46 protein-coding genes (2 of these 46 running past the window's edge) are annotated in these 57,359 nt (G+C 69.9%); 28 read left to right on the top strand and 18 right to left on the bottom strand.

All coding sequences use genetic code 11. The features are described 5' to 3' along the window. The 4 genes from QPK32_RS00725 to QPK32_RS00710 form a co-directional block, all read left to right on the top strand. On the top strand, positions 1-2,168 hold the 3' portion of the coding sequence (locus QPK32_RS00725; protein ID WP_290410865.1) for a TonB-dependent receptor. The gene continues 919 nt to the left of window position 1, outside the view; only the last 2,168 of its 3,087 coding nucleotides appear in the window; its start codon lies off the left edge, out of view; its stop codon occupies positions 2,166-2,168. Between the two features lie 84 nt (positions 2,169-2,252). Beyond that, entirely contained in the window at positions 2,253-3,929 is a 1,677-nt protein-coding gene (locus QPK32_RS00720; RefSeq protein WP_290410864.1) for a DUF5597 domain-containing protein, read from the top strand. A 129-nt stretch (positions 3,930-4,058) separates the two neighbouring features. Further along, entirely contained in the window at positions 4,059-6,938 is a 2,880-nt protein-coding gene (locus QPK32_RS00715; protein WP_290410863.1) for a TIM-barrel domain-containing protein, read from the top strand. 63 nt (positions 6,939-7,001) lie between these two features. Beyond that, complete coding sequence (locus QPK32_RS00710; protein ID WP_290410862.1) at positions 7,002-8,090, top strand: SGNH/GDSL hydrolase family protein; 1,089 nt, start codon at positions 7,002-7,004, stop codon at positions 8,088-8,090. Positions 8,091-8,208: 118 nt separating this feature from the next. Here the strand turns inward: QPK32_RS00710 and QPK32_RS00705 are convergent, their stop codons facing one another. Both QPK32_RS00705 and QPK32_RS00700 read right to left on the bottom strand, forming a co-directional pair. After that, positions 8,209-9,939, bottom strand: coding sequence for a glycoside hydrolase family 9 protein (locus QPK32_RS00705; RefSeq protein WP_290410861.1), 1,731 nt, complete (start codon positions 9,937-9,939; stop codon positions 8,209-8,211). A 101-nt stretch (positions 9,940-10,040) separates the two neighbouring features. Then, positions 10,041-10,961, bottom strand: coding sequence for a S9 family peptidase (locus QPK32_RS00700; RefSeq protein WP_290410860.1), 921 nt, complete (start codon positions 10,959-10,961; stop codon positions 10,041-10,043). Between the two features lie 130 nt (positions 10,962-11,091). Between QPK32_RS00700 and QPK32_RS00695 the strand changes: the two genes are divergently transcribed. From QPK32_RS00695 to QPK32_RS00670, 6 genes are all read left to right on the top strand, one after another. After that, positions 11,092-12,036 (top strand): polysaccharide deacetylase family protein, encoded by a 945-nt coding sequence (locus QPK32_RS00695; RefSeq protein WP_290410859.1) that lies wholly within the window; start codon positions 11,092-11,094, stop codon positions 12,034-12,036. Positions 12,037-12,217: 181 nt separating this feature from the next. After that, positions 12,218-13,093, top strand: coding sequence for a TauD/TfdA family dioxygenase (locus QPK32_RS00690; RefSeq protein ID WP_290410858.1), 876 nt, complete (start codon positions 12,218-12,220; stop codon positions 13,091-13,093). A 70-nt stretch (positions 13,094-13,163) separates the two neighbouring features. After that, positions 13,164-14,135 (top strand): ABC transporter substrate-binding protein, encoded by a 972-nt coding sequence (locus QPK32_RS00685; protein WP_290411377.1) that lies wholly within the window; start codon positions 13,164-13,166, stop codon positions 14,133-14,135. Positions 14,136-14,162: 27 nt separating this feature from the next. Then, positions 14,163-15,002: an ABC transporter ATP-binding protein gene (locus tag QPK32_RS00680; protein ID WP_290410857.1), complete on the top strand. Its 840-nt coding sequence runs from the start codon at positions 14,163-14,165 to the stop codon at positions 15,000-15,002. Further along, positions 14,999-15,880, top strand: coding sequence for an ABC transporter permease (locus QPK32_RS00675; RefSeq protein WP_290410856.1), 882 nt, complete (start codon positions 14,999-15,001; stop codon positions 15,878-15,880). Before QPK32_RS00680 ends, QPK32_RS00675 begins: the two co-directional genes overlap by 4 nt. A 134-nt stretch (positions 15,881-16,014) precedes the next feature. Further along, positions 16,015-16,371, top strand: a complete 357-nt coding sequence (locus QPK32_RS00670; RefSeq protein ID WP_290410855.1) for a DUF5710 domain-containing protein — start codon at positions 16,015-16,017, stop codon at positions 16,369-16,371. 6 nt (positions 16,372-16,377) lie between these two features. Here the strand turns inward: QPK32_RS00670 and QPK32_RS00665 are convergent, their stop codons facing one another. Continuing rightward, positions 16,378-17,715, bottom strand: coding sequence for an amidohydrolase (locus QPK32_RS00665; RefSeq protein WP_374046678.1), 1,338 nt, complete (start codon positions 17,713-17,715; stop codon positions 16,378-16,380). 298 nt (positions 17,716-18,013) lie between these two features. Here QPK32_RS00665 and QPK32_RS00660 point away from each other — a divergent pair, with 298 nt between their 5' ends. Both QPK32_RS00660 and QPK32_RS00655 read left to right on the top strand, forming a co-directional pair. After that, positions 18,014-21,169, top strand: a complete 3,156-nt coding sequence (locus tag QPK32_RS00660) for an EAL domain-containing protein (RefSeq protein ID WP_290410854.1) — start codon at positions 18,014-18,016, stop codon at positions 21,167-21,169. Between the two features lie 37 nt (positions 21,170-21,206). Continuing rightward, the gene (locus QPK32_RS00655) at positions 21,207-23,156 is read left to right on the top strand and encodes a GGDEF domain-containing protein (protein WP_290410853.1); all 1,950 of its coding nucleotides are present in this window, start codon (positions 21,207-21,209) and stop codon (positions 23,154-23,156) included. A gap of 26 nt (positions 23,157-23,182) precedes the next feature. On the opposite strand, the gene QPK32_RS00650 is transcribed toward QPK32_RS00655, so the two are convergent. Then, positions 23,183-25,144 carry a CocE/NonD family hydrolase gene (locus QPK32_RS00650; protein WP_290410852.1) on the bottom strand — a complete coding sequence of 654 codons (1,962 nt, stop codon included), beginning with the start codon at positions 25,142-25,144 and terminating at the stop codon, positions 23,183-23,185. Positions 25,145-25,302: 158 nt separating this feature from the next. Here QPK32_RS00650 and QPK32_RS00645 point away from each other — a divergent pair, with 158 nt between their 5' ends. The 3 genes from QPK32_RS00645 to QPK32_RS00635 are packed head-to-tail and all read left to right on the top strand — an operon-like array spanning position 25,303 to position 29,332. Further along, positions 25,303-26,610, top strand: coding sequence for a c-type cytochrome (locus QPK32_RS00645; RefSeq protein WP_290410851.1), 1,308 nt, complete (start codon positions 25,303-25,305; stop codon positions 26,608-26,610). Continuing rightward, a complete protein-coding gene (locus QPK32_RS00640) occupies positions 26,607-27,095 on the top strand; it encodes a (2Fe-2S)-binding protein (protein ID WP_290410850.1) in 489 nt (162 codons plus the stop codon). Before QPK32_RS00645 ends, QPK32_RS00640 begins: the two co-directional genes overlap by 4 nt. Next, a complete protein-coding gene (locus QPK32_RS00635; protein WP_290410849.1) occupies positions 27,092-29,332 on the top strand; it encodes a molybdopterin cofactor-binding domain-containing protein in 2,241 nt (746 codons plus the stop codon). Before QPK32_RS00640 ends, QPK32_RS00635 begins: the two co-directional genes overlap by 4 nt. An 18-nt stretch (positions 29,333-29,350) precedes the next feature. Here QPK32_RS00635 and QPK32_RS00630 read toward each other — a convergent pair whose 3' ends face one another. Beyond that, positions 29,351-30,283 (bottom strand): AraC family transcriptional regulator, encoded by a 933-nt coding sequence (locus QPK32_RS00630; protein ID WP_290410848.1) that lies wholly within the window; start codon positions 30,281-30,283, stop codon positions 29,351-29,353. A 99-nt stretch (positions 30,284-30,382) separates the two neighbouring features. Here QPK32_RS00630 and QPK32_RS00625 point away from each other — a divergent pair, with 99 nt between their 5' ends. The 3 genes from QPK32_RS00625 to QPK32_RS00615 all read left to right on the top strand — a co-directional run bounded on the left by QPK32_RS00625 (position 30,383) and on the right by QPK32_RS00615 (position 32,540). Beyond that, positions 30,383-31,225, top strand: coding sequence for an SDR family oxidoreductase (locus QPK32_RS00625; RefSeq protein WP_290410847.1), 843 nt, complete (start codon positions 30,383-30,385; stop codon positions 31,223-31,225). A 71-nt stretch (positions 31,226-31,296) separates the two neighbouring features. Beyond that, positions 31,297-31,761, top strand: a complete 465-nt coding sequence (locus tag QPK32_RS00620; RefSeq protein WP_290410846.1) for a hypothetical protein — start codon at positions 31,297-31,299, stop codon at positions 31,759-31,761. Then, positions 31,758-32,540 (top strand): hypothetical protein, encoded by a 783-nt coding sequence (locus QPK32_RS00615; protein ID WP_290410845.1) that lies wholly within the window; start codon positions 31,758-31,760, stop codon positions 32,538-32,540. The genes QPK32_RS00620 and QPK32_RS00615 overlap by 4 nt, the downstream gene beginning before the upstream one ends. 5 nt (positions 32,541-32,545) lie before the next feature. Here the strand turns inward: QPK32_RS00615 and QPK32_RS00610 are convergent, their stop codons facing one another. Genes QPK32_RS00610 through QPK32_RS00595 form a run of 4 tightly spaced genes read right to left on the bottom strand, consistent with a single transcriptional unit; the run spans position 32,546 to position 37,573 of the window. Continuing rightward, positions 32,546-34,060 carry an efflux transporter outer membrane subunit gene (locus QPK32_RS00610; protein WP_290410844.1) on the bottom strand — a complete coding sequence of 505 codons (1,515 nt, stop codon included), beginning with the start codon at positions 34,058-34,060 and terminating at the stop codon, positions 32,546-32,548. A 16-nt stretch (positions 34,061-34,076) separates the two neighbouring features. Then, positions 34,077-35,603, bottom strand: coding sequence for an MDR family MFS transporter (locus tag QPK32_RS00605; protein ID WP_290410843.1), 1,527 nt, complete (start codon positions 35,601-35,603; stop codon positions 34,077-34,079). Further along, positions 35,600-36,856, bottom strand: coding sequence for an HlyD family secretion protein (locus QPK32_RS00600; RefSeq protein WP_290410842.1), 1,257 nt, complete (start codon positions 36,854-36,856; stop codon positions 35,600-35,602). Before QPK32_RS00600 ends, QPK32_RS00605 begins: the two co-directional genes overlap by 4 nt. A gap of 51 nt (positions 36,857-36,907) precedes the next feature. Next, the gene (locus QPK32_RS00595; RefSeq protein WP_290410841.1) at positions 36,908-37,573 is read right to left on the bottom strand and encodes a TetR/AcrR family transcriptional regulator; all 666 of its coding nucleotides are present in this window, start codon (positions 37,571-37,573) and stop codon (positions 36,908-36,910) included. Between the two features lie 239 nt (positions 37,574-37,812). On the opposite strand from QPK32_RS00595, the gene paoA reads away from it, so the two are divergent. From paoA to QPK32_RS00555, 8 genes are all read left to right on the top strand, one after another. After that, complete coding sequence (gene paoA / locus QPK32_RS00590) at positions 37,813-38,463, top strand: aldehyde dehydrogenase iron-sulfur subunit PaoA (protein ID WP_290411375.1); 651 nt, start codon at positions 37,813-37,815, stop codon at positions 38,461-38,463. Beyond that, positions 38,460-39,425 (top strand): xanthine dehydrogenase family protein subunit M, encoded by a 966-nt coding sequence (locus QPK32_RS00585; protein ID WP_290410840.1) that lies wholly within the window; start codon positions 38,460-38,462, stop codon positions 39,423-39,425. The genes paoA and QPK32_RS00585 overlap by 4 nt, the downstream gene beginning before the upstream one ends. A 16-nt stretch (positions 39,426-39,441) precedes the next feature. After that, entirely contained in the window at positions 39,442-41,643 is a 2,202-nt protein-coding gene (gene paoC / locus QPK32_RS00580) for an aldehyde oxidoreductase molybdenum-binding subunit PaoC (protein ID WP_290410839.1), read from the top strand. 14 nt (positions 41,644-41,657) lie between these two features. Next, positions 41,658-42,491 carry an SDR family oxidoreductase gene (locus tag QPK32_RS00575; RefSeq protein ID WP_290410838.1) on the top strand — a complete coding sequence of 278 codons (834 nt, stop codon included), beginning with the start codon at positions 41,658-41,660 and terminating at the stop codon, positions 42,489-42,491. 75 nt (positions 42,492-42,566) lie between these two features. Continuing rightward, the gene (locus QPK32_RS00570; protein WP_290410837.1) at positions 42,567-45,296 is read left to right on the top strand and encodes a PAS domain S-box protein; all 2,730 of its coding nucleotides are present in this window, start codon (positions 42,567-42,569) and stop codon (positions 45,294-45,296) included. Between the two features lie 65 nt (positions 45,297-45,361). Continuing rightward, positions 45,362-45,913 carry a GNAT family N-acetyltransferase gene (locus tag QPK32_RS00565; protein ID WP_290410836.1) on the top strand — a complete coding sequence of 184 codons (552 nt, stop codon included), beginning with the start codon at positions 45,362-45,364 and terminating at the stop codon, positions 45,911-45,913. Next, the gene (locus QPK32_RS00560) at positions 45,910-46,146 is read left to right on the top strand and encodes a hypothetical protein (RefSeq protein WP_290410835.1); all 237 of its coding nucleotides are present in this window, start codon (positions 45,910-45,912) and stop codon (positions 46,144-46,146) included. The genes QPK32_RS00565 and QPK32_RS00560 overlap by 4 nt, the downstream gene beginning before the upstream one ends. A gap of 52 nt (positions 46,147-46,198) precedes the next feature. Beyond that, positions 46,199-46,984 (top strand): FRG domain-containing protein, encoded by a 786-nt coding sequence (locus QPK32_RS00555; RefSeq protein ID WP_290410834.1) that lies wholly within the window; start codon positions 46,199-46,201, stop codon positions 46,982-46,984. A 31-nt stretch (positions 46,985-47,015) separates the two neighbouring features. Here the strand turns inward: QPK32_RS00555 and mdcH are convergent, their stop codons facing one another. The 9 genes from mdcH to mdcA form a co-directional block, all read right to left on the bottom strand. Beyond that, positions 47,016-47,948, bottom strand: coding sequence for a malonate decarboxylase subunit epsilon (gene mdcH, locus QPK32_RS00550; RefSeq protein WP_290410833.1), 933 nt, complete (start codon positions 47,946-47,948; stop codon positions 47,016-47,018). Further along, complete coding sequence (locus QPK32_RS00545) at positions 47,945-48,562, bottom strand: malonate decarboxylase holo-ACP synthase (RefSeq protein ID WP_290410832.1); 618 nt, start codon at positions 48,560-48,562, stop codon at positions 47,945-47,947. Before QPK32_RS00545 ends, mdcH begins: the two co-directional genes overlap by 4 nt. Next, on the bottom strand, positions 48,559-49,323 hold the full coding sequence (madM, locus tag QPK32_RS00540; protein WP_290410831.1) for a malonate transporter subunit MadM: 765 nt from the start codon (positions 49,321-49,323) through the stop codon (positions 48,559-48,561). Before madM ends, QPK32_RS00545 begins: the two co-directional genes overlap by 4 nt. 10 nt (positions 49,324-49,333) lie before the next feature. Further along, entirely contained in the window at positions 49,334-49,744 is a 411-nt protein-coding gene (gene madL, locus QPK32_RS00535) for a malonate transporter subunit MadL (RefSeq protein ID WP_290410830.1), read from the bottom strand. Positions 49,745-49,858: 114 nt separating this feature from the next. After that, a complete protein-coding gene (mdcE, locus tag QPK32_RS00530; RefSeq protein ID WP_374046676.1) occupies positions 49,859-50,710 on the bottom strand; it encodes a biotin-independent malonate decarboxylase subunit gamma in 852 nt (283 codons plus the stop codon). Next, on the bottom strand, positions 50,707-51,555 hold the full coding sequence (locus tag QPK32_RS00525) for a biotin-independent malonate decarboxylase subunit beta (protein ID WP_290410829.1): 849 nt from the start codon (positions 51,553-51,555) through the stop codon (positions 50,707-50,709). The genes mdcE and QPK32_RS00525 overlap by 4 nt, the downstream gene beginning before the upstream one ends. Beyond that, positions 51,552-51,869 carry a malonate decarboxylase subunit delta gene (locus QPK32_RS00520; protein ID WP_290410828.1) on the bottom strand — a complete coding sequence of 106 codons (318 nt, stop codon included), beginning with the start codon at positions 51,867-51,869 and terminating at the stop codon, positions 51,552-51,554. The genes QPK32_RS00525 and QPK32_RS00520 overlap by 4 nt, the downstream gene beginning before the upstream one ends. 43 nt (positions 51,870-51,912) lie before the next feature. After that, a complete protein-coding gene (locus tag QPK32_RS00515; RefSeq protein ID WP_290410827.1) occupies positions 51,913-52,827 on the bottom strand; it encodes a triphosphoribosyl-dephospho-CoA synthase in 915 nt (304 codons plus the stop codon). Next, positions 52,827-54,488, bottom strand: coding sequence for a malonate decarboxylase subunit alpha (mdcA, locus tag QPK32_RS00510; RefSeq protein ID WP_290410826.1), 1,662 nt, complete (start codon positions 54,486-54,488; stop codon positions 52,827-52,829). The genes QPK32_RS00515 and mdcA overlap by 1 nt, the downstream gene beginning before the upstream one ends. A 141-nt stretch (positions 54,489-54,629) precedes the next feature. On the opposite strand from mdcA, the gene QPK32_RS00505 reads away from it, so the two are divergent. Beyond that, positions 54,630-55,550, top strand: coding sequence for a LysR family transcriptional regulator (locus QPK32_RS00505; protein WP_290410825.1), 921 nt, complete (start codon positions 54,630-54,632; stop codon positions 55,548-55,550). A 225-nt stretch (positions 55,551-55,775) separates the two neighbouring features. Continuing rightward, on the top strand, positions 55,776-57,359 hold the 5' portion of the coding sequence (locus QPK32_RS00500; protein WP_290410824.1) for a phosphoethanolamine transferase. 144 nt of this gene lie beyond the right edge of the window; the window shows 1,584 of its 1,728 coding nt (coding positions 1-1,584); the start codon lies at positions 55,776-55,778; the stop codon falls past the right edge of the window.

Raw genomic sequence — 57,359 nt, 5'->3', positions numbered from 1 at the left:
AGTACAAGATGGAATGGGACGAGCAGGCGATCTTCTCGTCCGCCAGCACCTATAACATCGGCGTGCGTCCGGGCGCCACCTACGACGCTTCCGGCGCACTGCTGACCGGCACCCTGTACGACGACATCGACAAGGGCCTGGACTTCGGCGCCGACACCCGCGCTGCCAACCGCAAGTCGGACACCACAGACGTTTCCTGGCACACGACCTGGCGCCCGAGCAGCGAGTGGACCTTCGACGCCGACGTCCAGCGCATCAAGGCAAAATCGCACAGCTTCGACTCGACCGTCGCCACCGCCGTCAAGATGCAGGACGAAACCATCGACCTGCGCGGCAGCGTGCCTTCGCTGACGTTCACCGACGCCCAGCGCGCCTTCCTGGCCGATCCGAACAACTACTACTGGGCCTTCACCCAGGAGCACATGGACCGCAGCGAAGCGGACGAATGGGCGCTGAAGCTCGACGCCAAGTACGCGTTCGACCATCCGGTGCTGCGCGACGTGCGTTTCGGCGTGCGCTTCACGGATCGCGATGCCGTCACCCAGAACACCAATCCGAGCTACAACTGGGCCGCCATCACCCAGCCGTGGCAGGGTGAGCTGGCCGTGCCGGGACCGAACGGCACCAGCGTGCCGCAGCTGGCCTACCTGAGCGATCCGCGTTTCAGCAACCAGACCCAGCTCCACCAGTTCACGAACTTCTTCAACAACGGTACCAACGTGCCGTCGCTGGTGTTCCCGAACACGTCGCTGGCCACCGGCTACCCGGGCAGCTACGCCACGCTGCACAGCTACTACGACGTGCTGTGCCGCCAGGTTGCCGCCACCAACGGCACCGCGCCGAATTGCGGCACCTGGAACGCGGCGACGTTCGGCACCGACCCCGCAGGCACCAACTCGCAGAGCGAGAAGACGGGCGCGTTCTACACGCAGCTGCGCTTCGGCTTCGACGACCTGAAGCATCCGGTCGACGGCAATATCGGCCTGCGTTACGTAAACACCAAGATGACGGCGCGCGGCTATACCGTGTTCACGCCGCCGACCACGACCCCCGTCCCCGGTGCGGGCGGTACCGTCACCGGTCCGGAAATCCCGAACATCGCCGCGTTCTCGCAGGCGCGCGACTACGACAACAGCTACCACAACGTGCTGCCGAGCCTGAACCTGCGCATGAAGGCCGCCGACAAGCTGCAGTTCCGCTTCGGGGCGGCGATGGGCATCTCGCGTCCGGACTTCACCCAGCTGCAGGGCTACACCACGCTGTCGCAGACCAACGACACGACGCTGGTCGGCAACAACCTGATCGTCAACAACATCAGCCTGACCGGCAGCAGCGACGGCAACCCGAACCTGCGTCCGATCCAGTCGCGCCAGGTCGACCTGACGGCCGAATGGTATTTCGCGCCGGCCGGCTCGCTGACGGTGGCCGTATTCAACAAGCGGCTGAAGGACATCATCATCAACCAGACCTACAGCTATCCGCTGCAGGGCGCCAACGGCCAGACCTACAACTTCAACGTCACGGCCCCGGTCAACGGCGCGCGCGGCTCCGCACGCGGCGTCGAGATCGCCTACCAGCAGTACTTCGACAAGCTGCCGGGCTGGCTGTCGGGCTTCGGCGTGCAGGCCAACTACACCTACGTGGATGGCAAGCAGAAGCTGTACAACCCCGTGTTCTCGGCATACTGCTCCGGCAGCGACGGCGGCACCAGCAACCTGAACCTGAGCCTGAACGGTTGCGACACCAACGGCACGGCATTCGGCGACCTGCCGCTGCAAGGCCTGTCGAAGAACACGTACAACATCGCGCTGATGTACGACAAGGGCCCCGTATCGGCGCGCCTGGCCTGGAACTGGCGTTCGAAGAACCTGCAGGGCGTGAACGTGTCCGGTACCCGCGGTACCGATGCCACCGACACCAACCCGAACAGCCCGACCGTCGGCGCCACCAACCTCGCCTGGGGCCTGCCGGTGTATGCCGACTCCTATGGCCAGCTGGACGCCTCGTTCTTCTACAACTTCACCGAGAACCTGTCGCTCGGCGTGGAAGCGCAGAACCTGACCGACTCGAAGTACAAGCAGCTGATGCAGCAGTCGATCGGCGAGAAGGGCCGCGCCTGGTTCGTCTCGGGTCCGCGCTACACGGCATCGCTGCGCTACTCGTTCTAAGCGTTGCGCAAGGCGGCGTGCCTCCGGGCCCGCCGCCTTTTTTTCACTTCTGCTGAACGAGACTCGACGAGGATATTCCAGCGCATGAAGAAACCTGCCAAGAAAACCGCTACGCGCCTGCTCGGCCTGTGCGTCGCACTGGCCTTCGCCGCCGCCCACGCGGCCACCGAGATGCCCCGCATCGTCGCCAAGGACGGGCGCCACGCCCTGATGGTCGATGGCGCCCCTTATCTGATCCTGGGCGGACAAGCCCACAACTCCAGCAACTATCCCGCCGCGCTGCCCAAGGTCTGGGCCGCGCTGAAGGATGCCCACGCCAACACGCTCGAGATCCCCGTCGCCTGGGAGCAGATCGAACCGCGCGAAGGCACGTTCGATTTCTCCTACGTCGACACCCTGGTCCAGGAAGCGCGCAAGCTCGACATGCGGCTGGTGCTGCTGTGGTTCGGCACCTGGAAGAACACGGGCGCCGCCTACACGCCGGAATGGGTCAAGTTCGACAATGCACGGTTCCCGCGCATGATCGACAAGGACGGCAAGACCAGCTACAGCCATTCGCCGCACGGCGAAGCCACGCTGGCGGCCGACAAGAAGGCGTTCGTCGCGCTGATGGAGCACATCAAGCGCATCGACGGCGATAAAAAGACCATCATCATGGTGCAGGTCGAGAACGAGGTCGGCACCTATGGCGTCGCGCGCGACTATGGCGCGCGTGCGGAAAGCGCGTTCCGCCAGCCGGTGCCGGCCGCCGTGCTGGCCCGCCAGAAGCCGCCCGCATCGCATCCGCGGCAGGGCACGTGGGCCGAAGTCTACGGCGAGTACGCGGACCAGTACTTCCACGCCTGGGCGATCGCCAGCTACATCGAGGAAATCGCCAAGGCCGGCCGCGCCGTCTACGACCTGCCGATGTTCGTCAACAACGCCCTGCGCGACCCCGCCGGCGTGCAGCCGGGCGAGCAGGCCGCGCCGTGGAAGAAGGACTTCGCCAGCGGCGGCCCGACCCACGACGTGCTCGGCATCTGGCGCGCCGCGGCGCCGCACATCGAGTTCGCCGGCCCGGACATCTACATGCCGGAGTCGAACAAGGTCGACGCCATCCTGCGCCAGTTCCAGCGCCCGGACAATGCGCTGATGGTGCCGGAGATGGGCAATGCCGCCGGCTACGCGCGCTACGTCTACCAGATCATCGGCAAGGGCGCGCTGGGCGTGGCGCCGTTCGGCATCGACTATGCGGAGTACAGCAACTATCCGCTCGGCGCGAAGTTCACCGACAAGCGCATGGTCGAGCCGTTCGCGAAGATCTACGGCGTGTTCGCGCCGCTGCAGCGCCAGTGGGCGAAGTGGGCGTTCGAAGGCCGCACGTACGGCGTGTCCGAAGGCGACGACCGCGCGGCCCAGCACGTCGAGATGGACGGCTGGAAGGCGACGCTGTCGTTCCGCGAATTCCAGTTCGGCGAGCGCGAATACCTGCGCGACAAGAACGAGTACATGGCCGGCACCGAGCAGCCGTCCGGCGGCGTGGCCATCGCGCAGACGGGACCGAACGAGTTCGTGCTGATCGGCCAGCAGATCCGCGTCAAGCTGTCCGGCACGGGCGCCAATGCCGGCAAGCCCGCGATGTTCGCGCGCGTGGAGGAGGGACACTTCGACGCCAGGGGCAACTGGGTCATGGAGCGCAACTGGAACGGCGACCAGACGGATTACGGCCTGAACCTGCCGGCGACGCCGACGGTGCTCAAGGTCCGGATGGGCACGTACTGACCCGGTACGCACACACATGCCGTCGTCCCTGCGAAGGCAGGGACCCAATTTCTCGGGCAGCACGCAAGATTGGGCCCCTGCCTGCGCAAGGCCGACGGCGCAGCGCAACGACATCAAGGAGACAGACATATGCGATTGACCCGACTCGCCGCAGCCGCCATGCTGCTGGCCGCCGGCAGCCAGGCCCTGGCCGGCAGCTACCAGAAAACCGCCACCGGCATCGAGGTGACCCCGGACGCGGGCGCCGCCAAGGTGGTGCGCCTGAACCTGATGAGTGATAACATCGTCCAGGTGCTGAAACTCGACCAGGCCGGCAAGGCCTTGACGCCCTCGCTGATGACGGTGGCCAAGCCGTGCGGGTGCAGCTTCAGCGTGGATGCGAAAGGCGGCAGCGCCGGCACCGTGCGCCTGAAGGCGGCGAAGATCGCCGCCGAAGTGTCGCTCAAGGACGGGCAGGTGCGCTTCTTCGACGCCGCCGGCAAGGTCTTCCTGGCGCAGGCATCGGAAGCGATGGCGCCCGTCACGGTGGGCGGCAAGCCCTACCTGGCGATCAAGCAGGGCTTCAACCACGGCACGAAGGACGCCTACTACGGCCTGGGCCAGCACCAGAACGCCCAGATGAACTACAACGGCGAGGACGTGCTGCTGCAGCAGCACAATATGATCGCGGCCGTGCCCTTCGTCGTCTCGGACAAGAACTACGGCGTCCTGTGGGACAACAACGGCATCAGCCGATTCGGCGATCCCAAGCCCTATGCCTGGCTGTCGCGCGACCTGACGCTGACGGACGCCGACGGCAAGCCCGGCGGCCTGACGGCGCGCTACTATATCGACGGCAAGCTGGCGCTGACGCGCCAGGAAAAGGACATCAGCTACCAGTACCTGAAGGACCTGGCGGAATACTGGCCGAAGGAACTGCCCGCCATGAAGGACCTGGCGGGCAAGGACGTCAAGGTCGTCTGGGACGGCGCCATGGCGAGCCCGAAGGCAGGCGTGCACAAGATGCAGCTGTATTCCTCGGACTATGCCACGCTGTCCATCGACGGCAAGCAGGTCATGGACGTGTGGCGCCAGGGCTGGAACCCGTGGTACCACAACTTCGAGGTGAAGTTCGAGAAGGACAAGCCGGTCAAGCTGCACCTGGAATGGAAGGCGTCGGGCGGCATGGTGGCGATGACCCACAACGACCCGCTGCCCGCGCCGGAACGCCATTCGCTGACGATGTCGTCCGAGATCGCCGAGGCGATCAACTACTACGTGATCAGCGCCGACAGCATGGACCGCGTGATCGCCGGCTACCGCACCCTGACGGGCCAGGCGCCGATGATGCCCAAGTGGGCGTACGGCTTCTGGCAATCGCGCCAGCGCTACGAGACCCAGCAGCAGCTGCTCGACACGGTGGCCGAGTACCGCAAGCGCGGCTGGCCGCTCGATAACATCGTGCAGGACTGGTTCTACTGGCCGGAAGACGGCTGGGGTTCGCACGACTTCGACAAGGTCCGCTTCCCGGATCCGAAAGGCATGGTCGACGCCGTGCACAAGCAGCACGCCCGCATCATGATCTCCATCTGGGGCAAGTTCTACGCCAATACGGCGAACTACAAGGAACTGGCGTCCAAGGGATACATGTGGACGAAGAACGTGGAGGACGGCGCGCTGGACTGGGTCGGCCCCGGCTACAAGAACAGCCACTACGATCCGTACACGCAGGAAGCGCGCGACATCTACTACCGCCAGATCAAGAAGGTGGTGGACCTGGGCTTCGACGCCTGGTGGATGGACAATACGGAACCGGACGTGCTGTCGAACTCGCGCCTGGAAGACTTCAAGAAGCTGATCGGCCCCACCGTCTACGGCCCCGGCGAGATCACCTTCAATCCCTACAGCCTGGTGCACTCGGGCGGCATGGTCGCGCACCTGCGCCGCGACCAGCCGGATACGCGCCAGTTCATCCTGTCGCGCTCGGGCTTCGCCGGCATCCAGCGCAATTCCACGGCCGTCTGGAGCGGCGACACGGCGGGCCGCTGGAACAACTTGTACGACCAGATCGCGTCGGGCGTGAACATGTCGATGTCGGGCATTCCGAACTGGACCCACGACATCGGCGGCTATGCGCAGGAAAACCGCTTCCAGAGCGGCGACGTGGGCTCGGCCCAGGAGAACCGCGCGACGACGTCGAACCAGGCCAAGCCGGAAGACATGCGCGAATGGCGTGAACTGAACTGGCGCTGGTTCCAGTTCGGCGCGTTCTCGCCGCTGTTCCGTTCACACGGCGAAGTCGTCAAGCGCGAGATCTACAATATCGCCGGCGACGACGCGGCCATGCGCGACAATCTGGTCCGTTACCTGAAGCTGCGCTACCAGCTGATGCCCTATATTTACACGATGGCGGCTGACACCCACTACAACTCGGGCACGATGATGCGCGGCCTCGTGATGGACTTCCCGCACGACGAGCGCGTCAAGGACATCAAGGACCAGTACATGTTCGGCCCCGCCTTCATGGTGGCGCCGGTGACGAGCTACGAGGCGCGCAAGCGCGCGGTGGTATTCCCGGCCGGCGCCGACTGGGTCGACTTCGACACGGGTATGCGCCACAAAGGCGGTACCACGGCCGCCGTCGATGCGCCGCTCGACCGCATTCCCGTTTTCCTGCGCGTGGGCAGCATCGTGACGACGGGACCCGTGACGCAGTACGTGGACGAGAAGCCGGATGCGCCGATCGTGCTGCAGGTCGTCGCCGGCGCCAGCGGCCAGGCCAGCCTGTACGAGGACGACGGCGTCAGCAACGCCTATGAGCGCGGCGAGGCGAGCCGCATTCCCGTCAGCTACGACGACAAGGCGGGCACGGTGACCATCGGCGCGCGCGCCGGCCAGTACAAGGGCATGGTCGCCAAGCGCCAGTTCAAGGTGCGCGTGCTGCGCCAGGGCGTGGTGCCGGCGGCGGACCTGGATGCGGCCGACAAGACCGTCGACTACGACGGCAAGCCGGTGACGATCAAGCTGTAATCGCAAGATGGCAACGCAGCCCGGTCGCGCAGGCGGCCGGGTTGTTCACTTCGAAGGAATAGCATGAAGACTACCCTGAACACCTGCGCCGCGCTGCTGGCGGGCCTGCTGTACGCCGGTTCCGCCTTCGCGGCCACGCAAGTCGCACCGAGCGACAAGAACCTGCAATACACGGGCCGCATCGACTTCGCCGACCCGCAGGCGCCCGTCATCTCCTGGCCCGCGACCCAGATCGCCGGCAACTTCACGGGCACCTCGCTGTCCGTGACGCTGGACGACGAGCGTGGCCTGAATTACTTCAACGTGATCATCGACGGCCAGGACGCGAGCCCGCTGATCCTGCAGGCCGCCAAGGGCAGCCAGACCTACGAGGTCGCGCAAGGCCTTGCGCCTGGCAAGCACAGCTTCCTGATCTTCAAGCGCACCGAGGGCGAGGAGGGGACGACCACGTTCCGCGGCCTGGCGCTGGACGACGGCGCGACCCTGCTGGCGCCGCCGCCGCGCCCGAAGCGCCATATCGAATTCTTCGGCGACTCGATCACGAGCGGCATGGGCAACGAGGCGCCGTTCAACGGCGACGATGCCGTCAAGCGCGACAAGAACAGCTACCTGTCGTACGCGGCCATCACGGCGCGCAAGCTGAACGCGGAACTGCACATGACGACACAGAGCGGCATCGGTGTGATGATCAGCTGGTTCCCGTTCACCATGCCGGACTTCTACGACCAGCTCAGTGCCGTCGGCGACAACGACACGCAGTGGGACTTCAAGCGCTGGACGCCGGACGTGGTCGTCGTCAACCTGATGCAGAACGACTCCTGGCTCATCGGCCGCGACCACAAGCTGCAGCCGGAGCCGGACGACGAGGGCCGCATCGCCGCCTACCGCAAGTTCGTCACGCGCGTGCGCCAGCTCTACCCGAACGCCTACATCGTGTGCGCGCTGGGCAGCATGGACGCCACGCGGCCTGGCTCCCCATGGCCCGGCTACGTGAAGACGGCGGTGGAGCGCATGCGCAAGGAAGACGGGGACAAGCGCATCGACACGGTGTTCTTCCCGTTCACGGGCTATGGTCATCACCCGCGCGTGTTCCAGCACCAGCAGAACGCGCAGAAGCTGACGGCGTTCATCAAGCAGAAGATGGGGTGGTAGAGACAGCGCGAACTTGACCAACGTCGTCCCTGCGCAGGCAGGGACCCGGTTTCCGTATGCGCCAACGCGGCGCCAGCAACATTGGGTCCCTGCCTTCGCAGGGACGACGGTTTCCAGGTCAGCGTTCCAGCACCTGCAACGCCGCCGCCACGTACACGAGCGGCGCATTCCAGTTGATCGCCACCTCGTTGCTCGCATAGCTGCACGCGTCGTCCAGCCAGGACAGCGCCGGCGCCTGCGCCGCGTACGCCGCCTTGCAATCCTTCGCGTCCTGCTGGCCCGGATTGGGGCCGCCCACCAGCCAGCCCGGCACCGGCGCGGCAATCCCGTCGGCCACCGACGGGCGGTGGTGCGGATGCATGGCGGAACGGGTGCCGAAGCCCGTCACGTACGAGACCGCTAGTGGATTGCGACCCAGCGTGTAGTCGAGCGCGGACTGGGCCGCGTCGAGATAGTCGCGCTTGCCCGTGATGCGGTAAGCCTGCACCAGCATCACGCCCTGGTTCAGCACGACGGCATTGCTGCCCCAGATGAAGTCCTTGCCGGCCATCGCCAGGCGGTAGGGCGATGCCTGCCAGCGCGCCAGCAGCGTGTCCGCGGCCGCCACGATCTGGCGCCGCGCCGCCGCCGCATCCTCGGGCAGCCGTTCCTGCTGGCCGGCGAGCGTGATCCAGCCGAGGGCGCGCACGTCGCCCCAGTCGGGTTCCGTCTTGCGCGCGCTGCCGGCCGCCTGGGCCGCCTGGGCCGGATCCCGGTATTCGGCCTTGCCCGTGGCGGCCAGCAGTTCGGCGGCGGCCCAGGCGAATTCGTCGTCCAGCTTGTCGTCGCCGTATTCCCCCGTCTTGACGTCGGCCGGCTGGCGGTAGCGCACGGCGGGGTGGGCGACGGCCCAGCGCCATGCGCTTTCCGCCTGGGCAAGCCAGCGCTGCGAACGTCCCGGCGCCTTGCCGTCGAAGCGCGCAAGCACGCGGCTGGCCGCGGCCAGCGTGGCGGCGAAGTCGAGGGCGGCCGCCGTCGTCTTCTGCACCACGTAGCGCGGCGCCGTCGCTTTGTCGGGCATCACCATGCCGTCGAACGACAAGTTGGTCAGCTTGTGGTACACGCCGCCGTCCCCGGGGTCCTGCATGGTGGCCAGCCAGTCCAGGTTCCACAGCGTTTCGTTGACGAGGTCGGGCAGGCCGTTGCCGCTTTCCGGCAGGTCGAGCGCAAGCTTGTCGAACCACGCCGGGAAGTGCTCGTAGGCGGCCAGCAGCGTGTACGTACTGATGCCCGAGTTGACGACATATTTGTTGTAGTCGCCGGCGTCGTACCAGCCTTTCGGGCTGGCGATGACGGTGCCGGCAGGACGCTTGGCGGAGGCGGCCGACGGGTGGACGAGGACCCGGTCGTCGGGATGGCCGGCCGGGCGCGCCCAGGCGCCGGCCACGCGCGCATCGAGCGCGATGCCGGCGCGGTTGTGCGTATAGGCGCGGATGGCGCCGGCGTCGAGGAGACGGTAGGCGTCCGGCGATATCGGGAATGGCGTGGAATCGGGCACGCCGGCCACGGCGATGCGGTAGGTACCGGCCGCGCGCAGGGCCGACAGGTCGGCCGTGCGCACGGCGAGGCCGGACGCGTCCCACGTCGCCGCCTTGCCCAGCGGGCCCTCGAGCACGACCTTGCCGGCGGCATCCTTCACCTGGAAGCGCCCGGCCGCCGTCGCCGGTACCATCGCGAGCTTTCGGGAACCGGGCAGGAAGCCCAGCTGGTTGACCTGGATGGCGTCGGCGGCATGGGCCGCGTGGGTGGCCTCGGCGGCGCCGAGCAGCAAGGCGCACGCGGCGAGCAGGCGCGGACGGGAAGGGATCATGCGGTCTCCTGGTATCGTTATGGTGAAATCGATTTCTTCATCAACGATACCGGCCGCATGAAGCCTGGTCAACCGGCGCGCGCGCCGCGCCGAACCTGCGCTCAGCGTCCCTTTGAAGGCTTGGCGCGCGCATCGAGCCAGCGCACCGTGGCCGCGGCCAGCGCGATACGGTGGTCGGCGAACGCGTGGTCCGACGGCAGCGTGATCGACTGCAGCTGCGCGCCCGGCCTGGACTTGACGGCCGCCACCACGGGCGCGAGGCCGGGTGCCAGGCCGCGCTGGGCGCCGATCACGAGCAGGGGCTTGCGCGCCAGGCCGTCGGCGAAACCGGCCAGGTCCCAGTCGTCCGCATGGGCCTCGACTTCGCGCATCAGGGCGGCGGCGTCGGTGCCCGCGAGGCTGGTGCCGAAATCCTCGCCCATGGCGGCGATGCGGTCCTGGCGCGTTTCCGGATGGGCGCGCACTTCCTTGCCCGAGGCGCCGATATTCCAGGGATCCAGCAGGACGGCGCCGGCGACGTCGTCATGGGTGGCGGCGTAGCGCGCGGCGAAGAAGCCGCCCATGCTGTGGCCGGCGACGACGATGCGCCGGGTGTCGATCTGGAAGCGGCGCACGTTCTCGTCCTGCTCCAGGTAAGCCATGGCGGCATCGACGTCGTCGCCGGCGCCGGCCAGCGAGAAGCGCCCGGCCGAACCCCAACTGCCGCGGTAGTGCAGCGTCAGCACGTTCCAGCCGGCGCGGCGCGCGGCCTGCGCCAGGTCCAGGTTCTGCTCGTTGCCGGGCAGGCCGTGCAGCAGCAGCATGGTCGGCTTCGGGCCGCTGCCGGCGGCCAGCATGAACAGCGCGTTCATGCCGCTGCCCTGGTTCAGGATCAGCACCTGGCGGTTGGCCGCGGGATGCCGCGCATCGGGCGCGGGATCGGCGACGACGCCGCGCGGGATCACGGGCGAAGCGGCCGGCGCGGCGTGGACGGCCAGGGAAACGGAAGCTGTCAAGACGGCGAGGGCGAGGAGCTGGCGCATGCGGGAAGGTCCTGTCGGGTTGGCGATCCGTCCATGATACGGCCATTCGTGGCCGCGTATCCAGTGCGGCGATTGCATGATCGGCATGGTTCGGGGAATAATCGAGCCATCGGACCACGGAGACAGACGCTTGAAACCACCCCTTCGTTTACTTGCGCTGCTGTGCGGCGCGCTCCTCGCCGCGGGACCATCGGCCGCCGCCGACGCCGCCGACGCCGCAGCCGACCGCTTCGACGTCGCCGTCACCGTCGACGACCTGCCCGTGCACGGGCCGCTGCCGCGCGGCCTGACGCGCGGCGGCATCGCCCAGTCCTATATCAACACGCTGAAACGCCACGGCGTACCCGAGGCCTATGGCTTCGTCAACGGCAAGGGCCTGCGCGAGCACCCCGGCAGCGCCGAGGTACTGGTGCGCTGGCGCCAGGCCGGCTACCCGCTGGGCAACCACACGTTCAGCCACCTTGGTTTGTCGCAGGCCCCGTCGCTGCAGGCCTGGCTGGACGACGCCGCCGCCAACGAGGCCCTGCTGGGCGAGCGCATGGGCGAGGACGACTGGCACTGGCTGCGCTATCCCTTCCTCGACGCGGGCGGCAAGGGGGAGCGCCACGACCAGGCGCTGGCGCGCCTGAAGGCGCAGGGCTACCGCGTGGCCGACGTGGCGCTCGGCTTCGACGACTGGGCCTATACGGATGCGTACGCGCGCTGCCTGGACAAGGGCGATGCGGGCGCCGTCGAGAAGATGAAGGCGGACTACCTGCGCCGCATCGACGAGCAGATCGCCCGCAACAAGGCGCTGTCGGAGCGGCTGTATGGACGGATGGTGCCGCAGGTGCTGCTGACCCACCTGGGGGCCTGGAGCGCGGCGACGCTGCCGGCCGTGCTGGACCGGCTCGACGCGGCCGGGGCGCGCTATGTGACCCTGGCCCAGGCGCAGGCGGATGCGGCCTACCGCGACGACAGCCCGGGTGCCGGCAACGGGGCGCTCATGGAGCGCAAGGCACAGGAGCGGCGCACCGACCTGGACGGCGTTCCGGTGGTCACGCCTGTCGGCGACCACGGCCAGCTGTGCCGCTGAACCCGCCCATGCATCAGACAGTTTGATGATATCGATATAACGGGGCATGCAGGGCCCGCGCCCGCATGCCCCGCGCGGGCCGCCAGCACGGATTTTTGCATGTCGATGCTCGAAAACCTTCGTTGCCGGCCGGGTCGCGCGTGACTACGCTGGGCGCTCCAGGACTCATCCGCGAGCACCCATGTCCGCCGTACTGAACACCCGCCAGCATTTCGCCATTCGACCCTTCGACGCGCCGCTGGGCGCCGAGGTCCTCGGTCTCGACCTGTCGCTGCCCATCGACGACGCCGACTTCGCGCGCCTGCACCGCGCCCACCTGGTGCACCACGTGCTGGTGTTCCGCGAGCAGCACATCACGCCCGCCCAGCAGGTCGCATTCAGCCGCCGCTTCGGCCCCCTGCAGATCCACGTGCTGCGCCAGTTCCAGCTGCCCACCCAGCCGGAAGTGCTGGTGGTGTCGAACATCCGCGAGAACGGCCAGCCCATCGGCCTGGGCGACGCCGGCCACTTCTGGCATTCGGACCTGTCGTACAAGGAAAAGCCGAGCCTGGGCTCGATGCTGCATGCCCAGGAATTGCCGCAGGATGGCGGCGACACGCTGTTCGCCAACCAGCACACGGCCTGGGACCGCCTGCCGGCCCACCTGAAGCGCGCCATCGAACACGCGCAGGCCGAGCACAGCTACCTGTGCCGCTACGCCGACCTGCAGAAGAAGAACCCGTGGCGGCCGAACCTGACGCAGGCGCAGATCGACGAGGTGAAGCCCGTCGTGCACCCGGTCGTGCGCACGCATCCGGAAACGGGCCGCCGCGCGCTGCTCGTCAGCGAGCATTTCACGACCCGCATCGTGGGTTTGCCGGACGACGAGAGCCGCGACCTGCTCGACCAGCTGTTCGACCACGGCACGCGTCCCGAGCATATCTATCGCCACAAGTGGCAGCCGCAGGACATGGTGTTCTGGGATAACCGCTCGCTCATGCACCTGGCGGCCGGCTGCCCGGACGACCAGCGCCGCAAGCTGTACCGCACGACGATCGAAGGCGACGTGCCGTTCTGACACCGAATCGACAAGGAACCCAATGCGTGTGATCTTCAAGAAGCTGGGCGCGGCCGCGGTGCTGGCCGCCATGTTCTCCGCCTCGTTTGCCCCCGCCTCGGCGCAGGCCGAAGGCCAGTTGCGCATCGCGCAGCAGTTCGGCGTGGTGTACCTGTTGCTGAACGTGGCCCAGGACCAGAAGCTGATCGAGAAGCACGGCCGGAAGCAGGGCGTGCCCATCAAGGTCGAGTGGATCCAGCTCTCGGGCGGCAATGCCGTCAACGACGCGCTGCTGTCCGGCGCAATCGACGTGGCCGGCGCCGGCGTCGGCCCGCTGCTGACGATCTGGGACCGCACGAAAGGGCGCCAGAACGTCAAGGGCGTGGCTTCGCTCGGCAACTTCCCGTACTACCTCGTCTCGACCAACCCGAACGTGAAGACGATCGCCGATTTCACGGACAAGGACCGCATCGCGCTGCCCGCGGTGACGGTCTCGGTGCAGGCGCGCATCCTGCAGATGGCCGCGGCCAAGCGCTGGGGCACGGGAGAATTCGCGAGACTGGATCGCTTGACACAGGCGGTGCCGCATCCGGACGCCGCCGCGGCCATCATCAAGGGCGGCACCGAAATCAACGGCCACTTCGCCACGCCGCCGTTCCAGGACCAGGAACTGGCCGGCAATCCGGCTGCCCACGTCGTGCTCGATTCCTACGAAGTGCAGGGCGGGCCCAGTTCGTCGACGGTGCTGTACGCCACCGAGGAGTACGTCAAGGAGAACCCCAAGACCTACCGCGCTTTCGTCGACGCGCTGGACGAGGCGGCGAAGCTGGTGGCCGCCAACCCGGAACTGGCCGCCGACGCCTACCTGCGCGTGACGAAGGCGAAGATCGACCGCGCCTTGCTGCTGAAGGTCGTCACCGATCCTAAGAACCAGTTCAAGGTGGCGCCGCAGAACACGCTGGGCCTGGCGCATTTCATGGGGCAGGCCGGCGCGATCCGCAACAAGCCGGCGAGCTGGCGCGACTATTTCTTTGCGCACCCGGCGCTGGCCTCGGGCAGTTGAACCGTCGGTGCGGGAACAGGAGGCTTCATGACCGTCTTACCCTTCCAGGTCGTCCAGAACGAACCGCTGCTGCGCGCGCGCGGCGTGACCATCGAGTTTCCGTCCGACCGGGGGACGGTGCGGGCCACCCAGGACGTGAGCTTCGACGTCTGTCGCGGCGACCGCTTCGTGCTGCTCGGGCCCTCGGGCTGCGGCAAGTCCACGCTGCTCAAGGCCGTCGGCGGCTTCATCGCGCCGCGCGCGGGCAGCCTGGCGCTGGACGGCCGGCCGGTCGCGGGACCGGGGCCGGACCGCATCGTCGTGTTCCAGGAGTTCGACCAGCTGCCGCCCTGGAAGACGGTCAGGCAGAACGTCATGTTCCCGCTGCTGGCGACGGGGGTGCCGAAGCGCGAGGCCGAGGCGCGCGCGCTGCACTGGATCGGCAAGGTCGGCCTGGGCCGCTTCGACGACGCCTATCCGCACACGCTGTCCGGCGGCATGAAGGCGCGCGTGGCCATTGCCCGCGCGCTGGCGATGCAGCCCGAGATCCTGCTGATGGACGAGCCGTTCGCCGCGCTCGATGCCCTGACGCGCCGGCGCATGCAGGAAGAATTGCAGGCGCTGTGGGAGGAGGCGACGTTCACCATGCTGTTCGTGACCCACTCGATCGAGGAAGCGCTGGTGGTGGGCAACCGCATCCTGCTGCTGTCGCCGCATCCGGGGCGGGTGCGGGCCGAGATCAACAGCCACCAGTTCGGCCTGCACAGCGCGGGCGGCCCCGAGTTCCAGGCCGCCGCGGCGCGCATCCACCGCTTGCTGTTCGGCGACGAGGGCGCGGCCGGCGCGCCTGTCGGCGGCGCCGGCGCGGCCCAGGCGGTGCAGCCATGAGCGCGCAGTGGGATCCGCCGATCCGGCCCGAAATCGAATTGCCGGCGGCCGCGCTGGCCTTCACGGCGGCGCCGGACGCGCTCCAGCCGTTCACGCCGGCCCAGCGCTTGGTCCGGTTTGGCTGGCTGCGCAAGGGCGCGCTGCTGCTGGTGCTCGCCGTCGTGTGGGAACTGGCGGCGCGCTGGACCGACAACGACCTGCTGCTGCCCGGCGCGCTGCAGACGGCGCGCGCCTTCGCCGAAGGCATCGTCTCGGGCGAGCTGCCGCGCTACGTGGGCGTGTCGCTTGGGGTACTGGTGCAGGGCTACGTGGCCGGTGTCGCCGCCGCCTTCGTCCTGACCTCGCTGGCGATCTCCAGCCGCGTGGGGCGCGATCTGCTGGAGACGTTGACCGCGATGTTCAACCCGCTGCCGGCGATCGCGCTGCTGCCGCTGGCGCTGTTGTGGTTCGGCCTGGGCAAGGGCAGCCTGGTCTTCGTGCTGATGCATTCCGTGACCTGGCCGCTGGCGCTGTCCACCTACGCGGGCTTTCGGGCCGTGCCCGAGACGCTGCGCATGGCCGGCCGCAACTACGGCTTCAAGGGCGTGCGCATGGTCGCGCAGATCCTCGTGCCGGCGGCGCTGCCGGCCATCCTGTCGGGCCTGAAGATCGGCTGGGCCTTCGCCTGGCGCACCCTGATCGCGGCCGAACTCGTGTTCGGCGCCACGTCCGGCAAGGGCGGCCTGGGCTGGTACATCTTCCAGAGCCGGAACGAATTGTTCACCGACCGCGTGTTCGCCGGGCTGGCCGCCGTGATCCTGATCGGCCTGCTGTTCGAGAACATCGTGTTCCAGCACATCGAGCGCCTGACGGTGCGCCGCTGGGGCATGCAGAGGTAAACCGGCAATTTTTCCAAGGGGGTTGTGCCTGGTCCCGGCCGCCGCGAGGCGTCCGGGACATTTTTTTGGTCGGCCGGGTGCGATTGCGCATCCGATCCGTATGGGTTAGCATCGGTGCCCCCAGCAATCCCGCCGTGCCGCCACCAACGATGACCTTCCTGAACGTCCCCTACGCCGAAAAAGACGAAGCCCGCGCCCTGGGCGCACGCTGGAATCCGGGCCGCAAGCGCTGGTACGTGCCGACGGGCGTCGCGCTGGATCCGTTCGAGAAGTGGCTGGCCAAGGACGGCGCCCCGGCCTCCGCGGGCGCGGGGCGCAAGGACAGCGCGGCGGCCAAGCTCGCCGTCGGCGCCAACTACGTCGAACTGGCGCACGACTGCAATCCCTTCGAACCCTGCGCCACCTGCGCGGCGGAACTGGCGGGCACGCCATGGACGGCGGCGCGCGCGAGCCTGCTGGACGCCGTCGCCAGCCTCAAGCGAGGCCGCTGAGCCGGTTTATTTGCGTACGACGTTCAGCACCGCCAGGCTCATGGCCTGGGCCGCCGTCTTGATCGACGGTTCCGGCACCGGTGCGTAGAACGGCGAATGGTTGAAGGCGAGGGGCTTGCCGCCCGGCGCCTCGGCTGCCGCCACGTCCTTCGGGTCGTACACGCCCGTAAAGAAGAACATCGACGGGATGCCCTCGTCGGCATAGGCGGAAAAATCCTCGCTGGCCGTCATGGCCGGCATGCGCCTGGCGTTTTCCGGGCCGAAGGCGTCGCGGAACACGGCTTCGGTGCGCCGCACCAGGTCCGCATCGTTGACGATCGCCTTGCCGCCGGCGACCAGCTCGACGCCGGGTGCCGGGGCGCCGGCCATCATGGCCGAGGCCTCGGCCACGCGCCGCACCCCGGCCAGCAGCTTGTCGCGCACCTGCGGGCTGTAGGAGCGGATGGTGCCGCGCACCTGCACGCTGTCCGGGATGATGTTGCCCACCGTGCCGCCCTGGATCGCGCCGATGGTCACCACGCCGAACTCCTTCGGATCCTTCTCGCGGCTGACGACGGTCTGCACGTCGACGACGAAGCGCGCCGCGATGGCGATGGGATCGATGGCCTTGTCCGGCGCCGAGCCGTGCCCGCCGCGGCCCTTGAACACGATCTCGATCGCATCCGAATTCGACGACACGGGACCGGCCTCGAAGCCGACCGTCCCATAGGCCAGCGGCCAGGAATGCAGCGCGAACGCATAGTCCGGCTTCGGGAAGCGCGTCAGCAGGCCGTCGTCGAGCATGGCGCGCGCACCGGACACGGTTTCCTCGGCAGGCTGGGCGATGAAGACCAGCGTGCCCTGCCACTGTCTCTTCAGTTCGGCCAGCGTGCGCGCGGCGCCCAGCCAGCTGGCCATGTGCACGTCGTGACCGCAGCTGTGGGTGGTGTAGGTCTCGTGCCCGCCGCTGTCGGCCCGTGCCCGGCTGGCATACGGCAGGCCCGTCTTTTCTTCCATCGGCAGGCCGTCCAGCTCCGTGCGCACCAGCACGGTCGGTCCGCTGCCGTTGCGCAGCACGGCAACGATGCCGGTCTTGCCTACTTTTTCCGTGACCGTGAAGCCCAGCTTGCGCATCTCGCCGGCGAGCTTGGCCGCCGTGCGCGTTTCCTGGAAGGCGATCTCGGGGTGCGCATGCAAGTCCTTGTAGACGCCGTCGAGCCAGGGGTACATGCCGTCAACCCGCGCCGCCACCTGCTGCTTGAGCGGCGCGGCGCCGGCGGCCGGTTGGGCGTGCGCTTCCGTGCCCAGCGCGCACGCCAGTGCAAGGAGGATGGCAATGCGACGGCGGCATGCGGTGGTGGTCAAGTCAGTTCTCCGGAAGCGATGGCAAGTTTGCCAAGATTAGCACGCGACCGTGGCAGCGTCAGCGCAAAAAAGGGGCTCGTTCCCTCGCAACAAACGGTAAAAACGATAATGCACATCGTCAAATCGACAACGTCGTTGTTTTATTGCCGCGTTTAACCGATGAAATCGATGATCAATAAAAGATTCCCATGGGAAAGTCGGAAAAATCGGTGATATAGTGGAGCCACAGGCCGATCCGGTCCGATGCATATTCCCGCGGTGCCGCGAGCACCGTTACTCCGCTACAGGCTACTACCCGATGACTTACAGCGTTACCCACCAGCACCGCCGCACCGCACAAGCCGCCGCTACCACGCCGTGCCGCGCATTCGGCCAGCCTGCTGCCGTCTACCAGTGGTTCGTGGATGCGGACGGCGGGCGCGGCTTGCTGTACCTGTCGGAGCGATGGGAGCAGATCACCGGGGTCAGCGCCGCCGCCATCCGGGCCGACTGGACGGCCATGCCCGTGCATCCGGACGACCGGGCGGCGTGGGCCGCGTCGATCGAGGAGGCGGTGGCCGCCGGCGTCGACTGGCGCCATACTTGCCGCCTGCTGCGCGGGGACGGTAGCGTCGTATGGGTACGCATGCGCACCACGCGTACCGTCGCGTCGCCCACGCGCGTCGTGTATACAGGGCTGATGATGGACGTCACCGCAGAGCGCGAGGAAGCGGAGCGGCGCAGCGCGGAGGCACGGCGCCTGCGCCGGCTGGTCGACCAGGTCCACGACGTCTTCGTCGAGGTGGATGCGCGCGGCCGTATCACCGGCTGGAACGCCCGGGCCGAAGCCATGTTCGGCTGGACCCGTGCGCAGGCGCTGGCGCAGGACTTCTCGGCGCTGCTGGCGCCGCGGACGGCGCAATCCTGCAGCATCGCCGGCATCGAGCGCCTCCTCGACATGGCCGGCGGCGCCTCCGACTTCGCGGTCGAACTCGCCGTACTGGCCAGCGACGGCAGCGAATGCGAGGTCGAACTGCGCGTCGGTCCGGTACACCGTCCCGAAGGCCCCGGCTTTGCGCTGTTCCTGCGCGATATCTCCGCCCGCAAGTCGATCGAGCGCCGCATGCATGTCGAGGCGACGCACGATCCCGTCACGGGCCTGCCCAATGGCTACGAGTTCGTGAGCGAGCTCGAACGCCGGATCGGCGCGGCCGGGCTGGGCCAGGCGCACGGCGGCGTGGCCGTGCTGCACATCGGACTGGGGGACGCGGACAGGAGCGAGGCGCAGCTGCGCTCGGCCGCGGCCAGCATCTCGGTGATCCTGGGGCCGGGCGCCTATGCCGCACGGCTCGACGGCGAGTTCGTCGCCCTGGTCGTCGGCCGTGACGGCAACGGGGCACAGCAGGCGGGGTTGGCGGCGGCAGGCCGCATTCTGGCCGACCTGGCGGCGCCGGCCGGCACGGGCGTCGGTATCGCCGTGTACCGTCACGGCATGGGCGGCGCCGATCTGCTGGCCCAGGCCCGCCTGGCCGTGCAGGAGGCCATGGGCGGCGCGGGCGGCGGCATCGTCGTGTATCGGGCACCGGGCGTCGCCGCGGGCGCTTCCCGCGCCCAGGCTGCGCCGCTGCCGCCCGACGAGCCGGAGCGCCTGCGCGTGCTGCGGGCGACGGGCTTGCTGGACAGCGAGCCGGACGAGCTGTTCGACCGCATCGCCCGCATCGCCCGCGCCAGCCTGGCCGTGCCCATCGCCCTGGTCTCGCTCGTCGACGATGGGCGCCAGTGGTTCAAGGCGCGCTGCGGCGTGCAAGCGCAGGAAATCGCGCGCGACATCTCCTTCTGCGCGTATGCGATCCTCGCCGACGAACCGTTCGTGGTGCCGGATGCGAGCGCCGATCCGCGCTTCGTCACGAATCCCCTGGTAACGGGCACGCCTTCCATCCGCTTCTATGCGGGGATACCCATCTCCGCCAACGGCCGGCGCATCGGCACGCTGTGCGTGATCGACACCGTCCCGCGCGTGCCGACGCGCGAGGAGCTCGACACGCTGGACCAGCTGGCGCGCGCGGTCGAGGAGCTCGTCGCCCTGCGCGAAGCGGCATTGTCGACGGTCAGCCGGCTGAACGTGCTCGGTGCGCGGTCGGCGCAGGCGCCATCCCTGCGCCAGCACGGACCGGCGGGCAACACGCGCCTGGCCCGCGACCCGCTGACGGGCCTGCCCAACCGCCAGGCGGTGGAACGGGCGGTCGGGCGGCATGCCGGCAATGGCGATGGAAATGCGGCCGCCAACGGCGCCAGCGCACTGCTGGTGGCGATCGACGTGGATGGCCTGCGCGCCATCAACGAGCAGGACGGCCATGCGTGCGGCGACGCCGTGCTGGTCGCGATTGCCGATCGCCTGCGCAATCAGGCCGGCGCGGACGACGTCGTCGCCCGGGCCGGCGGCAGCACCTTCCTGTTATGGCTGCGCGCCGGCGCGGACGGCTGCTGCGCGCGCCTGCATGCATTGCAGCAGGCGCTCAACGAACCCGTGCAGGTCGGCGCACAGGCCATCCACGGCAGCGTGACGCTGGGCTGGAGCGTCTTCGGACGCGACGGCACCGACGCCGAATCGCTGTTGTGCAAGGCCCAGGCCGCGCTGCGCCACGCCAAGACCCAGGGCCACGGCATGGCGCGGGAATTCGAGGCGAGCCAGTGGCAACCCCAGCGCCGCGGCCTGGAACACGAGCTGCGCGGGGCGCTGGCGCGTTCCGAGCTCACGCTGGCGTACCAGCCGAAGGTGGACCTGCGCACCGGGCGCGTGGCCGGGTTCGAAGCGCTGCTGCGCTGGCACCACCCGTGCTACGGACAGGTGTCGCCCGCCGAGTTCATCCCCGTGGCCGAGGAAAGCGGCTTGATCATCCCGATCGGCGCATGGGTGCTGGAACAGGCCTGCGCCCAGCTGCGCGCCTGGCGCGATGCGGGCCACCCGGAGCTGACGATGGCGGTCAACCTGTCGGCGCGCCAGTTCCTGGACGAGGACGTGGCCGCGCGCGTCGTGGACACGCTCGCGCGCCACGGCCTGCCGCACGGCGCCTTGGAGCTGGAACTCACGGAATCGACCTCGATGCAGGACGTGCAGCGCAGCGTCACCGTGATGAACCGCCTCAAGGAAGCCGGCGTGGTGCTGAGCATCGACGATTTCGGCACGGGTTACTCGAGCCTTGCGTATCTCAAGCGGCTGCCGATCGACAAGGTCAAGATCGACCGCGCGTTCGTGTCGGATCTCGGCCAGAGCGCCGAATCGCGCGCCATCGTGCAGGCGATCGTGACGGCGGCGCGCTGCCTGGGCCTGGGCGTGGTCGCCGAAGGCATCGAGCAGCCGGAGCAGGCGCGCCTGCTGCTGGAGGACGGGTGCCACGAGATGCAGGGCTACTGGTTCGGGCGGCCGCTCGACGCCGCGGCCTGCGTGCTCGACGCGAGCCCCCAGCTGGACTAGCGCGGCGCGGGATGCCGACGGACGAAGGGAAACGGACATGAAGCGCATGAACGAAGCACGCAACACCCGCTGCCTGCGCCTGTGCGCGAAGGCCCTTGCCGCGGCGGCGATCGCAATCGCCGGCAACGTCTGCGCCGCGCCGGGCGCGTCCCAGCCGGCTGCCGGCTACGAGGCCGGCTCGCCGTATGCGCACCGCATCGCCTACCTGAAACAGCTGCGCCAGGCGAAGGCCGACGGCGGCGACGCCGCGGGAGCGGCCGGCGTGGCGGGCGAGATCGAACGGCTGGCCGCGACGGAAGGCGACCGCGCCAATGCGGCCTACGGCGCGCTGGCAAGCATCGCGGGCATGGCGGAGTCGCGCCCGGCGGCGGCGCTGTCCGCGCTGAATGCGCTCGACAGCCGCGAAGCGAAGCTGAACGCGCCCGAGTTCACGGCGTCGCTGCAACAGGCCTACGGCGATATCTACCTGGCGCTGGGACAATACGATTTCGCGCTCGGCCACTACCTGCACGCGCTCGACCTGGGCCTGCGCCACCCCGGCATGGCGGAGCCGACGCCCAACGCGCTGCGGCTGTCGATCGCCAAGCTGAAGGTCTACACCCGCTCCCCGGAGCAGGTGCTGGCCGCCTTGCACGCCATCGTGCCGGCCGGCGGTGCCCTGTCGCCCGGGCGGCAGGTGCGCATGCACGTCATCGAAGGCATCGCCGAGGGCATGCTGGGCCACCCTGGGCGCAGCCTCCAGGCCTACGAACGGGGGCTGGCGATCGCACGTGCCAACGGACTGACGATGCTGGAAGCGAGCGCGCTGGCGAACATGGCGGACAGCTACCTGCTCGAAAAACGCTGGACGGACGCCGAACGCAGCGCCCGCGCCGGGCTGGCTGCCGCGCGCCGTGCCGGCGACGTGCACATCGCCCGCATGGCGACGGTCAACCTGGGCCTCGCCCTGGCCGGGCAGGGGCGGCTGGCGGACGGCCTGGCCGAGATCGACGAAGCCGCCGCCGCGATGCGGACGGAGGCGTCCTGGCCGGACCTGGTCAACACCCTCGAGGAAAAGAGCCGTGTGCTGGAGGCCGCGGGCGACTACCGGCAGGCGCTGGCGGCGCTGCGGGAGCGCCAGGACATCGGCGAGCGCCTGGGCGCCGCCGAACGCGCCAACGCCGTGACGGCGGTGCAGGAGCAGTTCGACGCCCAGCGGCGGGCGGCGGAAAACGACGTGCTACGACGCGAGAACGCCACGAAGGACACGGAGTTGCACAAGCGCCGGCTGTGGCAGATCGTGGCCTCGGCGGGCGCCGCCACGGCGCTGCTGCTGTGCGCCGTGGCATGCGTCCTGTACCGCCGCTCGGCACTGGGTGCGCGGCGCCTGCGGCTGCTCAACGAGGAACTCGCCTTCCATTCCACCCACGACGCGCTGACGGGCCTGTTGAACCGCCGCTCCTTCCGCGACGCGATGACGGCGCGCGCACGGTCGGGCACGCAGGCCGAGCAGTGTTTCGTGCTGCTCGATATCGATCATTTCAAGTCCATCAACGACCGCCACGGCCACGCGGCCGGGGATGCCGTGCTGGTCGAGGTCGCGCGGCGGCTGCAGGCGGCCGTCGGCGCGCGCGGCGCGGTGCTGCGCTGGGGCGGCGAGGAATTCCTCGTGCACGTCGACGGCATGGCGCGCGCGCTGCACGCCGGCGTCGTGCGCGAACTGCTCGACGCGGTGGCCGCCAGCCCCATCGAGGCCGGCGCCGGCGCCGTGGCGCACGTGACGATCAGCGCCGGCGCGCTGTCGATGCCCGCCCACGGGGCCGAGCCGCTCGACTGGCAGCAGGCCCTCGCGCTGGCAGACCACGCGCTGTACCGGGCCAAGGACGCCGGACGGCATTGCGGCTACCTCGTCGACGGACGCCTGGCCGCGGCCGGCGTCGCCAGTCTGCGGCTCGAGCACGTCGCCCCGAGCCTCGGCGACGCGGCCGCGTTGCTGAACGCGGCCTGAAGGGGCCCAAGGCCGCGTCCTGACGTTCAAGGCCGCGGCAGCACCAGCAGCTGCACGCCGGACGGCGTGTCCGGCGCGTGGTAGACGCGCTGGGTCGCCTTCTTGAAGTCTTCCGGCCTGGCCTGCGGGATCGAGACGAAGGTCTGCGGGTTCAGGTCGACCAGCGGGAACCAGGAGCTCTGCACCTGCACCATGATGCGGTGGCCGCGGCGGAAGGTGTGGTTGACGTCGCCCAGCTGGTAGTCGATCGCCTCCACCTTGCCGGGCACGAAGGGCTCCGGCTTCTCGAAGCTGTGGCGGAACTTGCCGCGCAGCGGATTGCCGCGCACCAGTTGCTGCATGCCGGCCAGCGTGGCCGCGGGCGCGCCCACGTCGTTGCCGCGCGCGGGCCGCTCGCCGGCCGGATACTCCTGCGGGTACACGTCGATCAGCTTGACGACCCAGTCGGCGTCGGTGCCGGTCGTCGACACGAACAGCTTCGGCCGCACGGGGCCGGCGACGGTGACGTCTTCCTCCAGCACCTCGCTCTGGTACGTGAGCACGTCCGGACGCGTGCTGGCGAAGCGCTGGTCGGACACCATGTATTCCTGCGGCACGCCGGTGGCCGGGTAGCCGATGTAGGGGACGGGCTTGGCCGGGTCGGACACGTACTCGTCGTAGGCCGGCGCGGCCGCCGCCGGCTGCTGCCACGAGAGGGTGCCGTTCGCGCCGAAGTACAGCGTGCGCGGCTTGGCCTGCGCCGGCGGCCAGGCCTGGTACTGGCGCCACACGTTGGAGCCCGTCTCGAACGCGGTCACGGGCGCGATCGCGCGCGCCGGCTTCACGCCCTTCAGGTGCTCCTCGAAGAACGGGAACTGGATCTGGGTGCGGAAGTACTCGCCCGTCTTGCTGTCGAACGAGACGTTGCCGAGACGCTTGCCGTCGTAGCGCGCCCAGCCGCCGTGCACCCACGGCCCCATCACCAGGCCGTTGAAGATCGACGGGTTGTACTTCCCGACGGCGTGGTAGGTGGTCAGCGGGCCTTGCGGGTCCTCGGCATCGAACCAGCCGCCGACGGTCAGCACGGCGGCCTTGATGTTCTTCAGGTGCGGCGCGATGGCGCGCATCTGCCAGAATCCGTCGTAGGTGTCATGCTCGATCGTCGGCTGCAGCAGGGCGCGCTGCTGCGGCGTCAGCGTCGCCAGGATGTTCTGCATCGTCTTGTGCTTCAGGAAGAAGTCGTAGCCGTCGGCCGCGCCGTAGTCGAACGCGGACCAGGTCTTGGGCAGCGGCGTCGGGTTCTGCTGCTCCGTGAAGCTGGAATAGAAGCCGAAGTTCGCGGCCAGCATGAAGGCGCCGCCGTGGTAGGAGTCGTCGCCCATGAACAGGTCCGTCACCGGCGCCTGCGGCGAGGCCGCCTTGATCGACGGGTGCGAATCGATGATCGACGCCGACGTGTAGAAGCCCGGGTAGCTGATGCCCAGGATGCCGGCCTTGCCGTTGTTGTTGGGGACGTGCTTGAGCAGCCATTCCATGGTGTCGTACATGTCCTGGCTTTCCTGGCCCTCGCCCGGCTTGCGCTGCGGGTTCACGTGCGGGGTCGCCTCGACCCATCTGCCTTCCGACATGTAGCGGCCGCGCACGTCCTGCTTGACGAAGATGTAGCCGGCGTCCTCGAATTCCTTCGACGGGCCGATCGACTTCGGGAACCGGTCCTGGCCGTAGTGCAGCTCGCCCTCGGCCTGCACGCCGGCGCTGTACGGCGTGCGCTGCACGAGGAAGGGATAGCGCTTCGACGCGTCCTTCGGCACGTAGAGGACGGTGAAAAGGCGCGTGCCGTCGCGCATCGGGATGCGGTACTCGTACTTGGTATAGGTGTCGCGCAGTTCGCGCGCGGCGGGCGCGGCGTCGGCACTGTCGGTGGCGCCCGCGGCGTGGACGAGGGCCGGGGCGCCGGCATGGACGAGTGCGACCAGCAGGGCGATCGAGGAAAGGGGGCGGCGGATCATGATTCCTTGGCGGTGGTTGGGCGAAATGCCGAGTATAAATCTGCTCGGCAATTGTTAGTCGATATTTCAACGGTATTGACGCGCACAATGCGCGCTGCCGTACAGAGTGCGTGGACGCGGCGGGGCGATGATCCTGCCATCCCAACCGGAGCACGCGCATGGATCCGATCCACTCCCGCCAGCCAGCCCGCCGCCGCACCCTCGTGCCGTGGCTCGTGGCGCTGGCAGTCCTGGCGCTGGGCGGCGCGGCCTTCGCGATCATGTGGCGGCCGGCGATCGTGCCGCTCGCGAAGGTGCCGCGCTTCGATCCGGCGATGGTGGAGAAGGGCGCGCGCCTCGCGGCCCTCGGCAATTGCGCCGCGTGCCATACGGCCGATCCGGCCAGGCCCTATGCCGGCGGCCTGGCGATGGAGACGCCGTTCGGCACCGTCCACAGCACCAACATCACGCCGGACGCGCGCACCGGCATCGGCGACTGGAGCGAGGCGGCCTTCACGCGCGCGCTGCGCGAAGGCGTGTCGCGCGACGGCCACCTGCTGTACCCGGCCTTCCCCTACGACCACTACACGCGCCTGGCGCGGGCCGACGTGCAGGCGCTGTACGCCTATGTCATGACGCGCACGCCGCTCGACGCGCCGGCCCCCGCGAATGCGATGACGTTCCCGTTCGGCTTCCGTCCGCTGGTCGGGCTCTGGAACGTGGTGTACCTGGACCGCACCCCGTGGCGCCCCGATCCGGCGCGTCCGGCAGACTGGAACCGCGGCGCCTACGTCGCCGATGCGCTGGCCCATTGCAGCGCGTGCCACTCGCCGCGCACGCGCCTGGGCGGCGAAGACCGCCGCCGCTTCCTGGACGGCGGCGAGGCCGAGGGCTGGTACGTGCCGGCGCTGAACCGGAATTCGCCGTCGCCGCTGCCGTGGACGCGGGCGCAGCTGGCCGTCTACCTGCGCACGGGCATCGCCCCGGACCACGCCGCGGCGGGCGGGCCGATGCAGGGTGTCGTGCAGGGCCTGGCCAAGGCCGATCCAGCCGACGTGGAGGCCCTGGCGACCTGGCTCCATGCGTGGCTGGCCGAGGCGCCTGCGGCGCCGAAGGGCAATGCGGCGCTTGCCGGCAGCCTGCCCGCGCCCCCGGCCGACGCGCCGCAGCAACTGGGTGCCGGCTACGCCGTGTATGCCGGCGCCTGCGCGCGCTGCCACGAGGCCGGCCGCGCGCCCACGTCGGGCGGGGCGCTGCCGCTGCAGAAGGCCGTGGCGCTGTACGACCCGGACCCGCGCAGCCTCGTGCGCATCGTGCGCGAGGGCATCCACCCGCCGGACGGCGAACCGGGACGCTGGATGCCCGGCTTTGCCGGCATCCTGGACGAGGGCCAGACCACGGCGCTGGCCGCCTACCTGCGCCACGCCGCCGCCCAGGCTCCCTGGAACGATCTCGAACAGAGCGTCAAGAAAGCGAGCGAGCCATGACCACCTACCGCCTGCGCGTGAACGGCGCCAACCATGCCGTGGATGCCGATCCCGATACGCCCCTGCTGTACGTGCTGCGCAACGACCTGGGACTGAACGGGGCCAAGTTCGGCTGCGGGCTCGGACAGTGCGGCGCCTGCACGGTCACGCTGGCCGGCGAATCCGTCATGTCCTGCCTCGTGCCCGTGTCCGCCGTCGGCGCGCGTCCCGTGGCCACGGTGGAGGGGCTGGGCAGCGTCGTCCGTCCGGGCGTGCTGCAGCAGGCCTTCATCGACGAGCAGGCGGCCCAGTGCGGCTACTGCATCGCGGGCATGGTGATGCGCGCCGACCGCCTGCTCGCGCGGCACCCGGCGCCGACCGATGCCCAGATCCGCAAGCACATGCAGGCCAACCTGTGCCGCTGCGGCACCCATATGCGCATCCTGCGCGCAGTGCGCCGCGCCGCCGCCGCCTTGCGCATGCCCGCGAACGGAGGCAAGGCGTGAGCGCAGCCACGCACGATCGCGCGCGCCGGCGCCTGCTGGCGGCCGGCTGCCTGACGCTGGCGTTCGCGCTGCGTCCTGCCTGGGCGCAGTCGGAGAATCCGCCAGGCAAAGGCAAGCTGCCCGGTAGCCTGGACAAGGAGCCTTGGCTGGACGCCTGGATCCGCATCGACGCCGACAATACGATCACCGTGTTCACCGGCAAGGCCGAGCTGGGGCAGGGAATCCGTACGGCGCTGCTGCAGGTAGCGGCGGAAGAGTTGATGGTGGCGCCCGGCGCGGTGCGCATGGTGACGGCGGATACGGGCCGCACTCCCGACGAGGGCTATACGGCGGGCAGTCACTCGATGCAGGACAGCGGCACGGCGCTGCGCCACGCGGCGGCCGAGGTGCGCCTGGCGCTCGCGGGCCTGGCGGCGGAGCGCTTCGGCATCGACCGGGCGGCCGTGAAGGCGGCGGGCGGGGCGATGCTGGCGCCGGACGGGCGCCGCGCGACGTATGGCGAACTGCCGGCGGGCCGCCAGCTGCACCTGCGTGCGGACGGCAAGGCCCCGCCGCGCGACCCGGCCCTGCACACCTTGGCCGGCAAGTCCCTCGCCCGGCTCGACATCCCGGCCAAGGTCGCGGGCGGTGCCGCCTACGTCCAGGACCTGCGCCTGCCCGGCATGGTGCACGCGCGCGTGGTGCGCCCGCCGGCGCCGGCGGCGCGCCTGCTGGACGTCGACACGGCGGCCGTCGCGGGTCTGCCGGGCGTGCTGAAGGTGGTCCGCGACGGACGCTTCCTGGCCGTGATCGCCGACCACGAATGGCGCACGGTCAAGGCTGCGGCGGCACTGGAGCGGGCGGCGCGCTGGGACGTGCCGGCGGCGCTGCCGGCCACGAACGACCCGTTGGCGCTGGTCAGGGCCCTGTCCGGCAAGACGGAGACCATCCTGGCCCGTCGCAGCGTCGGCGTGCGCGCCGGTTCGGGAGGGCGCACGCTGCGCGCCGCGTACACGAAGCCGTACCAGCTGCATGGCTCGATTGGACCGTCCTGCGCCATCGCGCGGCTGGACGGGGGCCGGTACACCGTGTGGACCCATTCCCAGGGCGTATTCCCGCTGCGTGCGGCGCTGGCCGAGCTGCTGGGCGCGCCGAAGGAGGCGATCCGCTGCATCCACGTGGAGGGCTCCGGCTGCTATGGCCACAATGGCGCCGACGACGCGGCGGCCGACGCGGCGCTGCTGGCGCGCGCCTTCCCAGGCAGACCCGTGCGCGTGCAGTGGATGCGCGAGGACGAACATGGGTGGGAACCGGCCGGTCCGCCTATGCTGTGCGAGGCGCAGGCGACGCTGGGTCCGGACGGCCGCATCGCCGACTGGCGCTACACGGTGCACAGCCCCACCCACAATACGCGGCCGGGCAAGGCCGGCAACCTGCTGGCCGGCACGCTGCTGGACAAGCCCTTCGTGCCGCCGCCCGCCATGCCTGCGCCGCAGCCGGAAGGGGCGGGCGACCGCAACGCGATTCCGTATTACGCCTTGCCGAATGCGCGCGTGGATCACCATTTCCTCGGCGTGCCGCAACTGCGCAGTTCCGCCCTGCGCTCGCTCGGCGCCTATTGCAATGTGTTCGCCATCGAGAGCTTCATGGACGAACTGGCCCATGCCGCCGGGGTCGACCCGGTGGCATTCCGGCTCCGGCACCTGGAGGACCCGCGCGCGCTGGCCGTCGTGAAGGAAGCGGCTGCCCGCTTCGGCTGGGAGGCGTGGCGCAGGCCGGCGCCGGGCCAGCCGAGGCGCGGACGCGGCTTCGCGTTCGCCCGCTACAAGAACCTGGCCGCGTATTGCGCGCTGGCGCTGGAAGTCGAGGTGGCGCGCGAGACGGGCTGGGTGCGCATCGCCCGGGCCGTGGCGGCCGTCGACTGCGGCGAAGTGGTGAACCCGGACGGCGTGCGCAACCAGATCGAGGGCGGCATCCTCCAGTCGGGCAGCTGGACGCTGCTGGAGCGCGTGCGCTTCGAACCCGGCCGCGTGCTCACGCGCGACTGGGGCGCCTACCCCATCCTCCGGTTCGACCAGGTGCCCGACCGGGTCGAGGTGCATTTGCTCGACCGCCCCGGCCAACCGTTCCTGGGCACCGGCGAGGCGGCGCAGGGGCCGGCGGCGGCGGCGCTGGCGAATGCCGTGTTCGACGCCTGCGGCGAGCGCCTGCGCGACCTGCCGCTGGACCGCGCCCGGGTGCGCGGTACGCTGGCGTGAGGTGCCTGGCGCGAGGCGTCAGGCGGCAGCGCCGTCGCGGAAGGCCTTCGGCGACTCGCCGAACACGCGCTTGAACGCATGGCTGAACGCGCTCTCGGAGCCGTAGCCGTACTCGCCCGCCAACCGCGCCAGCCCGACGCCGCCCGCGCGCAGGCGGCGCCGCGCGAGGCGCATGCGCAATTCCGTCAGGTAGTGCAGCGGCGACGCCCCGGCCACGCGCCTGAAATGGTCGGCGAAGCCGGCGCGCGACATGGCGCAGGCGGCGGCCAGTTCCGGCAGCCGCCACGCGCGTCCCGGCTCGCCGTGCATCAGGCGCAGCGCCGGCGCCAGCCGGCGGTCGCCCAGCGCCTTGAAATAGCCGCTGCCCAGCAGGGCCGGCTCGGCGATGTGGGCGCGCAGGATCTCGATCAGCATCAGTTGCGCCAGCTGGGCGCTGGCGGCCGCGCTGCCCGGCAGGGCCGCCTCGCGTTCGGCCACCAGGCGGTCGAGGATCCAGTGGACGCCGGGCGCGCGCGGCGACGCCGCCGGCAGGCGCAGCACGGGCGGCAGGCCGCCGAACAGCAGGGGGGCGCTGCCTTCGTCCAGGTCCACCTTCCCGCCGATCATGAAGAAGTCGCCGCCGTCGCCGATGTGCAGGATGGCGCCGCGGCGGCCCGCGGCGATCGTGTCCAGCGCCACGGGCAGGCCGGCGCCGTCCGTGCGCAGCACGTGCGGCCCGGGCGCGTGGAACAGGAACACGTCGCCGGCCTGCGCGCGCAGCGGCGTGCCGTCGCCGAGGTCGATCCAGGCGGCGCCGCTGCGGATGCCCCAGAACTTGACCTGGGACGTGGCAGGGAAGGCGACGGCCCAGCGGCCGCCGGCCCGCAGGCCGCCCGACAGGGCCGAGCGAGCGCGCACCAGTTCCAGCAGGCCGGAAAACAAGTCGTCGTTGGGTTCTGGATTTTCGATCATGGATCCACGCCTTTCATGCATTCAAAGTCTTGCCTGCTGCCATTATGCTGTACTTCATCGGGCCGCACCAGCGGGCCCGCTTTTCGACAGGAGCAGACGATGGGACAAGCAAGCAAACCGAGGACGTGGCTGATCACGGGCGTGAACAGCGGCTTCGGCAAGGAAATGACGGAACAGCTGCTGGCGCGCGGCGACCGCGTGGCCGGCACGGTACGCGGCGAGGCGGCGCTGGCCGAGCTGAAGGCGCGCCACGGCGACGCGCTGTGGCTGGCGCAGCTGGACCTGACGGACATGGCAGGCATCCGCACGGTGGTGGATCGCGCGTTTGCCGAGCTGGGGCGGATCGACGTCGTCGTCAGCAATGCCGGCTACGGCCTGTTCGGCGCGGCCGAGGAGACGGGGGACGAGGACGTGCAGCACCAGATGGCCACGAACCTGCTGGGACCCATCCAGCTGATCCGCGCCGCGCTGCCGCACCTGCGCGCCCAGGGCGGCGGACGCATCCTGCAGCTGTCGACGGTGGGCGGCCAGGCCGCTTTCCCGGGCGCCTCGCTGTACCATGCGGGCAAATGGGGCATCGAAGGCTTCGTCGATGCGCTGTCGCGCGAGGTGGCCGTGTTCGGCATCGGCTGCACGCTGGTCGAGCCGGGCGGCGCGCGGACCAATTTCCGCTACGGCGGCTCGCGCCTGGCGCCGCGCATCGCGGCCTACGACGCGTCGCCGGCCAGCCACGCGCGCCGCATGATCGAGGAGGGCACCAGCGTCCCGCCGGGCGACCCGGCGAAGATGGTGTCGCGGATGATCGACAGCGTCGACCAGCAGCCGGCCCCGCTGCGCCTCGCACTGGGCGGCGACGCCTGGACGGCCATGCGCACCCAGCTGGCCGAGCGCCTGGCCGCCCTCGATGCCCAGAAGGAGCTCGCGTTTTCCACCGACGCGTGACAAAGCGCGTATTTGCGGACCACCCGTCTGTGGCACACTCGCCGTTTTGACGGCGGGAGGCGGGAGTCTGCATGCGGAAGATGGGAAAGCTGCGCCACGTGGCGGCGGGGTTGCGCGATGCCTTCATCGCGCGCGACAACGACGTGCGCGGCAGCTGGGCGCTCGGCATCCTGTATGCGCAGGCCGACCTGGCCACGAATACCGTCGTCCTGCGCCTGCTCGACGGCGAGGCCGTGCCGGCGTCGCCCGACGCCGACGCCGTGGCGCGCACCTACTGCGACCGGACGCATGCGGCGCTGGCGAAGCTGGCGCTGCCCCGCGAGGAAGTGGCGGCGGCCGAGGTACGCATCGCCTTCGACGTCGCGCCGCCGCCGTACGGGCAGCGCAACGGCGCCATCGGCGATGCTTTCCTGCTGACCGTCGCACTGGCGCTGCACGACGGGCGCGAGGCCGTGTGCTCGCGCTACGGCTTCTGCCTGCCGGAGCCGCCTTACCGCTTTACCAAGCGCGCGGGCCATGGAGGACTGGTCCGATGACGGAGATGGATCCACGCATGCGGCGCGCCGTCGAGGCGCGCGAGGCGGGTCGCCACGACGAGGCGCTGGCGGTACTGCTGGACATATTCGCCGAACTCGACGGCCCGGCGGGAGCGTCCGGTGTCAGCGTGTTCTTCACCATGTTCATGTGGAGCCAACTGGTGCCCGACTACGTCCCTGCAGGCGAGGCCCTGGCCGCGCTGCGCGACGAACAGGTGCGCAAACTGCTGGCCGGAGACGAGCGCTTCGGCGTCGATGCCGGCGCCAGTCCCGGCTACGCGCACCTGCGCGAGCGGTTTTCCGTCGTCGTCGAGATGAACGAGATCCTCGGCGACCCCGCGTCCACCCGCGCCGTGTTCATCGAACTGGAGAGCAGGGATCCCGTGCGGGCGGCGCGGCGTTCCTGGCAGGTGTTGACGGCGCTGGTCGAGTGCGGGGACTTCGTCCGCGCGGACCGCTACCGCGGCGATCCGCTGCAACTGCTCGAGGGCGTGAACCTGGATGCACGCACGCTGCCCTTGTTGCCGCCGGCGGGCGGCGCGCCGCGCCTGGCGGCGGACATGATGAACCTGACGCGCGACGTGCGCGTCGGCATGGCCGTGCTGCGCGGCCTGGGACGCGAGGAGGACGCCGGGGCGCTCCAGGCCGCGCTGCTCGATGGCCTGGAGTGGCCCGAGCTGCGCGCCCTGGCCGAGCGCGAACTGCGCGCGCCGGGAACGATCAACGGCGAGATCACGGCGCACAGGATGGCGTACGAGGACGGCCGCGGGCCGGACTGAAGGCGTCAGCGCGCCGCCGTCCGCTCCCCCGCAGCTTCCCATCCGAGCCCCAGCGCCTTGTGCAGCGCGATGAAGTCGTTGGTCAGCGCGGCCTGGGCCTGCGCCAGGTTCTGCTCGGCGGCCAGTTGCTGGCGCTCGACGTCGAGCACGTCGATCAGGCTGGCGGTGCCGGCCTGCTGGCGCGCCCGGGTCAGCTCGGCCGCGCGGTCGGCGGTGGCCTTGGCCCGCGCGATCGTGGCGAGGGTCTGGCGGCGCTGGCGGAAGCGCGACAGCGCGTCCTCGGCATCGCGCAGCGCGCCCAGCACGGCCAGCTGGTATTGCGCCTCGGCTTCGTCGCGCACGCCTTCGGCCTGTTCGATGCCGGCGCCGATGCGGCCGAAGTCGAGCACGTTCCAGCTCAGTTGCGGCGCCGCGATCGCCGAATAGTCGCCCAGGTGCGTGAGGTCGCGCGGGTGGGTGCCGCCGATGCCGATGAGGCCCAGCAGCGTCAGGCGCGGGAACCGCGCCGCCTCGGCCTGGCCGACCTGGGCATGGCGCGCGGCGAGCGTGCGCTCGGCGGCGCGGATGTCGGGCCGGCGGCGCAGCATGGCGGCGGGGTCGCCGACCGCGACACTGGGCGGCGGCAGCGGGACGGCCGCCGCATCCCGGACGGGCGCGCCGAGGTCCGCGTCCAGTGCGCCCGGCGCCACGCCGACCAGCACGGCCAGCTCGTCGCGCATGGCGTCCAGCTGCGCAGCGAGCGGTTCGGCGTCGGCGCGCGTCGATTCCAGCTGGCCCTGCAGCCTTTCCAGGTCCAGGCGCGACGCGGTGCCGCCCTCGACGCGGCGCTGCGTCAGGTCGACGGCACGCTGCTGGCGGTCGACCGCGGCGGCGCTCAGCGCCTGGCGCGCCTGGGTGGCGCGCAGGTTCACGTAGGCCTGCGCCACCTCGGCCACCAGGCTCAGTTGGGCGTCGGCGAGGTTCGCCTCGGCCGCGTCGGCCGCCGCCGCCGCCGCCTCGGTGGCGCGGCGCTGGCCGCCGAACAAATCGATTTCCCAGGTGGCGTCGAAGCCCAGGCTGTACAGGTTCAGGCTGGACGGCAGGTTCAAGCCCTGGCCGCCGCCCTGGGCGCCGGACTGCCCGCCCTGCTGACCGCCTTGCTGGGCGGCCTGGCCGGCGATGTCGTCCAGCGGCGGCAGGTGGGCGTGGGCCGCCAGCAGCGTGGCGTTCCCGTTCGGCAGGCGGTTCGCCCGTTCGCTGCGCAGTGCGGCGCGGGCCTGGCGCAGGCGCGCGCGCGCCACGGCCAGGTTGGGGCTCGCGCGCAGCGCGCGGTCGACGAGCCGGTCGAGCGTCGGGTCCTCGAGCGCCGTCCACCAGTGCGCCAGCACCTGCTGGCCGGGCGGCGGCATGTCCGGGCCTGCGCCCCTTGCGAAGGCGCTCGGCTGGACGCCCGGCTTCGGGCCCGTGTAGTCCGTGCCCACGGTCTTGCAGCCCGCCAGGGCGGCGACGGCGAGCAGCACGGCGGATGTCTTGATGTTCATGTGTCGTTCTCCAAACTCAGTGGGTCGCCACCGGGGCGCCCTTGCCCAGCGGCCGCAGGAACAGCACCAGCGGGATGGCGCAGCCGATGAAGACGGACAGCACCCAGAACAGGTCGCTGTAAGTCATGGTCAGCGCCTGGACCTGGATCATCTGCCCCAGGCCGCGCAGCGCGCGCGGCAAGCCGTCCAGGCCATGGGCCTGGGCGGCCAGGTAGTCCTGCACGGCGAGCCGGTTGGCGCCCAGCGTCTCTTCGATGCGGCGCTCGTGGAACCACTGGCGCTTGTCCTGCAGCACCGTGATGCCGGCCAGGGCGAACGAGCCGCCCAGGTTGCGCGCCGCGTTGAACAGGCCGGCGGCGTCGCTCGCATGCTCCGGCCCCACGGACTGGATCGCCGCCTGGTTCAGGAACATCATCGCGAAGATGGTGCCGACGCCGCGGATCAGCTGGCCGGCCACGAAGTCGCCGCCGGCCGCCTGGGCCGTCAGGTCGGTGTCGATCCAGGCGGACAGCGCCAGCATCGACAGGCCGAAGCCGACGGCCACGCGGATGTCGACGTAGCGGATCAACAGGGGCACGAAGCCCATCAGCGTCAGCGCCGGGATGCCCATCAGCGCGACGATCTTCCCGGACTGCAGCGCGTTGTAGTGCGAGATCTGGGACAGGAACTGCGGGATCACGTACGAGGTGCCGTAGATGACCATGCCGACCACGATGCCCATCATGACGACGGCGCCGAACTGGCGGTCGATCAGCAGTTTCAGCCGGATGACGGGCCGGCGCGCCGTCCACTGGCCGATCATCAGCAGCACGAAGCCGCACGCCGACACGACCGACAGCCAGACGATCGTCGACGACGAGAACCACTGTTCGCGCTGGCCTTCCTCCAGCACGACCGTGAGGCCGCCGAGGAAGGCGGCCAGCCCCAGGATGCCGATCCAGTCGGCGCGCAGCAGTTCGTCCGGCTCCGCCTTCTGGTGCGGCAGGCCGACCAGCAAGAGGATGATGAGGCCCAGGCAGATCGGCACGTTCAGGAAGAAGGCGTAGTGCCAGCTGAGGTTTTCCGTCAGCCATCCGCCGATCAGGGGCCCGATGATGGGCCCGAGCACGACGGTGGCGCCGAACATGGCCGTGCCGATCGGCTGCTGGCTGCGCGGCAGGCGCGTGGCGATGATGGTCTGGGCGGTGGGGATCATGGCGCCGCCCGTGAAGCCTTGGCCGACGCGGCCGGCGATCATCATGCCCAGCGTGGTCGACAGGCCGCACAGCACGGAGAATCCCGTGAACAGCGCCGCCACCACCAGCAGGAAGGTGCGCAGGCCGAACACGCGTTCGAGCCAGCCGGACAGGGGGATGATGACGATCTCGGCGACCAGGTAGCCGGTGGCGATCCAGGTGCCCTCGGTGCCGGAGGCGCCGATCTCGCCCTGGATCGTGGGCAGCGAGGAGTTGACGATGGAGATGTCCAGCGTGGCCATCAGCGCGCCCAGCGTGCCGGCGGCGACGGCCAGCCAGGCGCCGGTATCCGCTTTCTGTTCGCTCATCGCTGTGCTCCGTCCTGGCGGCGCTCGGTCCTGTCTTCTTCCTTCTTCTTGATGTCCTTGATGGCGTCCTTGGCGTTGCGGGTGTCGACGACGACCTTCAGCGACAGGCCGGGAACCAGCACGCGGCGCGCGTCGGGGCCCGCGTCCAGCGCCACCCGCACGGGGACGCGCTGCACGATCTTGGTGAAGTTGCCGGTGGCGTTCTCCGGCGGCATCAGCGAGAACTGGGCGCCCGTGCCCGGCGAGACGCTGTCCACGTGGCCGTGCAGCTTCAGTCCGGGCAGGGCGTCGACCTCGATCTCGACGGGCTGGCCCACGCGCATGCGGCCGATCTGCGTTTCCTTGAAATTCGCGCCCACGTACATCGTGTTGAGCGGGACGACGCTCATCAGGCGCGTGCCCGGCTGCACGAACTGGCCCACGCGCACGCTCGAATCGCCCACGCGGCCGGCCACGCTGGCCGTGAGCGTCGTCGACTGCAGGTTGACCTCGGCCGCCTTCAGCTGCGCCTGCGCGGATCCGGCCTGCGCCTCGGCCTGGCGCACCTGCGCCTGCAGCGAGACGATGCGTTTCTGCGCGTTTTCCAGCGCCGCGCGTTGCGCCGCCACCTGGCGCGCGCTCTGGTCGGCGTCGTTGCGGCGCGCCGCCAGCGTCTGCGCGTTCTCCGCGCCGATCTCCGTCAACGGGGCATAGCGGCGCGCCTCGCCGGCCGCGAAGGCGGCATTGTCGCGCGCGGCCGCCAACTGGGCGCGCGCCTGGTCGACGACCGATTCCTGCTCGGCGATCTGGGCGCGCACGGCGTCCGCATTCGCGTGCGCGATGTCGATCTGGGCCTGGTACTGCTCGGCCTGGGCCCGGTAGTCGCGCGGGTCGATGCGTACCAGCGGCTGGCCCGCCTGCACGTCCTGGTTGTCCCTGACCAGCACTTCCTCGACGTAGCCGCCGATCTTGGGCGAGATGGTGACGGCGTCCGCCTCGAGGTAGGCGTCGTCCGTCTTCTCGAAGAACTTGCCGTGCAGGTTGTAGTACAGCACCCAGCCCAGCACGCCCAGAAGCACGACGATGCCGACCACGACCAGCACGAGGCGCATCTTGCGCTTGCGCTCGGGCGACATCTTCTCGTCCTTCTTGCCGTCCTTGTTGTCGTCCTTGTTGTCGTCCTTCTTGTCGCCGTCCTTGCGGTCCTTGTTCTTGCCGTCGTCGGGTTTGTCGGTCCTGTCTTCTTCCTTGTCGGTGATGGCTTGGTCGCTCATGTCGTTCTTTCTGTCGTTTGCGATTGGAGGTGGTTGAAAATCGGGCGGCAATCAGCGGAACCGGCGCGCGCGCTCGGCGTCCACCATGGCGGCGGCGTAGGCGGTGAGGCGCTCGACCCAGGCGTCGAGGGCGCCGGGGGCATCGAACAGCCGGGGTTCGGCGGTGTGGATGTGTTCGTGGCCGATGTAGGGATAGACCACCAGTGCCTTGATGGAAAAGGCGAGGGCGATCAGTTCGGAATCGGGATCGACGCCCAGCTCGCGCGCCAGGATCGCCGTCAGGTGGCGCTGCAGGCGATCGCGTTGCGGGCGCTCGTCGTCGAGCATGCCGGTGGGTTCGAAGGCCTCGCGCTGGCGCAGCCGCACGCACAGCAGGGCGTTGCGGCCTTGCCCGAGGGGCGCCAGGCAGGCGCGCAGGGTGCGCGCGAGCGCCGTTCGTAGGGGCAGTGGCGCTGCGGACACGTCCGAGAGGGCGTCTTCGCCGTCCCGCGCGCATATGGGTTCGTACAGGGCGGCGCGGTACAGGCCGGCCTTGTCGCCGAAATAATAGGCGATGGCGGCCACGTTGGCGTCGGCCGCCTGGGCGATGTCGCGCACGGATGTGCTGGCATAGCCGCGCTCGACGAACAGGCGCAGTGCCGCGCCGAGGATGCGCTCGCGTGCCTGGACGCCGTCGCTGCGCGGGCGCCGCGTGGGCAACTGGTCATCTTGATCCATATACTTAAACAACTGTTTAATTTAGATCAATCGTAAACTTTTCGCAACGAATGCGCATTTCGATTTGTGCGTAGCAACACCGATGCTTGTTTGCATTAATTGCCAGTGGGAATCGCACATATTTGGTGCATTGCATGGATCGCCGAACAGTGTTCAACTCGGCGCGACAATTCGCTTATCATGACGACAACGCCTGGCGCACGTCCGCGGCGCCGGCCACCATCTACAAGGAAGCGACAATGGACCATTCGAAGAACATCAACCGGGGCCGGCGCGACGTGCTCGTGGCCGGCGCCGCCACGGCGACGGCGGCCGCCCTGCCGGCCGTGGCGCAGGTCGAATCCCCGCAGGGCGGCGCGGCCACCACGCCGGCGCCCGTGACGGGCAAGGTGGCGCTGCGCGTCAATGGCCAGCGCTACGAACAGCAGGTCGACACGCGCACGACGCTGCTCGACCTGCTGCGCGAGCACCTGCACCTGACCGGCACCAAGAAGGGCTGCGACCAGGGCCAGTGCGGCGCCTGCACGGTCATCGTCAACGGCCGCCGCATCAACTCCTGCCTGAGCCTCGCCGTGATGCACGAAGGCGACGAGGTCACCACCATCGAAGGCCTGGGCCAGCCCGGCAAGCTGCACCCGATGCAGGCCGCCTTCGTCAAGCACGACGGCTACCAGTGCGGCTACTGTACGCCCGGCCAGATCTGCTCGGCCGTCGCCACGCTCGACGAGATCAAGCGCGGCGTCCCCAGCCACGTGACGGCCGACCTGAACGCCAAGCCGCTGCTGTCCGTCGACGAGCTGCGCGAGCGCATGAGCGGCAATATCTGTCGCTGCGGCGCCTATTCCAACATCATGGAGGCGATCACCGAAGTCGGGGGAGGCAAGGCATGAAGGCATTTACCTACCAGCGCGTTTCGACGCCCGCCGAGGCGGCCGCCGCGGCCAGCCGCCAGCCGAACACCCGCTTCATCGCGGGCGGCACCAACCTGCTCGACCTGATGAAGCTCGAGATCGAGACGCCGGCCCACCTGGTCGACGTCAACGGCCTGGGCCTGGACAAGATCGAACCGACGCCCGAGGGCGGCCTGCGCGTGGGCGCCCTGGTGCGCAACACGGACCTGGCGTCCGACGCGCGCGTGCGGCGCGACTACGCCGTGCTGTCGCGCGCCCTGCTGGCCGGCGCGTCCGGCCAGCTGCGCAACAAGGCGACCACCGCCGGCAACCTGCTGCAGCGCACCCGCTGCCCGTACTTCTACGATACCAACCAGGCCTGCAACAAGCGCAAGCCGGGCAGCGGCTGCTCCGCGATCGGCGGCTATTCGCGCCAGCTGGCCATCGTCGGCCAGAGCGAGATGTGCATCGCCACGCACCCGAGCGACATGGCCGTCGCCATGCAGCTGCTCGACGCGCAGATCGAGACCGTGGCGCCGAACGGCGCCAAGCGGGTGATCCCCATCGCCGACTTCTACCGCCTGCCGGGCAATACGCCGCACATCGAGACGAACCTGCAGCCGGGCGAGCTGATCACGGCCGTGACGCTGCCCAAGCCGCTGGGCGGCAAGCATTACTACCGCAAGGTGCGCGACCGCGCGTCCTACGCGTTCGCGCTGGTATCCGTGGCCGCCGTCGTGCAGCCGGACGGCAGCGGCCGCGTGGCGCTGGGCGGCGTGGCGCACCGGCCGTGGCGCGTGCCGGCCGCCGAGCAGGCCATGCCGCAGGGCGGCAAGGCCGTGACGGCCCGCCTGCTGGCCGATGCCCGCACCACCAACGACAACGCATTCAAGGTCCCGCTGGTCCAGCGCACGCTCGACGCCATCCTGGCCGACGCGCGCGGCGCCAAGCGCACCGGCTGACGAGGAGGCCGACGACATGAAATTCACCACACCCGCCACCACCAATCCCATCGATCGCCTGAAGGTGGTCGGCAAGCCCACGGACCGCATCGACGGCCCGCTGAAGACCACGGGCACCGCCCCCTACGCCTACGAGCAGCACAAGGCCGCGCCGAACGCCGCCTACGGCTACGTCGTGGGCTCGAGCATCGCCAAGGGCCGCATCACGAAGATCGACACCGCGGCCGCCAAGGCGGCGCCCGGCGTCCTGGCCATCGTCACCTACGAGAATGCGGGCAAGCTGGGCAAGGGCGACAAGAACGTCGCCCACCTGCTGGGCGGCCCCGAGATCCAGCACTACCACCAGGCCATCGCCGTCGTCGTCGCCGAGACCTTCGAGCAGGCGCGCGCCGCGGCCTCGCTGCTGAAGGTCGACTACGCCAAGATCAACGGCGTCTACGACCTCGAGGCCGCGAAGAACGCGGCCAAGAAGCCCGGCGAGAGCGAAAAGCCGGACAGCAAGGCCGGCGATTTCGAGTCGGGCTACGCCAATGCCCCGGTGAAGCTGGACGCCACCTACACGACGCCTGACCAGTCGCACGCCATGATGGAGCCGCATGCCTCGATCGCCGTCTGGAACGGCGACAAGCTGACCTTGTACACGTCGAACCAGATGATCAATTGGGGCAAGAAGGACCTGGCCAAGACGCTCGGCATCCCCGAGGAAAACGTGCGCCTGGTCTCGCCCTACGTCGGCGGCGGCTTCGGCGGCAAGCTGTTCCTGCGTTCCGAGGCGCTGATGGCGGCGCTGGGCGCCAAGGCCGCGGGCCGACCCGTCAAGGTCACGCTGCAGCGGGCGATCATCATCAACAACACCACGCATCGTCCGGCCACGATCCAGCGCATCCGCATCGGCGCCACGCGCGAAGGCCGCATCACGGCCATCGCCCACGAAAGCTGGTCGGGCGACCTGCCCGAAGGCCAGCCGGAAGCGGCCGTGCAGCAGACCCGCCTGCTGTACGCGGGCCAGGACCGGCTGACGCGCATGCGCCTGGCCACGCTGGACCTCCCGGAAGGCAACTCGATGCGCGCGCCCGGCGAGGCGCCGGGCCTGATGGCGCTCGAGATCGCGATGGACGAGCTGGCCGAAAAGCTCAAGATGGACCCCGTCATGCTGCGCATCGTCAACGACACGACGGTCGATCCGGAAAAGCGCGAGCGCAAGTTCTCGCAGCGCCGCTTCGTCGACACGCTGCGCCTGGGCGCCGAGCGCTTCGGCTGGAACAAGCGCAATGCGACGCCGGGCAAGGTGCGCGAGGGCCAGTGGCTGATCGGCATGGGCATGGCGTCGGCCTTCCGCAACAACATCAATACGCCGTCGGCGGCGCGCGTGCGCCTGGGCCGCGACGGCCGCGTCACGGTCGAGACGGACATGACGGACATCGGCACCGGCAGCTACACGATCATCGCGCAGACGGCGGCCGAGATGATGGGCGTGCCGCTCGAACGCGTCGACGTGCGCCTGGGCGACTCGGCATACCCGGTCTCCTCGGGTTCCGGCGGCCAGTGGGGCGGCAACAGCTCGACGGCCGGCGTGTACGCGGCCTGCGTCAAGCTGCGCGAGAACGTGGCGAACAAGCTGGGCCTCGACCCGACCAATGCCGACTTCAGCGACGGCAAGGTGAGCGCGGGCGGCAAGTCCGTCGCCCTGGAGCAGGCATCCCGCGACGGCGACGTGATCGGCGAGGACAAGATGGAATACGGCGACCTGGACAAGAAGTTCCAGCAATCGACCTTCGGCGCCCACTTCGTCGAGGTGGCCGTCGACGCCTACACGGCCGAGATCCGCGTGCGCCGCATGCTGGCCGTGTGCGCTTCCGGACGCATCCTGAACCCGAAGTCGGCCCGCAGCCAGGTGATCGGCGCGATGACCATGGGCACGGGCGCGGCGCTGATGGAAGAGCTGGTCGTCGACAAGCGCGTGGGCTTCTTCGTCAACCACGACCTGGCCGGCTACGAGGTGCCCGTGCACGCCGACATCCCGCACCAGGAAGTGATCTTCCTGGACGAGACCGACCCGATGGCTTCACCCATGAAGGCCAAGGGCGTGGGCGAACTGGGCATCTGCGGCGTGGCGGCGGCGGTCGCCAACGCGATCTACAACGCCACCGGCGTGCGCGTGCGCGACTATCCCGTCACGCTCGACAAGCTGTTGCCGAAGATGCCGCAAACCGCATGAATCGGGAGGTTGAGATGTCCACTGCAACGACACATTCGACGACGGCGACGGGCCGGCCGCTGGCCCTGGTGACCGGCGCTTCGAGCGGCATCGGCTACGAACTGGCGAAACTGTTCGCGGCCGACGGCTACGACCTCGTCATCAGCGCGACCCAGCGCGCCGGGCTGGAACGCACGGCCGCCGAGCTGCGCGCGGCCGGGGCCGAGGCGATCATCGTCGAGGCCGACCTGACGGACTACGACGGCGTCGAGGCGCTGTACGCCGCCGTCCAGGCGACGGGCCGGCCGCTGGCCGCCGCCGCCCTGAATGCCGGGGTCGGCCTGGGCGGCTACTTCGTCGGCGGCACGGACCTGGAGCGCGAGATCGCGATGATCCAGCTGAACGCCGTGTCCCAGGTCCACCTGACCAAGCGCCTGCTGCCGGACATGGTGGCGCAGGGCGGTGGCCGGCTGCTCTACACGGCCTCGATCTCGGGCACGATGCCCACGCCCTACGAGACCGTCTACGGCGCCACCAAGGCCTTCATCATCTCGTTCGCGGAAGCGGTGAAGTCCGAGGTCAAGGACAGCGGGGTGTCGATCACGCTGCTGATGCCGGGCCAGGTCGACACCAATTTCTGGCCGCGCGCCGGCATGCTGGACAACAAGCTGGGCGTGGGCGAGAAGGCGAAGCCGGACGAGGTGGCCAAGGAGGGTTACGAGGCCATGAAGGAGGGCAAGGACCGCATCGTCGCCGGCATGATGAGCAGCAAATTCATCGGCAACGTCGTCAACAACGTGGCGCCCGATACGGTGAAGGCGGACCTGCACGCCGGGCAGGCCAAGCCGGGATCCGGCGTCAAGGAGTAATCTCGTACAACACGTTCTTTCTGTAAGCGAATAGAATGTGGGAACGCGATTCCCGCGCCGCGTTACTGAAAGAACATGATGAACGAGATCTCCCGGGCCCCGGCCTCCGATGGCGTCGAAGGCTTGTTGAACGAGCCGGGCCGCGCCGTGGGCCGGCTCGGCCTGCCCGGGGAATGGGATCCCGTGTTGCGCCATGCGGTACGCTTCATGCTTGACGCGGCCACGCCCATGTTCATCGGCTGGGGGCCTCAGCTGTGCCAGCTGTACAACGACGCCACGCTGGCGCTGGTCGGCCGCCGCCATCCCGGCATCCTCGGCCAGCCCATGCGCGAGGCCTGGCCGCAAGCCTGGACCGTGCTGGAGGAACCGATCCGGCGCGCGCTGGCCGGCGAGTCCTTCCACGTCGAGCAGCCGGCGCTGGAACTGCCGCGCGCCGCAGATGCGCATGCGAGCGCCTGGCTCGATCTCGCGTTCGCCCCGCTGCGCGGCCTGGATGGCGCCATCCACGGCTTCAGCTGCACGATCTCCGACATCACGCCGCTGCGCGAGAGCGAGGCCAAGTTCCGCGTCATCACGGACGCCATGCCCCAGATGGTGTGGTCGACGCTGCCCGACGGCTACCACGATTACTACAACCAGCGCTGGTACGACTTCACCGGCATGCGCGAGGGCGACACCGACGGCGAACGCTGGGCCACGATGTTCCATCCGGACGACCGCGAACGGGCCTGGGCGCTGTGGCGCCACGCGCTCGAGACGGGAGCGCAGTACGAGGTCGAATACCGGCTGCGCCACCACAGCGGCGAATACCGCTGGGTGCTGGGGCGGGCGCTGCCGGTGCGCGACGAGGGCGGCCGCATCGTGCGCTGGATGGGTACCTGCACCGACATCGACCAGCACAAGCGCAACGAGGAAATCCTGCTGGACGCGCGCCTGCGCCAGGAGGCGGCGCTGGTGGCGGCCGACATCGGTACCTGGACCTACGACCTCCAGCAGGACCGGGTGTTCGCCGACCGCAACCTGGCCCGCCTCTTCGGCGTGGACCCGGGCGAGGCCGCGGGCGGCCGGCTCGGCGCCTACCTGGCGGCGATCCATCCCGACGACGTGGCGCAGACGCGCGCCGCGATCGAACTGGCGGTGGAGAGCGGCGCCGGCTACGAGTGCAACTACCGGGTGCGCGCCGGCGCCGGCTGGCGCCACCTGCTCGCGCGCGGCAAGGTTGCGCGCGACGCGACCGGCCGCGCGGCTTGGCTGCCCGGCATCGTACTGGACGTGTCGCGCCAGAAGGAGGCCGAGGAAGCGCTGCGCGAGAGCGAGGCGCGGTTCCGCCGCCTGGCCGAGTCGAACGTCATCGGCATCATCCGCTACCGCCTCGACGGCACCATCACCGACGCCAACCAGGCCTTCCTCGACATGCTGGGCTACACGCGCGAGGAGATGGAGCGGGGCGAGATGACGTCGCAGCGGCTCACGCCGGCCGAGTGGCGCGCGTCCAACGACGAGGTGATCGAGCGGCTGCGCACCGTCGGGCGGATGGAGAACTACGTCAAGGAGTACTACCGCAAGGACGGCAGCCGCGCCAGCGTGCAGATCGGCGCGGCCACCGCGGGCGGCGGCGAGGGCATCGCCTACGTGGTCGACATTTCGGCGATCCGAGACGCCCAGCATGCGCTGCGCGAGGCGGACCGGCGCAAGGACGAATTCCTCGCCATGCTCGCCCACGAGCTGCGCAATCCGCTGGCGCCGATCGCCGCCGCGGCCGACTTCCTCAAGATCGGCAAGGCCGACGAGGCCCGTATCCGCCAGGTGACGGCCATCATCGCGCGCCAGGCCAGCCACATGACGGGCCTGATCGACGACCTGCTGGACGTCTCGCGCGTCACCCGCGGCCTGATCACGCTGGAAAGCGGGCCCGTGCAACTGGCCGCCGTGGTCGGCGAGGCGGTGGAGCAGGTGCGCCCGCTCGTCAAGGCCAAGGACCACGACCTGGAACTGCACATGCCGCCCGACGATGCGCTGATCCACGGCGACCGCAAGCGCCTGGTGCAGATCTTCGCCAACCTGCTGGGCAACGCCGCCAAGTACACGCCGGACGGCGGCCGCATCGACGTGCGCATCCGGGTGGCCGAGGACGAGGTCGAGGTGGACGTGAGCGACGACGGCATCGGCATGTCGGCCGAGCTGGCGGGGCGCGCGTTCGAGCTGTTCTCCCAGGGCGAGCGCAGCGCCGACCGCTCCCAGGGCGGCCTGGGGATCGGCCTCGCGCTGGTGAAGAGCCTCGTCGAGCTGCACGGCGGCAGCGTGGACGCGGACAGCGCCGGGCCGGGCAAGGGCAGCCGCTTCACCGTCGTGCTGCCGCGCTACCACCAGGAGCACGAAGGCGGATTCGACGCGGCCGCATCCGCTGGCGCGGTGGCGCCGGCGGATGCGCTGGACGTGCTGATCGTCGACGACAACGTCGACGCCGCCGAGATCCTGGCGATGTACATCGAGGCCGTGGGCCACCGCTGCACCGTGTGCCACAGCCCGGGCCGCGCGCTGGAGCACGCGGCGCGCCACCGGCCCGACCTGTGCGTGCTGGACATCGGCCTGCCCGAATTCGACGGCTACGAGCTGGCGCGCCGGCTGCGCGCGCAGCCCGGCATGCAGCACCTGCCGCTGGTGGCCGTCAGCGGCTACGGCCAGGCCCAGGACCGCGAGAAGGCGCTGGCGGCGGGCTTCGACAGCCACTTCGTCAAGCCCGTCAAGGCGGCCGATATCCTGGCCGTGATGGACAACGTGGCCAAGGCCAAGCGCATCGGCTGAGGCGGGGCTTGCGGGCACGGGCGCGCCATGGCAGCATGCGTCATCCGATGCCCCGATCCGTACCGATGACCGTATCGCTTGCCCCTCCCGCCGCCGCCGACGTCGAGCCGCTGCTCGCCTTCGAGCTGGCCAACCGCGCCTTCTTCGAAGCCCACATCAACGCCCGTCCTGCCGCCTACTATTCGCGGGACGGCGTGGCCCGCGCCATCGCGGCGGCGCAGGCGGACGCGCTGGCCGACCGCGGCTACCAATTCCTGGTCAGGGACGCCCAGGGCGCGCTGGTCGGCCGCGTCAACCTGGGCCACGTCAAGCGCGCCCACTTCCACAGCGCCGTGCTGGGCTACCGCATCGGCGCCGACTTCGGCGGCCGGGGCCATGCCGGCGCCGCCGTGGGGCGCCTGCTCGCGATCGGCTTCGGCGACCTGGGCCTGCGCCGCATCGAAGCCGACGCCAGCGTGGCGAACGTGGCTTCGCAGCGCGTCCTGCGGCGCAACGGCTTCGTCGAATACGGCCGCTCGCGGCGCAGCTTCGAACTGGACGGCACCTGGTACGACCGCGTGCATTTCGAGCGCCATGCGGATACCGGTCTCGCCGTGCCGGCGCGGGAGGGCGCATGACGGCGCCGTACCAGCCCATCGCCTGCGCGCTGTACGACGCGTTCGAGGCTGCCGCCACGCGCGCGCGCACGGTCAGGCTCGAGGTGGCGGGCGAGGACGGTGCCAGGGCGACAGTCGACACGCGCATCCTCGACCTGTTCGCGAAGGACGGCGTCGAGTATGCGCGTCTGGAGGATGGCACGACGGTGCGCCTGGACCGCCTGGCGATCGTCGAGGGCTCCCGATTCGATTGACGGGCGCCGGCCCCGTGTGAGAGCATTTTCCACCGCAGCCAATCGCCGTGCCATGGACATCGTACACGTCAAAAGCTGGAACGAATTCGTCGCCCTGACCTCGGAATGCGACGGCTGGGCCTTCCGCGGCCTGCCGGACGCCGGGTGGGACTTGATGAGCGCCTTGTCGCGCTACCTGCACAGCTTCGTGCCGGACAGGGCGTCGTGGCGCCAGCGCGAGGAGCGCGCGCTGCGCATCTTCCGGCGCAAGGCCCACGTCTACCTGGCCGATGCGAACGTGCTGGTCGACGACATCCGCTGCCTGGCGCTGATGCAGCACCACGGCGCGCCGACCCGCATGATCGATTTCACCAAGTCGCCGTTCGTGGCGGCCTTTTTCGCCCTGAACAACACGAACTGCAGCGCCGCCGTGTTCGCGCTGGACACGCCGACGCTGTGGAGCGCGGCCCCGCGCCACGACGTGACGCTGCGGCGCGAGGCGATCGATCCGCGCGTGCGCGGCAACTTCGAGCGCCATTTCGCCGTCAACAGCAAGGACATCATCTGGGTCGGCGAACCGGAGGAGATGGACCGGCGCCTGGTGGCGCAATCGGGCACCTTCGTCGTGCCGGGCGTGCTGGACAAGCCGCTGGACGAAATCATCACGCAGTACGAGCGCGGCACGCCCCTGCTGCGCAAGTTCGTGCTGCCGGCGAGCGTGCGCGCCGAGGCGATGCTGTCGCTGTACCGCATGAACATCACGCACGCGACGCTGTTCCCCGACCTGGATGGGCTGGCGCGCTCGATCGGCTACGAGCTCGAGATCACGTGGCCGGGGCATCGCTCCGAGCGCGGCTAGGCCGGCAAGGCGGCGCCTCTCGCCGCCCCGCTCATCCGCCGGATACGCCCTCCATGACCAGCGCCACCAGGCTGTCGACGCGCTGTCCGTCCGCCGCGATGGCGGCGCCGCCGGCGAAGTCCGTCTCGGCCAGGCGCGTCAGGACGGCGCCGGGCGGCATCTCGAGCGCCAGGCGCGCCCCGCGTTCCCAGGCATGGCGCACGGTATCGGCCCACAGCACGGGCCGCGCCATGTTCGCCGCCAGGTCGGCGCCGATCGCGCGGCCGTCGAACAGGGCGCGCGCCGCGCTGCTGCTGATGTAGGTGAGACGCGGACGCGCCAGCTCGACCTCGCCGACGGCGTCGGCGAGCACCCGTGCCTGGGCGTCGAACAATTCGCAATGGGAGGGCACGGCGACTGCCAGGCGCTCGGCGCGGTGGGCGCCGTGGTCGAGGGCCAGCCGGGCCACGGCCGCCATCGCGGCGTCGCTGCCGGCGATGACGATCTGGCGCGCCGCGTTCAGATTGGCGAGGTAGACGGGACTGGCGGCGCCATGCACGCGTGCCACCAGCGGTTCCAGCTGCTGGCGGGTGAGTCCGCCGATGGCCGTCATGCCGTAGCCGCGCGGGTAGGCTTCTTCCATCAGGCGGGCGCGCAGCGCGACCAGGCGCACGGCATCGGCGAATCCGAGCACGCCCGCCGTCACGGCGGCAGGCCAGGCGCCGATCGACAGGCCTGCGACCATCCGCGGCTGCGCGCCGTGCGCCGCCAGCACGCGCGCCATCGCGACGCCGGCGACCAGCACGCACAGTTGCACGGCCACGGTGGACGCAAGCGCCGTATCCGTGTCCAGGGCCAGCACGTCGCGGCCGAGCGCCTCGGAGGCGTCGGCCAGCGTGCGCGCCGTCTCCGGATGATCGGGCAGCGCATGCAGCATGCCCGGCTTTTGCGCGCCCTGGCCGGGGAAGGTGAACAGGACGCTCATGCCGCCGCCGGCTGCTGCCAGGGATCGTCCAGCAGCACGGGCCCGCGCGCCGTCTTCAGCATCACGCGGCCGCCGCGCGCGTACTCGGCCAGCGCGAAGCCGCCGCCCCCCGTGTCGACCTGGATGTCGATGCGGCAGGCCGCATCGCGCTGCATGGCGCCCAGGGCCGTGACGACGGCAGGGTCCAACGGGCGCGGCGCGCGCACCAGCAGGTCGAGGTCGCTCGTGTCGCGCAGCACGGGCAAGCCGCTGGCGAGCTGGAAGCCCACGCCGCCGATCGGGCCCCAGGCCGGGCCCAGGGCCGCCAGTCGTGGCGCCAGGGCGGCCAGTGCATCGAGGCAGGGCAAGCCTGGCGGAGGCTGCATCCGCGCGAGCATCTCCGGCGTCACGCGCTGCCGCACCGCGGCGGCATCGACGTAGCCGGCGAGGCGCTGGTTGCGCCGGGGGCCGCGCGCGCCGACGGGAATGCGGCCGGCCGCCGTCGCTTCCCTGCGCACGACCAGCGGCGCCCGGGCGAGCCAGGCGCCGCCGAGCCAGTCCGGGCGCGCGCCCGCGGTCTCGAACGCGCCGGGCGCATGCAGGAACAAGAGGTCGTGCGGCGAGCAGTCCATCATGCCACCAGCGAGCGCGTGGCGAAGAACAGCAGCGAGGGGCCGAGCAGGCAGCCCAGGCCCGTGTGGAAGGTGGCGACGAGGGCGCCGTACGGCACCAGGCGGCGGTCGGTGGCCGCGAGGCCGGCCGAGACGCCGCTGACGGTGCCGGCCAGGCCGCCGAACACCATCGCCGAGCGCGGGGTGCGCAGGCGCAAGAAGCGTGCCGCGGCCGGGGTGCCGACCATCACCATGATCGCCTTCACGAGGCCGGTGGCGATGGACAGGGCCATGATCTCGGAGCTGGCGCCGATCGCCGCACCGGTCACGGGGCCGACGATATAGGTGACGGCGCCGGCGCCGATGGTCGTGATGCTGACGGCGTCGCGGTAGCCGAAGGTCCAGGCGACGCAGGCGCCCACGATGAAGGGCAGGATGGTGCCCAGCATCAGCGCGGCGGCGCCGACGAAGCCGGCCTTGCGCGCTTCCACGACCTGCACCTCGAAGGCGGTGGCGACGATGGCGAAGTCGCGCAGCATGGCGCCGCCCATCAGGCCCACCCCGGCGAACAGCGACAGGTCGGCCAGGCCTTTCTGGCCGCCGGTCTGGATGCCGCCCCAGTAGGCGAGGATCAGGCCGATGACGATGGCGATCGCGGAGCCGTGCACGCGGCCCATGGTGAGGCGCTTGGACAGCCACATCGACACCAGCATCACCAGGCCGACGAGGGCGAAGGCCAGCACGAGGCCATTGTGTTTCGCGGTTTTTTCCAGGAGGTCGAGCATGGTGGTCTCCTCAGATCGATTGCGGTTGGCCGCGTTTGGCGTCCGCTTCCGGCTCCCATTCGGGCGCGTTGCGTTCGCTGCGGTTGATCAGGTTGATGCACAGCGCGCATACGAGCACGGTGCCGAGGGCGGCCAGCAGCGCCACCGGGCCGCCGCGCAGCGCCGAGACGACGTTCTGCTGCGCGGCCATGGCGACGACGACGGGGATGTACATCGCGCCCCAGAAGCCCACGCCCATCTCGGTCTGCGGCGGCATCAGGCCCCGCTTGTGCATCCACAGGCGGGCGCAGATCAGCAGGATCATGGCGATGCCCACGCCGCCGACGTTGGTCTTGGCGCCGAGCAGGGCGCCCAGCAGGTCGCCCAGGAAGATCCCGAGCAGGTGGCAAACTGCGAGTAATGCGGTTCCATAGATAATCATGGCTGTCTCCTCTATGTGTCCAACTTTCCGAAAAAATTTGGCAGGCCGCGCCGCGTGCTTCTGGTGTCTTGGTTCGTGCGGCGTCGGCAGCTTCCGCGTCGGGTCAGGGTCTGGTCAGTGGGCGGCCTCCCATTCGGACTGCAGCAGTTTGCGCACGCGGCGCGACGCCTGGCGGTGGCGGCCCTGCAGGCGGCCGGACAGGTCGCGCGCCGGGTCGTCCAGGATGTCGGCCAGGGCCGCCTCCAGCGCGCCGTGCACGAGGGCCAGGTCCTGCTCGTCAGGCAGCGCCAGGTTGGTCAGCTGCAGGATCTTCCACAGGATGCCCAGCGAAGCGAAGCTCTGGACGTCGTAGGCCATCGGCGGCACGCTGGCCGCCAGCCTTTCCAGCGCCTCGACGGAGCGCAGGGTCACGCGGGCGGCCGAGGCCTTGCCCATTGCGTGTACCTGCACGTTCGGGTCGTCCAGGGCGATCAGGCGGTTGGCCTGGTAGCCGTGCGCGAGGAAGGCGCCGGACATGGCCAGGCCGACGACGAGGCCGATGACGGGGTGGCCGGCCTGGCGCGCCTGGGCATAGGCGCCGGCCGCGCCGGCCAGCGCCTGGTGAATGCCGAACGCTTCCTCGCGCCGCCCGTAGGCCTGGCTGGGCACGTCGACGATCGCCACGATGGGGCGCTTGACGGCGGCGCCGCGGTCCAGTTGCACGACTTCCTGGACGGCGCGGGCCAGCTGCCAGCCTTCGACGAGGCCCACCTCGCCGTTGCGGGCGCGCGGGAATCGGTTGTCCGGGTCCGGCACGACGGCGATGTAGCGCGCGTCCTGGCCGGCCAGGATGGCGTCGACGGCCTTGACGGCGGCCCAGTCGTGGGACGGCTGGGCGCCGCCGGTCAGCAGGCGCAGCCACATGGCGCCGCGCGAGGCGCGCTTGCCGTCGTGGTTCGCATTCGTGTTGGTCGTTGCGTCCATCATTCGAGTCCTTTCGCAAACAGGTCGCGGGCTTGCGCCGGCGTGGGCTGGGAGCTCGTGTCGACGCGCTCCAGGCAGGCAAGAAAATCGTCGATGCGCTCGCTGCGGTGCACGGCCGGCACGCCGCGCGCGAACAGGCCGGCGACGGCGTCGCGCACTTCGCGCGTATCGTCGGCCACGCACAGGTCCGCGAGGTGGGCGGCGGCGCGCTGCTCGCCGCCCGTCAGGCCCCAGATCAGGGAACGCTGGCGCGCGTCGAACTCCGCCACGCCCGCTTCCTGCTCGATCACCTGCGGCCCGTTCAGGCCCAGGCGCGCCTCCCTCGTCAATACAAGATAGGAGCATAAGCCGGCGGCGATCGACATGCCACCATAACAACCGACGGTACCGGCACTGACACCGACCACCGGTCGATAGCGGCGCAGGTCGACGATGGCCGACTGGATCTCCGCGATGGCGGCCAGGCCCAGGTTCGCTTCCTGCAGGCGCACGCCGCCCGTCTCGAACAGGATCACGGCCTGCGTCGGGATGCCGTTGCGGTTGTCGCGCGCCGCCAGTTCCAGCGCGCCGGCGATCTTGGCGCCGCCCACTTCGCCCATGCTGCCGCCCTGGAAGGCGCCTTCGATCGCCAGCACCACCGTGGGCTGGCTGTCCAGCTTTCCTTTCGCGACGACGACGCCGTCGTCGGCCTGCGTCACGAGGTGTTGCATGGCGAGCCAGGGCGAGGTGATGCGCTCGAACGGACCGACCAGTTCGCGGAAGGTGCCGGGGTCGAGCAGCGCCTGGGCGCGGCTGCGGGCGCCGCGCTCGATGAAACTGTCGCGCTGGAGCAGGGCTTCGATGCTCATGGCTGTCCTCCCTTGGCTTGCATGGTTACCTGCTCGTACGCCTGCTCGATGCGCATGCGCACCACGCCCGGCGTGGCGCCGTTGTCGTTGATCTCGATGCGCGCGGCGGGGAGCTGGCCGGCGCCGAACACGCGTTCCAGCAGCGCGGTCCAGGTGGCGCCGTAGCCGTCCACCGAGGTCTGCACGGCGACCGTGGTCCGGCCGGCGCCCGCGGGCTCCAGCAGCACCTCCAGGTCGCCCGAGCTGACGACGCCGCTGACGGTGCGTCCGGGCGCAGGCTGGCCCGCGCCGAACTCGAATTCCAGTTTTTCCATGATCAGTTGGTCTCCATTGTTGTTGGTCGGCCGCGCATGTGCGCTACCTCCGGCCCTCGAGCCGGTCCAGCAGCAGCGCGGCCGCGAGCAGGTCGGCGGCGCCGCCGGGCGACACGTGCTGCGCCGCCATCTGCGCTTCCAGCGCGGCCAGCAGGTGCCGGCCGTCGGGCGTGGCCATGCCGCCCGCGTCCAGCACGCGCCGCGCGCCGTCCTGCGTGGCCTGCAGGGCCGCCCGGCCGCCGCGCGCCAGCAGGCAGGTGTCGTCGAGTGTCGCCATCACGGCCAGCAGGGCGTTCACGCGGGCCTGCGCCTCGGTATCGCCGCGCGCGCGCGCGCCGCGTAGCGCCGGCAGCGCATGCTCGACCACTTGCGGGAAGCCGGCGCGGGCCTGGCCGCGGGCCCCGCCCACACCGTGTTCGCGGCAGGCTCGCTCGCCCTTGTTGCCCGTGTTGCGCGGTGCCAGCGGGTCGTCGATGCGGGCCAGCAGGCCGGCACGGGCGGCGATGGCGCCGGCGTCGTAGGCGCCCTCGATGCCGGCGGCGGCCGTCACCAGCAGGCCCAGCGCCCAGATCGCGCCGCGGTGCGTGTTCACGCCGCCCGTCGCCGCCAGCATCGCGGCTTCCGCCTCGCGGCCGATGGCGCCGATGCGCCGGCGCAGCAGCGCATCCTGGCTGGCCAGCGTCCTTCCGGCCAGCGCCATGCCCGTGAACGCGGGACGCAGCGCCCAGGCCGAGGCGCACATCAGAGGCCAGCTCAGGTCGTGGTGGGCGCCGCTGCCGCGCATGTCGACCAGGCCCGGCTTGGGCGTGAGCATGGCTTCGTCGACGAGGGACTGGACGGCGTTCAGGGCCAGCGCGTCCGCCGCCACGTGGGCCAGCAGGCTGTCCGCGGCCGCGTTTGCATTCGCGCTTGCGGTCGCGCCGTCGGGAATCAGGGGATCGGGAGTCAGCGCCGTCATTACCAGCTCCTGAACTTGGCCGGCGGGTCGTACAGGCCGCCGGACCAGTCGACCAGCTCGGCGATGCTTTTTGCCGCCAGCAGCGAGCGCGTGGCCTGGGCCCGCTGCACGCCCATGTCCTCGGGCAGCGCGATCAGGCCCTGTTCGCGCATGCGGGCCGTCTGCTTCGGGTCGTGGCGCATGCCGATGGGCGTCACCCCGGCCACCGCCGCCAGCATCGCCTTGCGCTCTTCCAGCGAACGCGCCTTGTACAGGTAGGCGATGCCTTCCTCGGTCAGCACGTGGGTCACGTCGTCGCCGTAGATCATCACGGGCGCGAGCGGCATGCCCGATGCCTTGCCGACTTCCACGGCGTCGAGCGATTCGACGATGGTCGGCGCCGTGCCGTCCTGGAAGGTCTCGACCATCTGCACGACGAGCTTCTTGCCGCGCGCGAGCGGATCGTCGGTCTCGACGAGGTCGAGCCAGGCCGGCGTGGCGTGGCGGCGGCCGTGCGGGTCGTGGCCCATGTTCGGCGCCCCGCCGAAGCCCGTCAGGCGGCCGTGGGTGACGGTGGACGAGTTGCCCAGGCCGTCCATCTGCAGCGTCGCGCCGATGAACAGGTCGACGGCATACTGGCCGGCCAGCTGGCAGAATGCGCGGTTCGAGCGCATGGAGCCGTCGCGGCCCGTGAAGAAGATGTCCGGGCGCGCCGCCGTGTAGGCTTCCATGCCCAGCTCGGCGCCGAAGCAGTGGATGCTCTCGACCCAGCCCGATTCGATCGCGGGGATCATCGTGGGGTGGGGGTTCAGCGTCCAGTTGCGGCAGATCTTGCCCTTCAGGCCCAGCTGCTCGCCGTAGGTCGGCAGCAGCAGCTCGATGGCGGCCGTGTTGAAGCCGATGCCGTGGTTCAGCGACTGCACCTGGTGGCGCTCGTAGACGCCGCGGATCGCCATCATCGCCATCAGGATGTGCACGGGCTTGATCAGGCGCGGGTCGCGCGTGAACAGCGGTTCGATGTAGAAGGGCTTGTCGGACTGCACCACGAAGTCGATCCATGAGCCCGGCACGTCCACGCGCGGCAGGTCCTTCGGATCATCGACGATCTCGTTGACCTGGGCGATCACGATGCCGTCGCGGAAGGCGGCCGCTTCGACGAGGGCCGGCGTGTCCTCGGTGCTGGGGCCCGTGTACAGATTGCCGTCGCGGTCGGCCTTGTAGCCGGCCACCATGACGACGTTCGGCGCCAGGTCCACGTACAGGCGCGCATACAGTTCGATATAGGTGTGCAGGGCGCCGACCTGGAGCGAGCCCTCCTGCAGGAACTGGGAGATGCGCAGGCTCTGGGCGCCGGCGTAGGCGAAATCGAGCTTGCTGGCGATGCCGCGCTCGAACAGGTCGAGGTGTTCGGGCAGGCTCACGCTCGGCATGATCATGTGCAGTCGATTCAGGCGGCCGGGGTCGACCTGCACGAGGGCGCGGGCCAGGAAGTCGGCCTGCTTCTGGTTGTTCCCCTCCAGGACGACGCGGTCGCCGCTGACGACGAGGGATTCCAGCGCCTCGACCAGGCGGTCGCTGCGCAGCACGGGACCGTCGGCCAGGTGGCGCACGGCGTCCAGGCGGCGGCGCTTCTCCTGGCGCCGCGTGTCCCACCGGCGCGGCGCGGACATCGTCGTATCCATAGTGTCTCCTTGTTATCGAAACCGTTGCACCCAGCATAGGAAGCAAGACACAATGCTTCAATCAACCCCGCCGGCGAACGTTTACTCCCAGGTTAACGATTGGAGTATCCTTTCCGAATGAGGGAGGCGATTGAGGCCGTCATGATCGATGAAGAAATTACGTTAAAGAAACTAGAAGTTTTCCTGGCCTTCATGCGCCTGAACAGCCTGGCCAGGGTGTCGGACGAGCTGGGACAATCGACAGTCAGTATCCATCGCGCGCTGCACTCCCTGGAGCAGGGCCTGCGCTGTCCGCTGTTCCGGCGCGAGGGCCGCAACCTGGCGCCGCTGCCGGCCGCCTACGCATTCGCCAAGCATGCCCAGCGTGCCGTCAGCGAGACGGAAGAGGGCGTGCGCAAGGTGCGCGACCTGGCGGGCCTGAACGCCAACCGGCTCAAGATCGGCTCGCTGTATTCGCTGACGCTGCGCTGCATCCCGCAGCTGCTGATGGGACTGAAGCTGCGCCGGCCCGAGCTGCAGATCGACCTGACGCTGGGGTCGAACCAGCAACTGCTGCGCAGCATGGACGACGGCCGCCTGGATGCCATCGTGATCGGCCTGCAGGCGCCGCTCGACGATCCGCAGCTGCTGTCGGTCCCGCTGTTCGAGGACGAGGTGCACCTGGCGGCGCCGCTCGGCTCGCCGTATGCGGGGAGGGCACATGCCGACCTGCGCGACCTGAAGGGAGAAAAGTTCATTACCCTGAACGACGGCTTCGTGACGTCGGACAGCTTCGACCACGCATTCCGCCAGGCCGGCTACGTGCCGGAGACGATCATGCGCGTCAGCGATATCTTTTCGCTCATTAACCTCGTGGGTGGCGGCATGGGCTACAGCCTGCTGCCCGGCCGGATTGCCGAATTTTCCACGCGCGTCGACCTGATCCCGCTCGACGCCCGCTACGCCTCGCGCCAGGCGATCACGCTGTTGTTCCCGCGCAGCCGCGAGCGCGACCCGAACCTGCTGGCGCTGGCCGCCGAATGCCGCATGTATCGCAAGGAACAGCGGCTCGGTTCCGTTTGAATGCTTGAGCAAGCGCACCGCCGCAGTACATATGCGATCTTGATCGGAACTGATCCGTATGCCATAATCTCGCGATATTGACGAGCACAGATCGCGGCCAAGCCTCCATCGCGGCGTGCTCGTCCGGTTCGTGCCCGGCGGCCAGCGCCGCGGGCAGGCGCGCAGCGTGGACGCAGAATCCGCGCGCCGCCACCGGCCCCACCGGCCGTGTCCACTGGAGAGAGAATGTCCATTGTCCGTAACAAGGGCGCGCTGCCGCATGCGCTGCCGTCCATGTTGAAGTCCGTCTTCAAGTCGGCCTTGCCGCCTGCCTTGCGCCTGGCTGGCGTGCGCGCCTTCGTCACCATTGCCGGCCTGGCCACGTTCTGGCAGCTGGGCATGCAGGATTCCCACAATTTCACCAAGGCGGCGGGCTTCGTCCTCGTCGCCAATCTCGGGCTGGGCGGCCTGGCGCTGCTGCTGCCCTGGCGGCGGCTGCTCGCCGGCGCCGCGCTGCTGCTCAATGGCCTGGTGCTGGCCACGGCCGCCGTCGAAGGCTTCCTGTTCTGGCTGTACGGCCTGAACCCGAAGCACATCGCCGTCGCCGATGCGATCCTGGGCAGCAATCCGGAGGAAGCGCGCGAATTCGTCGCCACCTACGGCATCCAGATGCTGCTGGTGGCGGCCTTGCCCGCCGGCCTGGTCGCGCTGATGGCATGGTTCGAGCGGCGCTGGACCCGTGCGCAGGGTGTGCCCGCGGCGCCGTCGCGGCGCGTGCGCTGGGTCGGCCTGGCGCTGGCCGCGCTGTTCGGGGCGCTGCACTTCAATCCGACGATGGCCAAGGAAAACCCGCTGGTGTTCTGGCCGCGCTACGTCGACGATTATTTCGACCAGCGCGCCTTCATGGAACAGGTGCGCCTGAAGGTCGAGCGCGACCTGGACAAGGCGCGCCAGGACCAGGCCAGCTATGCCGGCCCGGCCGAGCAGACCGTCGTGCTGGTGCTGGGCGAGAGCGTCAACCGCAGCAACTGGTCGCTGTACGGCTACCCGCGCCGCACGACGCCGGAACTGGAGCGCCTGCGCGACACGATGCGCGACCAGCTGCTGGTGTTCAAGAACGTGAACTCGGCGGACGCGGCCACCGCCCAGTCGCTGCTCAAGATGCTGACCCCGGCGACCAAGGACCAGCCGGAAGCCTGGCACGACCAGCCCAACGTGCTGGCGCTGGCGCGCACGGCGGGCTACCGCGTGTTCTGGGTGTCCAACCAGGAGCGCGCCGATGGGCCGATCCAGATCCTTGCCGCCCATGCGCACGAGCAGGTGTTCGTCAACGAAGGCCGCGGGCGCGAGGCGCGCAGCCTGGACGAGCGCATGCTGCCGCATATCGAGCGCATCCTCGCCCGTCCCGAGCCGCGCAAGCTCGTCGTCGTGCACATGCAGGGCGCGCACCTGCGCTACGACCTGCGCTACCCGCAGGCCTACGACCGGTTCACCCGCACGGAAGACGGCGTCGACGCGGCGCTGCGCGGCGCTGGCCGGCCGTTCTGGATCGTCAAGGCGCGCGACCAGTACGACAACGCCATGCTCTACGGCGACCACGTGATCGCCTCGATCATCGCCCGCGCGCGGCGCGCGGCCAGCCATCCGACCTCGCTGCTGTACGTGTCCGACCACGGCCAGGAAGTGGGTCACAACCGCGACTTCGCCGGCCACTCCGCGCTCGACCCCAGCGGCTACCAGGTACCGCTGCTGGTCTGGACCAACCGCGCCGACAAGCTGGCGCGCATGGACCGGACCGCCGTGGAAGCCCGGTCCTACCGCACCGACGTG

The sequence above is a fragment of the Massilia sp. YIM B02763 genome, assembly GCF_030412015.1.
In the GTDB taxonomy this organism is placed as follows: Bacteria; Pseudomonadota; Gammaproteobacteria; order Burkholderiales; family Burkholderiaceae_D; genus Telluria.
Note: the sequence above shows the minus strand (reverse complement) of the source record. Positions and strands in the feature narration are given on the sequence as shown.

Excerpts from the sequence above, each read along its gene's own strand:
- QPK32_RS00720 (WP_290410864.1), top strand. The coding sequence starts at position 2,253 with ATGAAGAAACCTGCCAAGAAAACCGCTACGCGCCTGCTCGGCCTGTGC.
- QPK32_RS00715 (WP_290410863.1), top strand. The coding sequence starts at position 4,059 with ATGCGATTGACCCGACTCGCCGCAGCCGCCATGCTGCTGGCCGCCGGC.
- QPK32_RS00710 (WP_290410862.1), top strand. The coding sequence starts at position 7,002 with ATGAAGACTACCCTGAACACCTGCGCCGCGCTGCTGGCGGGCCTGCTG.
- QPK32_RS00705 (WP_290410861.1), bottom strand. The coding sequence starts at position 9,939 with ATGATCCCTTCCCGTCCGCGCCTGCTCGCCGCGTGCGCCTTGCTGCTC.
- QPK32_RS00700 (WP_290410860.1), bottom strand. The coding sequence starts at position 10,961 with ATGCGCCAGCTCCTCGCCCTCGCCGTCTTGACAGCTTCCGTTTCCCTG.
- QPK32_RS00690 (WP_290410858.1), top strand. The coding sequence starts at position 12,218 with ATGTCCGCCGTACTGAACACCCGCCAGCATTTCGCCATTCGACCCTTC.
- QPK32_RS00685 (WP_290411377.1), top strand. The coding sequence starts at position 13,164 with ATGTTCTCCGCCTCGTTTGCCCCCGCCTCGGCGCAGGCCGAAGGCCAG.
- QPK32_RS00680 (WP_290410857.1), top strand. The coding sequence starts at position 14,163 with ATGACCGTCTTACCCTTCCAGGTCGTCCAGAACGAACCGCTGCTGCGC.
- QPK32_RS00675 (WP_290410856.1), top strand. The coding sequence starts at position 14,999 with ATGAGCGCGCAGTGGGATCCGCCGATCCGGCCCGAAATCGAATTGCCG.
- QPK32_RS00660 (WP_290410854.1), top strand. The coding sequence starts at position 18,014 with ATGACTTACAGCGTTACCCACCAGCACCGCCGCACCGCACAAGCCGCC.
- QPK32_RS00655 (WP_290410853.1), top strand. The coding sequence starts at position 21,207 with ATGAAGCGCATGAACGAAGCACGCAACACCCGCTGCCTGCGCCTGTGC.
- QPK32_RS00650 (WP_290410852.1), bottom strand. The coding sequence starts at position 25,144 with ATGATCCGCCGCCCCCTTTCCTCGATCGCCCTGCTGGTCGCACTCGTC.
- QPK32_RS00645 (WP_290410851.1), top strand. The coding sequence starts at position 25,303 with ATGGATCCGATCCACTCCCGCCAGCCAGCCCGCCGCCGCACCCTCGTG.
- QPK32_RS00640 (WP_290410850.1), top strand. The coding sequence starts at position 26,607 with ATGACCACCTACCGCCTGCGCGTGAACGGCGCCAACCATGCCGTGGAT.
- QPK32_RS00630 (WP_290410848.1), bottom strand. The coding sequence starts at position 30,283 with ATGATCGAAAATCCAGAACCCAACGACGACTTGTTTTCCGGCCTGCTG.
- QPK32_RS00625 (WP_290410847.1), top strand. The coding sequence starts at position 30,383 with ATGGGACAAGCAAGCAAACCGAGGACGTGGCTGATCACGGGCGTGAAC.
- QPK32_RS00620 (WP_290410846.1), top strand. The coding sequence starts at position 31,297 with ATGCGGAAGATGGGAAAGCTGCGCCACGTGGCGGCGGGGTTGCGCGAT.
- QPK32_RS00615 (WP_290410845.1), top strand. The coding sequence starts at position 31,758 with ATGACGGAGATGGATCCACGCATGCGGCGCGCCGTCGAGGCGCGCGAG.
- QPK32_RS00610 (WP_290410844.1), bottom strand. The coding sequence starts at position 34,060 with ATGAACATCAAGACATCCGCCGTGCTGCTCGCCGTCGCCGCCCTGGCG.
- QPK32_RS00605 (WP_290410843.1), bottom strand. The coding sequence starts at position 35,603 with ATGAGCGAACAGAAAGCGGATACCGGCGCCTGGCTGGCCGTCGCCGCC.
- QPK32_RS00600 (WP_290410842.1), bottom strand. The coding sequence starts at position 36,856 with ATGAGCGACCAAGCCATCACCGACAAGGAAGAAGACAGGACCGACAAA.
- QPK32_RS00595 (WP_290410841.1), bottom strand. The coding sequence starts at position 37,573 with ATGGATCAAGATGACCAGTTGCCCACGCGGCGCCCGCGCAGCGACGGC.
- paoA (WP_290411375.1), top strand. The coding sequence starts at position 37,813 with ATGGACCATTCGAAGAACATCAACCGGGGCCGGCGCGACGTGCTCGTG.
- QPK32_RS00585 (WP_290410840.1), top strand. The coding sequence starts at position 38,460 with ATGAAGGCATTTACCTACCAGCGCGTTTCGACGCCCGCCGAGGCGGCC.
- paoC (WP_290410839.1), top strand. The coding sequence starts at position 39,442 with ATGAAATTCACCACACCCGCCACCACCAATCCCATCGATCGCCTGAAG.
- QPK32_RS00575 (WP_290410838.1), top strand. The coding sequence starts at position 41,658 with ATGTCCACTGCAACGACACATTCGACGACGGCGACGGGCCGGCCGCTG.
- QPK32_RS00570 (WP_290410837.1), top strand. The coding sequence starts at position 42,567 with ATGATGAACGAGATCTCCCGGGCCCCGGCCTCCGATGGCGTCGAAGGC.
- QPK32_RS00565 (WP_290410836.1), top strand. The coding sequence starts at position 45,362 with ATGACCGTATCGCTTGCCCCTCCCGCCGCCGCCGACGTCGAGCCGCTG.
- QPK32_RS00560 (WP_290410835.1), top strand. The coding sequence starts at position 45,910 with ATGACGGCGCCGTACCAGCCCATCGCCTGCGCGCTGTACGACGCGTTC.
- QPK32_RS00555 (WP_290410834.1), top strand. The coding sequence starts at position 46,199 with ATGGACATCGTACACGTCAAAAGCTGGAACGAATTCGTCGCCCTGACC.
- mdcH (WP_290410833.1), bottom strand. The coding sequence starts at position 47,948 with ATGAGCGTCCTGTTCACCTTCCCCGGCCAGGGCGCGCAAAAGCCGGGC.
- QPK32_RS00545 (WP_290410832.1), bottom strand. The coding sequence starts at position 48,562 with ATGATGGACTGCTCGCCGCACGACCTCTTGTTCCTGCATGCGCCCGGC.
- madM (WP_290410831.1), bottom strand. The coding sequence starts at position 49,323 with ATGCTCGACCTCCTGGAAAAAACCGCGAAACACAATGGCCTCGTGCTG.
- madL (WP_290410830.1), bottom strand. The coding sequence starts at position 49,744 with ATGATTATCTATGGAACCGCATTACTCGCAGTTTGCCACCTGCTCGGG.
- mdcE (WP_374046676.1), bottom strand. The coding sequence starts at position 50,710 with ATGATGGACGCAACGACCAACACGAATGCGAACCACGACGGCAAGCGC.
- QPK32_RS00525 (WP_290410829.1), bottom strand. The coding sequence starts at position 51,555 with ATGAGCATCGAAGCCCTGCTCCAGCGCGACAGTTTCATCGAGCGCGGC.
- QPK32_RS00520 (WP_290410828.1), bottom strand. The coding sequence starts at position 51,869 with ATGGAAAAACTGGAATTCGAGTTCGGCGCGGGCCAGCCTGCGCCCGGA.
- QPK32_RS00515 (WP_290410827.1), bottom strand. The coding sequence starts at position 52,827 with ATGACGGCGCTGACTCCCGATCCCCTGATTCCCGACGGCGCGACCGCA.
- mdcA (WP_290410826.1), bottom strand. The coding sequence starts at position 54,488 with ATGGATACGACGATGTCCGCGCCGCGCCGGTGGGACACGCGGCGCCAG.
- QPK32_RS00505 (WP_290410825.1), top strand. The coding sequence starts at position 54,630 with ATGATCGATGAAGAAATTACGTTAAAGAAACTAGAAGTTTTCCTGGCC.